Source organism: Streptomyces sp. NPDC002588 (assembly GCF_040295925.1).
GTDB lineage: Bacteria > Actinomycetota > Actinomycetes > Streptomycetales > Streptomycetaceae > Streptomyces.
On the sequence record NZ_JBEOWF010000008.1, the window covers coordinates 57,672 to 113,301 of the forward strand.

At 69.8% G+C, this 55,630-nt stretch carries 56 protein-coding genes and 1 pseudogene (2 of these 57 only partly in view); 31 read left to right on the plus strand and 26 right to left on the minus strand.

Annotation, left to right across the window (positions count from 1 at the left end; all coding sequences use genetic code 11):
• From ABT057_RS10925 to ABT057_RS10945, 5 genes are all read right to left on the minus strand, one after another.
• On the minus strand, positions 1-847 hold the 5' portion of the coding sequence (locus ABT057_RS10925) for a tyrosine-type recombinase/integrase (protein WP_352342237.1). The gene continues 422 nt to the left of window position 1, outside the view; only the first 847 of its 1,269 coding nucleotides appear in the window; its start codon is at positions 845-847; its stop codon lies off the left edge, out of view.
• The gene (locus tag ABT057_RS10930; protein WP_128839800.1) at positions 844-1,029 is read right to left on the minus strand and encodes a helix-turn-helix domain-containing protein; all 186 of its coding nucleotides are present in this window, start codon (positions 1,027-1,029) and stop codon (positions 844-846) included. The genes ABT057_RS10925 and ABT057_RS10930 overlap by 4 nt, the downstream gene beginning before the upstream one ends.
• Positions 1,022-2,377 carry a replication initiator gene (locus ABT057_RS10935; protein ID WP_352342239.1) on the minus strand — a complete coding sequence of 452 codons (1,356 nt, stop codon included), beginning with the start codon at positions 2,375-2,377 and terminating at the stop codon, positions 1,022-1,024. The genes ABT057_RS10930 and ABT057_RS10935 overlap by 8 nt, the downstream gene beginning before the upstream one ends.
• 138 nt (positions 2,378-2,515) lie before the next feature.
• Positions 2,516-3,844 carry an FtsK/SpoIIIE domain-containing protein gene (locus ABT057_RS10940; RefSeq protein WP_352342240.1) on the minus strand — a complete coding sequence of 443 codons (1,329 nt, stop codon included), beginning with the start codon at positions 3,842-3,844 and terminating at the stop codon, positions 2,516-2,518.
• Entirely contained in the window at positions 3,844-4,170 is a 327-nt protein-coding gene (locus tag ABT057_RS10945; RefSeq protein ID WP_246532017.1) for an SCO3933 family regulatory protein, read from the minus strand. Before ABT057_RS10945 ends, ABT057_RS10940 begins: the two co-directional genes overlap by 1 nt.
• A 259-nt stretch (positions 4,171-4,429) precedes the next feature.
• Between ABT057_RS10945 and ABT057_RS10950 the strand changes: the two genes are divergently transcribed.
• Positions 4,430-5,275 (plus strand): GntR family transcriptional regulator, encoded by an 846-nt coding sequence (locus tag ABT057_RS10950; protein WP_352342242.1) that lies wholly within the window; start codon positions 4,430-4,432, stop codon positions 5,273-5,275.
• A 70-nt stretch (positions 5,276-5,345) separates the two neighbouring features.
• On the opposite strand, the gene ABT057_RS10955 is transcribed toward ABT057_RS10950, so the two are convergent.
• Positions 5,346-6,068, minus strand: coding sequence for a GntR family transcriptional regulator (locus ABT057_RS10955; RefSeq protein ID WP_352342244.1), 723 nt, complete (start codon positions 6,066-6,068; stop codon positions 5,346-5,348).
• A gap of 156 nt (positions 6,069-6,224) precedes the next feature.
• Here ABT057_RS10955 and ABT057_RS10960 point away from each other — a divergent pair, with 156 nt between their 5' ends.
• From ABT057_RS10960 to ABT057_RS10970, 3 genes are all read left to right on the plus strand, one after another.
• Entirely contained in the window at positions 6,225-6,422 is a 198-nt protein-coding gene (locus ABT057_RS10960; RefSeq protein ID WP_175513419.1) for a hypothetical protein, read from the plus strand.
• Positions 6,419-6,649 (plus strand): DUF7848 domain-containing protein, encoded by a 231-nt coding sequence (locus ABT057_RS10965; protein WP_175513418.1) that lies wholly within the window; start codon positions 6,419-6,421, stop codon positions 6,647-6,649. Before ABT057_RS10960 ends, ABT057_RS10965 begins: the two co-directional genes overlap by 4 nt.
• A gap of 771 nt (positions 6,650-7,420) precedes the next feature.
• Positions 7,421-7,720, plus strand: coding sequence for a DddA-like double-stranded DNA deaminase toxin (locus tag ABT057_RS10970; protein WP_502973866.1), 300 nt, complete (start codon positions 7,421-7,423; stop codon positions 7,718-7,720).
• Between the two features lie 61 nt (positions 7,721-7,781).
• Here the strand turns inward: ABT057_RS10970 and ABT057_RS10975 are convergent, their stop codons facing one another.
• The 4 genes from ABT057_RS10975 to ABT057_RS10990 all read right to left on the minus strand — a co-directional run bounded on the left by ABT057_RS10975 (position 7,782) and on the right by ABT057_RS10990 (position 11,825).
• Positions 7,782-8,468, minus strand: a complete 687-nt coding sequence (locus tag ABT057_RS10975) for a hypothetical protein (RefSeq protein WP_352342246.1) — start codon at positions 8,466-8,468, stop codon at positions 7,782-7,784.
• 122 nt (positions 8,469-8,590) lie between these two features.
• Positions 8,591-9,922 (minus strand): tyrosine-type recombinase/integrase, encoded by a 1,332-nt coding sequence (locus ABT057_RS10980; RefSeq protein WP_352342248.1) that lies wholly within the window; start codon positions 9,920-9,922, stop codon positions 8,591-8,593.
• Positions 9,919-10,107: a helix-turn-helix domain-containing protein gene (locus ABT057_RS10985; protein WP_352342250.1), complete on the minus strand. Its 189-nt coding sequence runs from the start codon at positions 10,105-10,107 to the stop codon at positions 9,919-9,921. Before ABT057_RS10985 ends, ABT057_RS10980 begins: the two co-directional genes overlap by 4 nt.
• Positions 10,104-11,825, minus strand: coding sequence for a replication initiator (locus ABT057_RS10990; RefSeq protein ID WP_502973854.1), 1,722 nt, complete (start codon positions 11,823-11,825; stop codon positions 10,104-10,106). Before ABT057_RS10990 ends, ABT057_RS10985 begins: the two co-directional genes overlap by 4 nt.
• Positions 11,826-12,132: 307 nt before the next feature.
• On the opposite strand from ABT057_RS10990, the gene ABT057_RS10995 reads away from it, so the two are divergent.
• The 10 genes from ABT057_RS10995 (at position 12,133) to ABT057_RS11040 (ending at position 17,583) form a co-directional block, all read left to right on the plus strand.
• Positions 12,133-12,579 (plus strand): GntR family transcriptional regulator, encoded by a 447-nt coding sequence (locus ABT057_RS10995; protein ID WP_352342253.1) that lies wholly within the window; start codon positions 12,133-12,135, stop codon positions 12,577-12,579.
• Positions 12,580-13,027: 448 nt separating this feature from the next.
• Complete coding sequence (locus tag ABT057_RS11000) at positions 13,028-13,243, plus strand: type II toxin-antitoxin system HicB family antitoxin (protein WP_352342255.1); 216 nt, start codon at positions 13,028-13,030, stop codon at positions 13,241-13,243.
• On the plus strand, positions 13,240-13,464 hold the full coding sequence (locus tag ABT057_RS11005; RefSeq protein WP_030735403.1) for a type II toxin-antitoxin system HicA family toxin: 225 nt from the start codon (positions 13,240-13,242) through the stop codon (positions 13,462-13,464). Before ABT057_RS11000 ends, ABT057_RS11005 begins: the two co-directional genes overlap by 4 nt.
• Before the next feature lie 566 nt (positions 13,465-14,030).
• Complete coding sequence (locus tag ABT057_RS11010) at positions 14,031-14,519, plus strand: hypothetical protein (RefSeq protein ID WP_352342256.1); 489 nt, start codon at positions 14,031-14,033, stop codon at positions 14,517-14,519.
• Positions 14,520-14,527: 8 nt separating this feature from the next.
• Positions 14,528-14,878 carry a hypothetical protein gene (locus tag ABT057_RS11015; RefSeq protein WP_352342258.1) on the plus strand — a complete coding sequence of 117 codons (351 nt, stop codon included), beginning with the start codon at positions 14,528-14,530 and terminating at the stop codon, positions 14,876-14,878.
• A 92-nt stretch (positions 14,879-14,970) separates the two neighbouring features.
• Entirely contained in the window at positions 14,971-15,309 is a 339-nt protein-coding gene (locus ABT057_RS11020; RefSeq protein WP_352342260.1) for a hypothetical protein, read from the plus strand.
• Positions 15,310-15,642: 333 nt separating this feature from the next.
• Positions 15,643-16,026 (plus strand): type II toxin-antitoxin system RelE/ParE family toxin, encoded by a 384-nt coding sequence (locus ABT057_RS11025; protein WP_352342514.1) that lies wholly within the window; start codon positions 15,643-15,645, stop codon positions 16,024-16,026.
• Positions 16,023-16,361, plus strand: coding sequence for a helix-turn-helix domain-containing protein (locus ABT057_RS11030; RefSeq protein ID WP_352342262.1), 339 nt, complete (start codon positions 16,023-16,025; stop codon positions 16,359-16,361). The genes ABT057_RS11025 and ABT057_RS11030 overlap by 4 nt, the downstream gene beginning before the upstream one ends.
• A 14-nt stretch (positions 16,362-16,375) precedes the next feature.
• On the plus strand, positions 16,376-16,612 hold the full coding sequence (locus ABT057_RS11035) for a helix-turn-helix domain-containing protein (RefSeq protein ID WP_502973855.1): 237 nt from the start codon (positions 16,376-16,378) through the stop codon (positions 16,610-16,612).
• A gap of 527 nt (positions 16,613-17,139) precedes the next feature.
• Positions 17,140-17,583, plus strand: a complete 444-nt coding sequence (locus ABT057_RS11040; protein ID WP_352342264.1) for an SMI1/KNR4 family protein — start codon at positions 17,140-17,142, stop codon at positions 17,581-17,583.
• 4 nt (positions 17,584-17,587) lie between these two features.
• On the opposite strand, the pseudogene ABT057_RS11045 reads toward ABT057_RS11040, so the two are convergent.
• The 6 genes and pseudogenes from ABT057_RS11045 to ABT057_RS11070 form a co-directional block, all read right to left on the minus strand.
• Positions 17,588-18,132, minus strand: a pseudogene (locus tag ABT057_RS11045) (Uma2 family endonuclease).
• Positions 18,133-18,332: 200 nt separating this feature from the next.
• Positions 18,333-19,112, minus strand: coding sequence for a succinate dehydrogenase iron-sulfur subunit (locus ABT057_RS11050; RefSeq protein ID WP_352342266.1), 780 nt, complete (start codon positions 19,110-19,112; stop codon positions 18,333-18,335).
• Positions 19,112-20,866 (minus strand): succinate dehydrogenase flavoprotein subunit, encoded by a 1,755-nt coding sequence (gene sdhA, locus ABT057_RS11055; protein WP_352342267.1) that lies wholly within the window; start codon positions 20,864-20,866, stop codon positions 19,112-19,114. The genes ABT057_RS11050 and sdhA overlap by 1 nt, the downstream gene beginning before the upstream one ends.
• A gap of 19 nt (positions 20,867-20,885) precedes the next feature.
• On the minus strand, positions 20,886-21,368 hold the full coding sequence (locus ABT057_RS11060; protein WP_352342269.1) for a succinate dehydrogenase hydrophobic membrane anchor subunit: 483 nt from the start codon (positions 21,366-21,368) through the stop codon (positions 20,886-20,888).
• A gap of 5 nt (positions 21,369-21,373) precedes the next feature.
• The gene (gene sdhC, locus ABT057_RS11065) at positions 21,374-21,754 is read right to left on the minus strand and encodes a succinate dehydrogenase, cytochrome b556 subunit (protein WP_079061657.1); all 381 of its coding nucleotides are present in this window, start codon (positions 21,752-21,754) and stop codon (positions 21,374-21,376) included.
• Between the two features lie 249 nt (positions 21,755-22,003).
• Positions 22,004-22,558 (minus strand): 2-oxo-4-hydroxy-4-carboxy-5-ureidoimidazoline decarboxylase, encoded by a 555-nt coding sequence (locus ABT057_RS11070; protein ID WP_352342271.1) that lies wholly within the window; start codon positions 22,556-22,558, stop codon positions 22,004-22,006.
• A gap of 223 nt (positions 22,559-22,781) precedes the next feature.
• Between ABT057_RS11070 and ABT057_RS11075 the strand changes: the two genes are divergently transcribed.
• From ABT057_RS11075 to ABT057_RS11095, 5 genes are all read left to right on the plus strand, one after another.
• Positions 22,782-24,404, plus strand: a complete 1,623-nt coding sequence (locus ABT057_RS11075) for a beta-N-acetylhexosaminidase (protein WP_352342516.1) — start codon at positions 22,782-22,784, stop codon at positions 24,402-24,404.
• Positions 24,405-24,527: 123 nt separating this feature from the next.
• A complete protein-coding gene (locus ABT057_RS11080) occupies positions 24,528-25,100 on the plus strand; it encodes a hypothetical protein (RefSeq protein ID WP_352342272.1) in 573 nt (190 codons plus the stop codon).
• Positions 25,101-25,227: 127 nt separating this feature from the next.
• Positions 25,228-25,869: an RNA polymerase sigma factor gene (locus ABT057_RS11085; RefSeq protein WP_352342273.1), complete on the plus strand. Its 642-nt coding sequence runs from the start codon at positions 25,228-25,230 to the stop codon at positions 25,867-25,869.
• Positions 25,870-26,199: 330 nt separating this feature from the next.
• A complete protein-coding gene (locus ABT057_RS11090) occupies positions 26,200-26,859 on the plus strand; it encodes an RNA polymerase sigma factor (RefSeq protein ID WP_352342275.1) in 660 nt (219 codons plus the stop codon).
• Complete coding sequence (locus ABT057_RS11095) at positions 26,859-27,911, plus strand: hypothetical protein (protein ID WP_352342277.1); 1,053 nt, start codon at positions 26,859-26,861, stop codon at positions 27,909-27,911. Before ABT057_RS11090 ends, ABT057_RS11095 begins: the two co-directional genes overlap by 1 nt.
• A 249-nt stretch (positions 27,912-28,160) precedes the next feature.
• On the opposite strand, the gene ABT057_RS11100 is transcribed toward ABT057_RS11095, so the two are convergent.
• On the minus strand, positions 28,161-28,997 hold the full coding sequence (locus ABT057_RS11100) for a L,D-transpeptidase family protein (protein ID WP_502973856.1): 837 nt from the start codon (positions 28,995-28,997) through the stop codon (positions 28,161-28,163).
• Between the two features lie 86 nt (positions 28,998-29,083).
• On the opposite strand from ABT057_RS11100, the gene ABT057_RS11105 reads away from it, so the two are divergent.
• Complete coding sequence (locus ABT057_RS11105; protein WP_352342278.1) at positions 29,084-30,664, plus strand: acyl-CoA mutase large subunit family protein; 1,581 nt, start codon at positions 29,084-29,086, stop codon at positions 30,662-30,664.
• Positions 30,665-30,731: 67 nt separating this feature from the next.
• On the opposite strand, the gene ABT057_RS11110 is transcribed toward ABT057_RS11105, so the two are convergent.
• Positions 30,732-32,078 (minus strand): FAD-dependent monooxygenase, encoded by a 1,347-nt coding sequence (locus tag ABT057_RS11110; RefSeq protein WP_352342279.1) that lies wholly within the window; start codon positions 32,076-32,078, stop codon positions 30,732-30,734.
• A 64-nt stretch (positions 32,079-32,142) separates the two neighbouring features.
• Between ABT057_RS11110 and ABT057_RS11115 the strand changes: the two genes are divergently transcribed.
• The gene (locus ABT057_RS11115; RefSeq protein ID WP_352342280.1) at positions 32,143-32,802 is read left to right on the plus strand and encodes a TetR/AcrR family transcriptional regulator C-terminal domain-containing protein; all 660 of its coding nucleotides are present in this window, start codon (positions 32,143-32,145) and stop codon (positions 32,800-32,802) included.
• A 26-nt stretch (positions 32,803-32,828) separates the two neighbouring features.
• Here ABT057_RS11115 and ABT057_RS11120 read toward each other — a convergent pair whose 3' ends face one another.
• Positions 32,829-33,956, minus strand: a complete 1,128-nt coding sequence (locus tag ABT057_RS11120) for an acyltransferase family protein (protein ID WP_352342281.1) — start codon at positions 33,954-33,956, stop codon at positions 32,829-32,831.
• A 213-nt stretch (positions 33,957-34,169) separates the two neighbouring features.
• Here ABT057_RS11120 and ABT057_RS11125 point away from each other — a divergent pair, with 213 nt between their 5' ends.
• The 3 genes from ABT057_RS11125 to ABT057_RS11135 are packed head-to-tail and all read left to right on the plus strand — an operon-like array spanning position 34,170 to position 39,668.
• On the plus strand, positions 34,170-35,666 hold the full coding sequence (locus ABT057_RS11125; protein ID WP_352342283.1) for a glycosyltransferase family 29 protein: 1,497 nt from the start codon (positions 34,170-34,172) through the stop codon (positions 35,664-35,666).
• Positions 35,663-37,987, plus strand: coding sequence for a glycosyltransferase (locus ABT057_RS11130; RefSeq protein ID WP_352342284.1), 2,325 nt, complete (start codon positions 35,663-35,665; stop codon positions 37,985-37,987). The genes ABT057_RS11125 and ABT057_RS11130 overlap by 4 nt, the downstream gene beginning before the upstream one ends.
• A 4-nt stretch (positions 37,988-37,991) precedes the next feature.
• On the plus strand, positions 37,992-39,668 hold the full coding sequence (locus tag ABT057_RS11135) for a hypothetical protein (RefSeq protein ID WP_352342286.1): 1,677 nt from the start codon (positions 37,992-37,994) through the stop codon (positions 39,666-39,668).
• Between the two features lie 57 nt (positions 39,669-39,725).
• Here ABT057_RS11135 and ABT057_RS11140 read toward each other — a convergent pair whose 3' ends face one another.
• The 5 genes from ABT057_RS11140 to ABT057_RS11160 form a co-directional block, all read right to left on the minus strand.
• A complete protein-coding gene (locus ABT057_RS11140; RefSeq protein WP_352342288.1) occupies positions 39,726-40,988 on the minus strand; it encodes an NAD(P)/FAD-dependent oxidoreductase in 1,263 nt (420 codons plus the stop codon).
• A complete protein-coding gene (locus tag ABT057_RS11145) occupies positions 40,985-41,407 on the minus strand; it encodes a GtrA family protein (protein ID WP_352342290.1) in 423 nt (140 codons plus the stop codon). Before ABT057_RS11145 ends, ABT057_RS11140 begins: the two co-directional genes overlap by 4 nt.
• Positions 41,400-42,416: a glycosyltransferase family 2 protein gene (locus ABT057_RS11150; RefSeq protein WP_352342292.1), complete on the minus strand. Its 1,017-nt coding sequence runs from the start codon at positions 42,414-42,416 to the stop codon at positions 41,400-41,402. The genes ABT057_RS11145 and ABT057_RS11150 overlap by 8 nt, the downstream gene beginning before the upstream one ends.
• A gap of 164 nt (positions 42,417-42,580) precedes the next feature.
• Positions 42,581-43,975 carry a polysialyltransferase family glycosyltransferase gene (locus tag ABT057_RS11155; protein WP_352342294.1) on the minus strand — a complete coding sequence of 465 codons (1,395 nt, stop codon included), beginning with the start codon at positions 43,973-43,975 and terminating at the stop codon, positions 42,581-42,583.
• A complete protein-coding gene (locus ABT057_RS11160) occupies positions 43,975-44,961 on the minus strand; it encodes a glycosyltransferase family 2 protein (RefSeq protein WP_352342295.1) in 987 nt (328 codons plus the stop codon). The genes ABT057_RS11155 and ABT057_RS11160 overlap by 1 nt, the downstream gene beginning before the upstream one ends.
• Positions 44,962-45,158: 197 nt before the next feature.
• Between ABT057_RS11160 and ABT057_RS11165 the strand changes: the two genes are divergently transcribed.
• From ABT057_RS11165 to ABT057_RS11180, 4 genes are all read left to right on the plus strand, one after another.
• Positions 45,159-46,532, plus strand: a complete 1,374-nt coding sequence (locus tag ABT057_RS11165; RefSeq protein ID WP_352342296.1) for a DUF6716 putative glycosyltransferase — start codon at positions 45,159-45,161, stop codon at positions 46,530-46,532.
• A gap of 26 nt (positions 46,533-46,558) precedes the next feature.
• Positions 46,559-47,776: a cytidylyltransferase domain-containing protein gene (locus ABT057_RS11170; RefSeq protein ID WP_352342297.1), complete on the plus strand. Its 1,218-nt coding sequence runs from the start codon at positions 46,559-46,561 to the stop codon at positions 47,774-47,776.
• A gap of 13 nt (positions 47,777-47,789) precedes the next feature.
• Positions 47,790-48,725, plus strand: coding sequence for an N-acetylneuraminate synthase family protein (locus tag ABT057_RS11175; protein ID WP_352342299.1), 936 nt, complete (start codon positions 47,790-47,792; stop codon positions 48,723-48,725).
• A 73-nt stretch (positions 48,726-48,798) separates the two neighbouring features.
• On the plus strand, positions 48,799-49,917 hold the full coding sequence (locus ABT057_RS11180; RefSeq protein WP_352342301.1) for a hypothetical protein: 1,119 nt from the start codon (positions 48,799-48,801) through the stop codon (positions 49,915-49,917).
• 36 nt (positions 49,918-49,953) lie between these two features.
• On the opposite strand, the gene ABT057_RS11185 is transcribed toward ABT057_RS11180, so the two are convergent.
• Positions 49,954-50,646, minus strand: coding sequence for a class I SAM-dependent DNA methyltransferase (locus tag ABT057_RS11185; protein WP_352342303.1), 693 nt, complete (start codon positions 50,644-50,646; stop codon positions 49,954-49,956).
• Positions 50,647-50,866: 220 nt separating this feature from the next.
• Positions 50,867-51,142 carry a hypothetical protein gene (locus tag ABT057_RS11190; protein ID WP_352342304.1) on the minus strand — a complete coding sequence of 92 codons (276 nt, stop codon included), beginning with the start codon at positions 51,140-51,142 and terminating at the stop codon, positions 50,867-50,869.
• Positions 51,143-51,489: 347 nt separating this feature from the next.
• Between ABT057_RS11190 and ABT057_RS11195 the strand changes: the two genes are divergently transcribed.
• The 3 genes from ABT057_RS11195 to ABT057_RS11205 all read left to right on the plus strand — a co-directional run.
• Positions 51,490-52,728, plus strand: a complete 1,239-nt coding sequence (locus tag ABT057_RS11195; RefSeq protein ID WP_352342305.1) for an amidohydrolase — start codon at positions 51,490-51,492, stop codon at positions 52,726-52,728.
• Positions 52,729-53,008: 280 nt separating this feature from the next.
• Positions 53,009-54,067, plus strand: a complete 1,059-nt coding sequence (locus ABT057_RS11200) for a BMP family lipoprotein (RefSeq protein WP_352342306.1) — start codon at positions 53,009-53,011, stop codon at positions 54,065-54,067.
• Positions 54,068-54,162: 95 nt separating this feature from the next.
• Positions 54,163-55,630: the 5' portion of an ABC transporter ATP-binding protein gene (locus tag ABT057_RS11205; RefSeq protein ID WP_502973858.1), read on the plus strand. The gene runs 164 nt beyond the window's last position; the window shows 1,468 of its 1,632 coding nt (coding positions 1-1,468); it begins with the start codon at positions 54,163-54,165; the stop codon falls past the right edge of the window.

The following is a 55,630-nucleotide window of genomic DNA, read 5'->3' on the forward strand; positions in this document are numbered from 1 at the left end:
TACGGCGCTCAGACGCCCGGGTCTTGGTGGGCAGATGCGTGAGGCCGCCGGTGCGGGTGCGCTGGAGCGAGCGGCGGATGCTGGCCGTTCCGGTTGTGAGGTCGAGGTCTTCCCAGAGGAGGCCCAGGAGTTCGCCCTTGCGGAGTCCGGTGCGCAGCGCGAGTTCGTACAGCGCGTGGAGCCGGTCCGTGCGGGCGGCGTCGAGGAACTGACGAGCCTCCGTCGCAGTCAGGGGCCGGAAGCGCCTGGGCCGGGGCATGGCGGCTTTGACGTTCCGGGCGACGTTGCGCGGCAGCTCGTCCTCGCGGACGGCGTGTTCCAGAGCCGACTTGAGCACCGAGTGCACGTAGGTCACGGTCAAGGGGGACAGCCGTTTCTGGCAGCACTCGCCGATCGCACAGCAGTTCTTTCGTTCGGTGTCCAGGCCCTGGGTGCAGCACTGACAGGTGGTGCGGAGCCGGTCGAGGAAGGTGCGGACGTCCTTGGCGGTGAGCCTCGCGATCTTCTTGGTGCCCAGGCCGGGGATGAGGTGGAGGCGGACGCAGGCGGAGTAGCGCGTGTGGGTGTTCTCGCGAAGCCGGTGGACCGCGACACTGCCGAGCCAGTACGTCAGGTAGTCACCAAGGGTGCCGTCAGCGGTGGCGACTGGCAGCCCGCGGTTGCTGTCGGCGATCTTCTCGGCGAGCTTGTCAGCCGCGTTCCTGCGGGTGGTGCCGTAGACACGGACACGCTTTCGTCTGCCGTCGGCGGCGAGGACGTAGCCGGCTGCTTCCCAGCGGCCGTCCTTGCGCTGATAGATGGTGCCTTCGCCGTTGGCGCGGGCCTTCCTGCGCTGGGGGGCGGTCATCGGGCGACCTCTTCCAGATGGCGCTGGACATAGTCGTCCAGGGCGTGGGCGGGGATGCGGCGGGCGCGGCCGATGGTCAGCGAGGCCAGGCGGCGGGTGCGCAGGAGGTCGTAGAGGGCGGAGCGGCCGATCTTGAGTCGGGCCATCGCCTCGGGGACGGTGAGGAGTTCGTCGTCACGCACGAGTCGCTACCTCCTGTTCGCGCGTTGGGCCGCCGCCGATGAGTGCGGCGAGGCGTTCGAGGTCGGGGGTGAGGCCGGTGCCGTCGTAGGCCCAGTGGGCGAGGACGAGGGTGGTCGGGTGGGGCGGCGGGGTGTGGCGGCGATGCCAGGCGGCTCGGGCGGCCCGGAGCGCGCTGAGGGTGGTGGAGTAGGCGCGGGTCTTGGTGGAGAAGTGGCCGCGGAAGCCGAGCATGTGGGCCCACTTGCGCAGGTTCAGGTGCTTGAGATCGTCGCGGGTACCGAGGGCCCAGGCGGTGCGGATCATGCGGGCGGCGTGCTCGGGTACCGACTCGAACCAGAGGTCGGTGATCCTCTTCAGCCGGTGGTCGAGTGTGCCGGTCGCGGCTTCGGTGCCCTTGGTGGCGTACTTGGCGACGTATCCGGCGACCTTGCCCTCGGTGATCGTGGTCCCGCCCTGGAAGGCCGTGGACCGGATGATCCTGGTGTCGATCTGCTCGCCGAAGACGAAGGGGCGGGCCCGGCCGTTGATCTCCGGCCCGTCGATGCGGGCGCGGGTGGCCGAGATCCGAATGGCATCGGCCAGCAGGTCGGGTGTGGCCCAGGCGGGCGGCGGGGTGTAGGGGCCAGCGGGGCCAGCGGGGCCGTCGAGGCGGATCACGGCGTGGAAGTGGATCAGTCCGCGCTGCTGGTACTCGGCGACCTTGGCGTACGAGACCCGGACGACCTTGGACAGCAGCCGCTGAGGGACACCTGCAATGGCGGCGATGGTGCGACGCAGGTGGAGCATGAAGCGGGACCACAGGGCCGGGGCATGGGCGTTCCACAGCACGGCGCCGGTGTAGTCGTAGCGCTCCGGGTCGAGCGCGGTGCCGAGGAGCGGGTCGCCCTTGGTGTGGGTGCGTCCGCAACGGCATCGGGCGGAGCCGCTGGTGCGTCGCCCGTGGACTGGGCCGTACGAGGGCGCGGTGAGGGTGGCGAAGACGCGGGGGTGGGTGGCGACCTGGTCGGGGATGTTCTTGCCGCCGCGCAGGCCGGCGGCGATGAGGTGGTAGGTGTCCTGACGGTAGAGCTCGGCGCAGGAGGGGCAGCGGGTGGCGCGGCGGTTGCCGCAGCGGACCAGCAGGTGCCCGGCGGGCAGCTCCTTGGACTTCAGTTCGCGCAGGATCTCGCCGGTGAAGGAGTCGACATCGATGCGCTGGCCTTCGAGGCGGACCGGCTGGGCGCAGCCACCCAGGGAGGACAGCTGCCGTACCAGGCCGAGCAGGTCGCGGTACCCGGTGAATGTGGGCAGCGCGGCCGTAGCGGGTTCGGGGCGGGGGATTGTGGTGGTCGGGTCGTGCGGTGGCATGCTGGCGGGACCTCTCTGCACTGCGGCACACACGTGTGCCGTGAACGGGTGTGGGAGGAAGGCCCCGGCAAGGGCGAGGGTTTGGCGACTACACGCCCTTGCCGGGGATCACTGCGAAACGGGACCAGGAAGAGGCGGTCACGCCGCCTTGCCCAGGTCAACGCGGTCGGGCAGCTTGCGGACCTTGAGCCCTTCGGCGCACATGAGGTCGTTGATCAGCCAGCAGGCTTCGGTGGGCAGGTAGACCGAGCGCAGCCGGACGGGGGTGCGCATGTCGCCGACGGAGGCGATGGACACGCCCTGGGGCATGGTGCGGTCGGCGGCGGTGATGTCCAGTTCTCGGCCGTCGGGGAAGAGGTGCAGGAAGTCCTCGATGGTGTCGACGCGGTGGCAGATCCGGGCGGACAGGTTGGTCCGTACGGCGGTGGTGAGCACGTCGGCGGAGGGTTTCTGGGTGAGCAGCCACAGCCGGATACCGAACTTGGCGCCCTGGCTGGCGATGGCCAGCAGCTCGGCCTCGAAGCGTTCGCGGGCCTTGCGGTCCGGGTGCCGGGTGTAGTTCGCCACCTCGTCGATCACCACGAGCAGCAGCGGCAGTTCGGGGCTGAAGTCGGTGATGCGGTCTGTACGGCCGGACCAGAACAGCCGCTCGCGGCGCTGCATCTCCTCGCGGACCCAGCGCAGGATCTCGGTCGGCTCGTCGGGGTGGACGGCGTCGGAGACCTTGTAGGCGGTACGCCACCAGGGCGCGACCGCACCGAGGTTGGGATCGATCACGATCAGCCGCACGTCCCGCATGAGCGAGGCGTAGGCGAGGAGGGTGTTGACGGTGATCGATTTGCCGGAGCGGGTGAGGCCGGCGACGAGGGCGTGGGCGGAGTAGGCGAGGTTGAGCACGATGGGGGTGCCGTCTTCGTCCCAGCCGAGCAGCACGTCATCGGTGGAGACGAACTGCCCCGGTCGGCAGACGGGGGAGCCGTCCGGGCCGAGGAGTGGTGAGCGGATCACCGCCTCCAGCGGCTCACGACGGAAGCCGCGCGCGACGATCATTCCGGGCTTGGGCTGGCTGATCCGGATGCGGCGCATGCCCCAGGCGTCGCACAGGCCCTCGCCGGCGTCCTGCCAGGCGCTGAGCCCGACCTGCGGCAGGGCATCGGCGGTGACGGTGACGCCGAAGGCGTCGGCGCGGGTGCGCAGGTGCGGCACCAGCACACGCGGCTTGGTCGGTTGTTCCTGGGGGCCGTACTGCTGGAGCACGGTCGGGGTGGCGTCCTTGACCGCCAGGCCCAGCATCGGGGCGAGCCGCTTCCAGCCCCACCGCATCCGCCGCGCCTGCCTCAGACTGACCCGGGTCTCGGCATCGGCCCGGTACCAGCGGGCGAAGCAGTACCCGGCCCAGCCCAGCAGCCCAAGCGCGACCAGCACGGCGACGACGAGAAGCGCGAGCCCAAGGTGATTGCCGGTCATCAGGCGCCTGCCTTGGCGGTGACGGCGTCGGCGCGCAGGGAGATGCCGTGCCGGTCCTTGCCGTTGATCTCGTTCTCCCAGGCCGACGCGACAAGTCCGGTGAAGACGACCGGCAGGCCGACCTTCAGGCCCTTGCCGAGACCCGGCTCCGGGACTTTCACGGTGATCACTTCGGCGCGGCCGTTGAAGGCGAACATCACGTCCACCAGGTGCAGGTGGGCACCGGTTGCTCGGTCGATCGCGGGCTGCTGGCCTTCGCGGTCCTTGAAGTGCGGCCGGGACTCGGAGGCCAGGATCACCAGGGCCGGAGTCTGGTCGATGGGCATGGACTTCACGGCAAACCTCCAGGTAGGGGGGTGCGAGTCACCCGTGTGGGTGATCGCGTGCCGCAACCATACATTCATTCCATCCGAAGTCCATCCCTATTGAGTTCCATCCGATCTTGCGGTGGCCCATCCAGCAGGCGGCTACCCTGACCCCGTGAGGCCGCTGAGCTGGTGAAACACGACAGTCAGCGGGCGGCCCGCGGCGGATGGAATCGGACTGGGACCAGGGATGGACATGGCTGCTGCTGACGAAGCACGCTTGACGTTCGAACGCATCGCGGACGACCTGCGGCAGCAGATCCGGGACGGCGAACTACGGCCCGGCCAGCTCCTGCCGACGCAGAGCCAGCTCATGCAGACCTACAAGGCATCGAGCCTGACCGTGCAGAAGGCGATCCGGCTCCTCAGGAATGAGGGCTGGGTCATCGCCCGCCAGGGGCGCGGCACATTCGTCACGCGCTCGGCCGACTTCGAGGACGCCTTCGAGAAGGTCGCCGGCGATCTCCAGCAGCAGATCTACTCCGGCACCCTGGCCCCCGGCGCCAGACTGCCCGCGCGCGAGGTCCTGGCGGAGCACTACGCAGTGCCGCTCAACGTGGTCACCAACGCCATCTCCCTGCTGGCCGGCAACTTTCTCCTGCGCTACCCCGGCGAACTGCCCGTCGACGAGGTCTACGTACGCGACTGGGACGACCACGGCTTCGCCACCCAGCTCATCCACGGCCGCCTGGTCCGCAAGATCAGAGACGGCTCACTGGCCAGGGGGGCCAGGATCACCGTGGACGAGGTGGTCGACACGATCGGCGGCGACCCGGAATCCGCAGACCAGGCTCTGACCTTCCTCACTCTGGAGGGCAGGATGAAGAAGGCCCACCAGCGGAACGGGTCGATGGCGTATGTCGTCGTGGGGGGCGAGTTCGGCACAGAGGTGCCGGTCACGGTGCAGCCGGTGGACGAGCCGGGCGAAGCGTCGACTGCCTCACAGAAGGAGTTCCCGGCGGTGGCCGGAGTGGCGGATCTGACCTACAAGCTGGAACGAGCCCTGGAGCGGATCGAGGAGCTGGAGGAGCGCGTCGAACGCCTCGAAGGCCGCGACGCCAACTGAGGCAGGCAGGTGGACGACGGCGTCCCCGAAGGCCGCAGGCTGGGTCTCGGGGACGCTTCGCGTTGTCCGGTCAGGGCTTGTACTCGTAGCCGATGGTGAATCGGGGTGGCAGACACCATTCCCCGTACTCGATGATCCCTTCCGCGTCCGACCATCGGTGGGCGCCGGCCAGGATCGGGGAACCGACCGGCAGCCCCAGTGCGCTCGCCTCTCGGGCGTCAGCCGGGCGGGCGTGCATGTCGTCGCGGGCGTGGGTGATCGTGCGCCCGGTGGCTTCCAGAACCCTGGCCGAGAGTCCGTGATTGCGGCCCGGGGCGGTGTTCAGCAGGTCCGGTACGAGGGCGGCGAACGGGGCCGGATACCAGGTCACCGCGAACACGGTCCGGGTCTTGCCCCGTCCGGCCAGCCACTCCCGCCGCACCACCTGGTCCCCGGCCTCCAGGTCGAAGATCTCCGCCACATACAGCGGCGGGATGATCAGCTCGGCCGCCGTCACCCGACTCGTCTCACCCTCGGCCAGGAACGACTTCACCTGCTGGACCCGGGCCAGCCGGTCCCGCGCCGACAGCGTCCAGCGCGGATCGTCGGCGACGTAGGTACCCCTGGGGGTGGTGCGGATGAAGTTCTCCACCTGGAGAGCCTGCAAGGCCCGGGAGACCGTAGCGGCCGCGGCCTGCCACTGGCCGGCGATCTCCCGGTTCGTCGGCAGCTTGGCGCCCGGCTCAAGCTCTCCCGACAAGATGCGCTCCCGGAAGTGATCCGCGATCTTCGTGAACGTCTTGGGACTGGGCATAAGGCTTGCCCCTCCGTTGAGTTGACGTAATGTCAGTGGAAGCACACTAGTGCACTACGAACCGTAGCGGGAGTGCTTCGGCCACTCGAATACTGAACTAGAGCACCGACCTGTCAAGATGTCGGCCATGTGACGTTCGAGAGGTGGCGATGTGCAATGACGGAGCCGACCAGGTACTCCACCCAGCCGGTCGAACTCCCCTTGCGCCTGGAACTGGAGCCGACTCCCGTTGAAGGCTGCGCGGGCTGCGCCGAACTGGCCAACGTACGCGACCGGGCCCGCACGGTCGGCGACATGACCACCGTCAGCGACTGCAACGTCTACATGCGACGCCACCCCGAGGGCCACCAGTGAGCCCCCACGCCGTATACCGGCACATCACCCACACCATCCGCCACGCCCCTGAAGGCGGCATCACCTACGAGGCGTTCTGCACCGCTGCCAACTGCGAAGCCGAATCCGGACCCCACGCCGAGCAGGAAGCCGCACAGGACTGGGCACTCCGCCACACCGGACGCACCGGTCACAACCTGTTCAGACGCGTCTTCACCGACCATGCCAAGGTCACGCGAGCCGAATAGAACCACCACCGCCAGCCTGAACAGGACCCACAACCCGCAGACCATCGCCCCAGGCCAGCAGCCAGCCGGACGCTCGGCAACCGACCACGGCGTACCGCCGAAGCGGGATGCGTCCAAACTTTCTCTACGTCTTCAAGGCGACCCGCTGACGCGGGTCGCGCGCGGCACGGCCGCCCACCCGGCCCGCTCTCGGCTCCGCCACCGCGGGCCGGCCAGCGACCAGGCCGCGCAAAGACAGCACAGCGGACGACCGGAAGCGCGGAGAAAGCCGGACACGCCAGCACGGCGAACGCCAGGCCGACGGCGAAGCGACGGCGGGGAGTTGGCCGGGGCGTAGGCCCCGGGGGTGGGGCCGGTCGGCTCCGTGGGCTTTACCCACCTCCCCGGGCCGGGGCCCGCGTCGGGCAAGGCCAGGGGGCCACTCGTTCAAATTCCGGGCAGGTCCAAAGCCTGCCCGAGTTGCTGGCCAGCGTACGGCCCCCTGACCATGCCCGACCCCAACCCGGGCAGGACACCGGCCAAAGCCCACTCCACCGCCCTCACGTGCGTAGCCGTCTGACGGCAACGCCGACGGCAACAGAGGCGCACAGCACGGCACTTCCATGCACACCCACGGACAGGCCGGAATTCGCTGACCAGCGAAAATGCAGGTGCCGCCCGCCCGGCGCGCACACGTACTATGTGCTGGCGGGTCGGACACCGGTTCTTGTTCACAATGCAAATTGTGGCCCGGCCCTGAAGGATTTGGAGAAGGACTATCCTCGGCGCACAGTGGGAATTCTTGATGTCGGTAACGATCAGCTACCGATGATTAGTGGTCCACGTGGGCAGTCCGATCTCCTCGATAATCTTCCGGGCAGGACGAAGGCAAACTTCAACCATGTGGAGACTCATGCAGCAGCTTTCTTGCGCATGAATCCCGGAGTCAGAAAAGCTGTGCTCTATATCGACTACCCGACTGGGGCGTGTGGAACATGTGCAAGTACCTTGCCTGACATGTTGCCTGAGGGTGCCCAGTTGTGGGTCATCTCGCCAGGGAGGACCGAGAAATTCGTGGGACTCCCTGACTGATTCAGGGACGTAATCGGCGGCCGATCCGGGTGGATCGGCCGCCGATTCACACCCTGACTACCTACCAGGGGAGTGGCTCGTTGGTTGTGTGGTCCTGCACTCCGGAGTAAGAGCGCCACTTGATTCCTGTGGCATTTTCCGCCCATTCGAGGTCCTCTGGCGCAACCGCTGCCAGGGTGATGTCATGACCGGCCTCGGGGGCGTCGCTCGGGTGGATGAGAGCCAGCCAGCTCTCACCGAAGAGGATGCGTGAATCGCGGGTCGGCCAGTTCCATGCAGGGAAGGGGAACTCGCTAATCCCTTCCTGAGACCAGAGCCAATCTACTTGTACTCCTTGCGCGACTTTACTTGCAGGAGCACCCATGATTGCCTCTACGACTGTGGCGTGAATCAGAAATTCTGAAAGCCGCTCGCCAGTGCACTTCCATGGGGTGGGCTCGTCAGAGGGCTCTCGCTCGTATACGGAGTGATCTTCGTTGTTCGGGTCGAATGCCCAAACCCAAGTTCCTTGATTCTCGACCCAGAACGGAATCTTTCCGTCTTCTGTCGAGAGTTCCGGCAGTGGGATGGCGTAGTTGTGCGAGGCGATCAGCCCGCCCCACCGGGCGGAGATTTCATGCCACTCAACAAGTTCCCTGGGTACTCCAGGTGACTCTCCCAGCCTTACATTGGGCACTGCCGGGGCGCCATACCATCTCCGTAGAAATCGCAGCAGGCCCTGATTGTCCGTGGGGGCGAGATAGCTCATGTGAGCCATTATGCGCTACAAGCGAGACGTCGACGTCAGGTGATCTGCAAAGTGCTATAGCAAAACGGGAGCCCTGTAGGTGGGGCTCCCGTCGGTCTTGACGGCAGTAGTTGACGGCAACGTCAGCGGACCGGTGCTGCACAAAGCGGCGGGTCGTCGCCGTCGCCGGGCTCGGGGGCGGCCTCGGCGAGGTTGCCCAGCGCATGGTTGAGGAGGTCGATGGCCTGGCGCTGAAGGCGGAGGCGGACGTGTGCGTACACCATTGCGGTCACCCCGATGTGGGCATGGCCCAGGAGTTCCTTGATGACGACGAGTTCGACGCCCTGCTCCAGAAGCAGGGTCGCCGTCGAGTGGCGGAGGTCGTGAAACCGGATCGGCCGCAGGCGGGCTTCGCGGAGCAGCGTGTTGAAGTGCCGGGTGAGGGTGGCGGGCTCGATCGGGTGTCCGTCCGGCCGCGTGAAGACGTGTCCGCTGTCCTGCCGCATCGAGCCTGCCCGGTCTCGCTCCCTGGCCTGCCGCTCGCGGTGTGCGCGGAGGGAGTTGACGCAGGAGGTCGGCAGGGCGATGCGCCGTTCGGAGCTGATGGTCTTGGTCGGCAGGGTGGCCAGGCCACGGCTGTGGGTGCGTTGGAGGGTGCGGCGGATGCTGGCCGTGCCGCTGTCGAGGTCGAGGTCTTCCCAGCGCAGCCCCAGGAGTTCGCCCTTGCGTAGCCCGGTGCGCAGGGCGAGCTCGAACAGTGCGGCGAGTCGGTGCCCCTGTGCGGCGGCGAGAAACTGCCGGGCCTCTTCGGCGGTGAGGGGGTTGAAGCGGCGGGGGCGGGGTGTTCCAGTGCGGACGTTCCGGGCGACGTTGCGTGGAATCTCCTCTTCGCGGACGGCGTGCTCCAGTGCGGACTTGAGCACCGAGTGGATGTAGGCGAGCGTCAGTGCAGAGAGCTGCTTGCCGCAGCAGCGGCCGAGTGCGCAGCAGCGCGGGCGTCGGCTGGCCTGTGCGTTCGGGTTGCGGCCGGCGTCGATGCCGCGTGCGCAGCACTGGCAGACGGTCCGCAGGGCGTTGAGCCAGGTTCGGACGTCCTTGGCGGTGAGCTTGGCGAGCTTCTTCCGGCCCAGGCCCGGTATCAGGTATTGGTGCACGACGGCGGTATAGCGGGTGTGGGTGGTCTCGCGGAGTTGGTGGACGGCGACGTTCTCCAGCCAGTACGTCAGGTAGGCGGCCAGGCTGCCCTGGGCGGTGACGGCGGGGACGCCGCGGTTGCTGGCGGCGATCTTCTCGGTGAGCTTGGCCAGTGCCTCCGTGCGTGAGCTGCCGTAGACGCGGATGCGGCGGCGGGTGTTGCCGGGGGCGAGGACGTATCCGGCGGCTTCCCAGCGGCGGTCTTTTCGCTGGTAGACGGTGCCGTCTCCGTTGGCGCGGGTGCGGCGGGAGGCGGGGATGTCGCGGGGTGTGGTCGTCATGCGGCTTCCTGGTCGAGGCGGGTGTGGATGAAGTCGGTGAGGGCGTGTGCGGGGATGCGGCGGGCGCGGCCGAGGGTGAGGGAGGGGAGTTGGCGGGTGCGGAGGAGGTCGTAGACGGCGGTGCGGCCGAGTTGGAGGCGTTCCATGACCTGGGGGACGGTGAGGAGTTCCGCGCCGGCGGTCACGCGAGGGACTCCGTCCGGACAGCACGGGTCGGCCGATCAGCGGAGTGACCGGCGCGGTCACCGGAGCGCTTCGAGCGCCGGGTTCGGGTCGGTTGTTCGCGTCGGGTCTGCCGTTTCGCGGTCAGGAGGTCGGCGAGGTGTTCGAGTTCGGGCAGGAGGCCGGTTCCGGCGTACTGCCAGTGGGAGATGACCAGCGTGGTGTCCGAGCCCGCGCGCTGACTGGGGATATCGCGGGGACCGGGACGGTGACTGGCGGCCAGGTCGGTCGGGTGTCCGGCGCGGTCACCGGCCGGACTGTCGTCCGTCTGACCGGCCCGCGTCTCAGCCGGGGCTGAGGTCTGGTTGGCGGTGTCGGGTTGGCTGGTTCGCCAGGTGGTGCGTTGGGCTCGGAGGTGGGCGAGGGTGGTGGAGTAGTGGCGGGTGCGGGTGGAGAAGTGGCCTCGGAAGCCGAGCATGTGGGCCCATTGGCGCAGGCGGAGGTGGGCGTGCGCGCGTTTGGTGGCGAGGCGCCAGGCGGTGTGGATCATGCGGCGGGCGTGGTCGGTGATGTCGTGGGCGGCGAGTTCGGCGAGGATGCGCAGGCGGCGGTCGAGGGTGCCGGTGGTGGTCTCGGCGCCCTTGGTGGCGTACTTGGCGATGTAGCTGGCGACGTGCCGGTCGGTGACCGGGCCGCCACCGGTGAAGTCGGTGCCGCGGATCGCGCGGACGTCGATCTGCTGCCCGAACCGGAACACCAACCGCCCTGCCTGGTCTGACCCTTGGGGCTGGGACGAGTGGGTGTCCTTGGCGGGCTGCGGTTGCTTCGGCGGTTCGCCCTCGTGGTGGACGCGGGTGCGTGTGGCGGCGGCGCGGACGGCGTGGTTGAGGAGCTGGACGGTGGCCCAGGCGGGCGGGGTGCTGCCCGGGCCGGTGGGGCCGTCGAGGCGGATGACGGCGTGGAAGTGGACTTGTCCCCGTTTCTGATACTCGGCGACCTTCGCGTACGAGAGGGTGGCGTGATGGCGCAGATTCCGCTGCGTCAGCCCCGCCGCCTTGGCGATCTCCCGGCGGAGGTGGATGGTGAAGCGTGCCCACAGGGCGGGGGCGTGCGCGTTCCACAGCACCGCGCCCGCGTAGTCGTACCGCTCGGGGTTGAGCGGGGTGCCGAGGAGCGGGTCGTCGTCGGCATGGAGTTGGCCGCAGTGGCAGTGTCCGGTGTCGGGTTGGTTGTGGACGGGGCCGAAGCCGGGGGCGGTGAGGGTGGTGAAGACGCGGGGGTGTGCGGCGACGCTGGTGGGGACGGTTTTGCCGCCGCGCAGTCCGGCGGCGATGAGCTGGTAGGTGTCGTAGCGGTAGACGGTGGAGCAGGCGGGGCAGCGGGTGGCGCGACGGTTGCCGCAACGGACCAGCAGTTCACCCGCTGGGAGCCGACTGGAGTCGAAGTGGTCGAGGATCTCGCCGGTCGCGCTGTCCAGGCGGGTGCGGTGCCCGGTCAGTCGGATCGGGTGCGCGCAGCCGCCGAGGGTGCTGATCTGCCGTGCGAGGGGTGCGAGTTGGCCGATGGCGGCGAGCTTGGCCAGCTTGGCGGTGAGCCTGACGCGGCGGTCCAGCGCCGACCGGCCACCCGCTGGCACGGCGGTGGCCGGGTTCGGCGGCGCGGTCGGCATGGCGAACGTAGACGACCGCCGGCATGCGGTCGTGGCGTTTGCGGGGTACGGGAGTGAGAGCTGTGCGGGCATGCGGAACGGGGCCTTTCGGCGGGAGCGCGGAAGCGGTACGCGCGAGGTGGTGTGGGCAGGCCGAAGTCGTCGGCTCACAGATGAACGGGGCGCCTCGGAGTGGGCGCGGGGGCCGGACCGGGGGTTGGTCGGCGGGGCGCGGTGGTGATCACCGGCGGGTGCGTGACGTTAACATCGCCTCACCTGCGCATTCAAGTGCATCCCTCCTGATTCCTTTCTGCTGGGTGGTGGGACGCGGGTAGTGTGAGGCCGGTTTCCGGGTTTGGACGGGCCGAAATCCGGTGGTAGTGGGGCACGGAGGGCAGGGGTGACCGGCGTGGTGGTGGGGCGACGCGGGCGCAGGCCGGCGGGCAGCGGGGTGCAGCTGACGTTCGAGGTCATCGCCGAGACCTTGCGAGAGCGGATCCGCTCAGGCGGTCTGCAGCCGGGAGATCCGCTGCCGACGCAGGCCGTGCTGATGCGGGAGTTCGGGGCATCCAGCCTGACCGTGCAGAAGGCAATGACCGTGCTGAAGGAGGACGGGTGGGCGGTCTCCCGCCCCGGCAAGGGCGCCTTCGTCGCCCACCGCGACCACCCCGACAATGAGGCCGAAGCTGATGACCAAGACGGCAGGGAGGTAACCGAACCCGCAAGCGGAACGGCGGCCCGCGTCGAGGCGCTGGAACGTGCCCTGGCCGACGCCGTCGAGGAGATCGCCGACCTCCGTCACCGCGTCCAGGCCCTGGAGGCGGGCGGAGACGAGCAGGGCCACTGACCCGCCGCGCCGGGCGGGCTCCGGGGCTGCGTTCAGATTTTCTCTTCGAGGTTCAAGGCGGGACCCGCCCGCTGGTGCGGGCCTCCGTCGCCGACCGACCCGCCGTCGGGCGAGCAGCCGAGACCCGAGTGAGGTGCTGGCAGACGGCCGGACCCAGGCGCGAGCTGGGCCCAACCTGGTGCCGCCAGGCGCATGTTGTGGGCGTTGAGCCCTCGAGCTTCGCACAGCAAGTTGTCGCCGACGACCGTCCTACGGCCGGATCGCAGGCAAGGGCCGACCAGGGGGCCGACCCTTCACGTCCGTCACCGGGCTCACCGAGGGCGGTGGCCGACGTCGCCTCTGGCGGCCGAGTCGCCCCCGACCGCGCGTCGCTGGAGACTCACCGCATTCGGTGGTCCGCGGCCGGAAAACCTCTGACGGCGTCGCCCGGCGTGCCAGACTTTCATCCATGACACGCGCACTGCATCTGACCGCTGCGGTCACCCGTGAGGACGAGTGGTACGTGGCCCGCTGTCTCCAGGTCGAGGTCACCAGCCAGGGGGAGAGCATCGAAGAGGCCCTGGCCAACCTCCGCGAGGCACTGGAGCTGTACTTCGAGGACGCCCCCGCCCCCGAGGCCGTCGCCGACGTGATCACCGCCCCGGTGGAAGTCCGCGTCGCATGAGCCCCGCCGTCCCCCACGGCCTGTCCGGCACCGAGATCGCCAAGGCACTCGAACGCGCCGGCTTCGGCCACATCGCGACCCGCGGCAGCCACGCCAAGTACCGCAAGGACGATCGCACCGTCATCGTGCCCCTGCACCGCTCCCTCGCGCCCGGCACCCTCCGCTCCATCCTCCGCCAGGCCGACTGGACCGTGGACGACCTCACCGAGCACCTCAAGTAGCCCAGAGGCCCAGTCCGGGCCTGGACCAGGTCTGGACCTCTGACGGCAGTAGTGACGGCAACAACCACGAACAACCCCGGCCGAACCCGCACCCCAGCGGACCGCCGAATACCGCTTGACCTGCGAAAACGCAGGTGGGGAGGGGTCGCGTAGCACACGTACTATGTGCTGGCTGGGTCGACTCCGGTCCTCGTTCACAATTCGAATGGCCTGTGTGGAACCGCGGCGCTGGAAAATGGGGACTGGCAGCACATCGTGGATCGGCACCGTCCTGGCGGTGTGAAGGTCGACGATAAGGCTGGAATTTTCACAGGCAAGGCCAAACATGTTCGCGGGCGAATAGCGGAGACCATCGACCGAGGGACGCCTAGGGCTAACACTCCGGACCCTGAAACCGGTAGGCCACGCGCCGGACAGATATATGAGTGGGATTTCGGCGTTCCCGTTGGAAGGGCAGGTCCGGCGAATGGCGGGGGAGAGTTGACAGGCATCCGTGTCGTCGTTGTTGACGGTAAAGTCGTGACGGCGTTCCCGTTCTAGTTGAGTAACGGCGAGCTGAGGAATTCGTGATTCAATTCTCTTTCGAGGTGCCGAAAGCTGGGTCGCCTTGGCGCGATACCTGGGACAAGGCCTTCCAGGTAAACCCAGCGGCCATCAGTGAGACGGATCTCTGCTACAAGTACTTCGGGGTGAGTGCCGAACTCGTGGTTGGCGAGGTTGAGGTTATCTCTAGCGAGGGGCATCTAACCCTCGTTGATCTAGCCCTTTCTCTCTGCCACGCGTTGAGTCGTCTATTGTCAGGAGAAGATGCGGCGATCGGCTTCACGGAAGACGATGAAATCATCCGCTTGCGACGTGATGCTGGTCTAGTTGAAATTACGTCCTCGAAGCATCAGTGGCGGGTCTCTGTGGAGCGGGAAGAGCTTGTTGGCGCTTTCGGTGACTTCCTGCGAGAGGCGCATGCTCGTCTGACTGGAAATGTCCCCGGGTTGGCCGATAATCCGGTAATTCAGCGGTTCTCGCCGGAGTGGCTGGACTCGACGCCACGCGAATAGAGGGTGAAATGACAGGGGTCCCGCTGGAGTGTTCCAGCGGGACCCCTGCGTGGTTTGACGGCAACGGTGACGGCAACGTCAGCGGAGGGCATGTCCGGGCACAGGGAGTCGACATTGTCGGCGCAGACGGCCAAGTGCTCACGGATTTCGACATCGTGACGAGGAACGCCGTGGTTCAGGTCAAGACAGGCTCGGGTAAGGGAGTGCTGAAACAGGCTTTGAGGACTCAGAGTCTGACGGATTATCCGGTCATCGTTTACCTCCCGCAAGGGCGAGGAAGCGTGATCAAGAGTCTTGAGCAGGCCGGCATCATGGTCACTCGCGACAAGAATGTCCTGCTGGATATCTTGGCTCCGTAGTCCAAGATGCGACACAAGCGCCCGTCACGACAGGAAGATCCATGCAGCCTACCATCGTTCTCCTCAGCCCCCCAGGGAGCCATCAGCACATCGTGGCCCGTCTGCAGCAGGCTGGCGCCTACAGTGAGGGTGAAACCTTTGATCGGCTGGATCGAGGAGAATGCAGCTTCGGTGTAGACGCGTCCGGGGATGTCCTCGATGAATTCGATCAGGAGGAAGGGAATGAGATTCGCCAGAGGATTGGCGAGTTTCAGGCGATCACGCTTGAATACTCGGGAGTGTCTTGTATTCGCGATCTCCTGGGTGAAGTAATCCAGGGGCTATCGGGCTTGCTGGATACTAATTACGGCGAACTCATCGAATATGGAGAGGTTCTGGAGCGGTTCCAGAGGGAACCTCTGTGGGATTGGCGGTTCGCGGTGGGTGAATAACCTCCGCGGGTAGGTGCGGTAAATGGCGAGAGGGGGCAGGTTGATGACCTGTCCCCTCTTCCTATAGCCCACGACCTTGCTTTCACTCGCGCAAGGCGGCGGTTCGTCGCCATCGGAGCTGGCCGTCTCGGTGATCCCACCATTGCTGAGCGCGGTGCTGAGGGTGTCGATGGCGTCGCGCTGGAGGCGGAGTCGGACGTGGGCGTAGACGGGGCCGGTGACGCCGATGTGGGCGTGGCCGTGCGACGTGGAGTGGCTACGGTCGCGGCGACGGCACACGACCTGAGCTACGAAGTCGCGCTCTCGCACCCCGTGCCGTATATCATCGGTGCTATGGACAGCGGGCGGTACTCGATCGAGATCGAACCGGAGGTGCGGCTGTGGCTGGAGAGCATTCCCGCCCATCACTATAAGCAGGCCGAACGTGTCGCCGACCTGCTCGCCGAGCAGCCCACCACGCTCGACGAACCGCACTCCCGCCACCTGGGCGGCAAGCTCCGCGAGCTGCGCTTCCGCCTCGGCGATGCCCACCAGCGCATTACCTACTGGCTCGCGCCCGACCGTCGCGTCGTGCTGCTCACCGTGTTCCGCAAGACCAAGATGCGCGAGCAGGCCGAAGTGGACCGCGCGCATGCCGCTCAACGGCTGTGCGAAGCCGAGCACCAGGCAGCCGCCGAACACGACCTCTACAGCCGTGACCTCAAGGAGAGCCGATGAATCACAGCGAATGGAGGACCCGCCGCCACCGCCAGCTGGTTGGTGAGCACCTCGACGCCGACCCTGAGTATGACCGCGTCTATGAAGAAGCCAGTCTGGCCATGACCCTGGGCAAAGCCGTCTACGACCGGCGCAAGCAACTCGGGCTGAGCGAGGCCGACCTGGCCGAGCGCCTGCACACCACAGCCGATGAGGTCGAAGGCATCGAGACTGCCACCGAACTGCCGCCCATCGCTGTCATCATGCGCCTGGCCCGAGCCCTGGACCTCACCGTCGACATGCACCTCGCCCCTGGGGATGAGCCCACCGTCACCATCGTCACCCCCGCCGCCTGAACCCGGGAGGAGCCATGCCTGAAGCCTCCACAGCACTCGCCCGCGAGCTGGGCAGACTCGTCCATGACCGGCGCACCGAGCTCGGGCTGTCCCAGGCCCAGCTGGCTGAGCGGTGCGGGATGAAACAGCCGCAGATCTCCCGCTTCGAAGCCGGTGGAACGGTGCCTACCCTTCCGATGCTGCGCCGCCTGGCCCGTGCCCTTGGAGCCGACTTGAGCATCAGTCTCACTCCGCACGACGAGGCAGCTTGACGTGGATCTCAAATCCCGAGCCTGAGTGGTCTAGACCGTCGACTGCAGTAGTGACGGCAACACCGGCGGACTTCAGTGCACATGGACGGACGTGGAACGGCTGTCACAGTGGATCACTCGTGGAGGTGAGCGGTCGGGATTCGCCCTGGGCGCGGCTCGCTTCGAGCACGGCTGCCTCCACGACAGTCCGGAGCCGGCGTGTCCACCCCGCCGGCGATGTGGTCTCGCGTGGCGGCTTCGGCCTCCACTGGTCCCCGGTCAGGGCCATTGCGTGATCGGGATCTGTCCGGGTTCGGCACGTGAGGCCGAGGGCGGCGGCGATGTCGGGCTGGCCGTCCTGGGCTGCCGGTCTCCGGAAGGGCGCTGCTCGGTGACGACGGTTGCGGAACGGTTTGGGGGTACCTGCCGGTCGATGAAGTCGCTCTCGTCGCCGGGCCTTGAGCGGCTGCTGGGCGGGGTGCGGGAGGTCTATGTGCTTGCCGCGTAAAGAGGGTTGTGTGTGGCGTGGATTCATGAAAGATGACCGTATGTGGATCGAGCTCATTTCCTCGCTGTCGGGTGACGTGGAACTTGCGGGGCAACCCGGTTGTGAGGAGGAAATGCGGGTGGCGGAAGTGGTGTTGGGGCATCCGCTTCCTGCCGCGTTGAAGGAATTCTGGGGTGTGGTGGACGGCGCCCGGGACAAGCACGGGGCCCGTGTCGTGTGTTCGGTCGGGGAGGTCGTCGACCGGAATCTCGAGTTCCGGAGTTCGGTCGATTTCCGGGGGCTGTACATGCCGTTCGATCCGCTGCTTCTCTTCGGGGAGAGCGGTAATGGGGATCTGTTCGCCTTCGTCGTCAAGCCCGAGCGGGCGGACGTCTTCGTCTGGGATCACGAGAGCGACAGCCGGCGCTGGGTGGCGAGCAGCCTGGAGGACTATCTTCGCCGGCGGCTCGGTGGCGGGGATCCCGAGTGGTACGCCCCGTGGTGACGACTCAGCCGCTCGTCTTCGGCTGACCCGCCTTGAGGATCTCCGCGACGTCCAACTTCACCTGGGCCCCGATGGAGTCGGGCAGGGTGACCACCTCGCCCGGGGAGTGCACGCGGTGGGTGGCGTACTCGTCCTCGGTGGGGCGGTGAGGACGTGGAGACGCTGGTTCTCGCGGTCGACGATCACATAGACCGGGATCGCGGCCGCCGCGTACGCGCGCACCTTGTGACGTAGGTCCAGGTTCGGGTTCTCCGACGTGACCTCCAGAACCATGCGGAAACAGTCCGGGGCGTAGCAGTTGTTCTCGACCATGTGGGCCTCGAAGTCCGGGTCCACCACGGAGAGGTCCGGAATGGCGTAGTCCTCCGCGTCGGTGGGGAGCCAGACCGCTACCTTCTGGAGGACCTCTGCCCCGGAGCGTTCGATGCCCGCCCGGAAGTACGCGACCGTCACGTCTGTGAGTACCTCGGTGTGCGGGCCGTCGGGGAGTGGGGTCACCACCAGGACTCCGTCAATGATCTCGAAGCGGTGGCCGGGGTTGCGTTCCATGAGCCAGTCGGCCCACGTGGTCAGGGGCGGGCCGGTCGTGATGCTGCCATGCGGACATCGTCCAGGTAGCGGACTGGCGAGCGGGTCCCGGTCAGTGGTGCGTCACCCGATCGTGGCCCCCGGCCGCCTGCACGCCCGAGGGCCCCGCCCCCGGTCACCGACCGGGAAACGGGGCCCTCGCGGACGTACTGAAGACGACCTCAGAAGCGGCGCGTGATCAGTGCCTTCTTCACCTCGGCGATCGCCTTCGTCACCTCGATGCCGCGCGGGCAGGCGTCCGTGCAGTTGAACGTGGTGCGGCAGCGCCAGACGCCGTCGCGGTCGTTCAGGATCTCGAGGCGCTGCTCGCCCGCCTCGTCACGGCTGTCGAAGATGAAGCGGTGCGCGTTGACGATCGCGGCCGGGCCGAAGTACTGGCCGTCGTTCCAGAACACCGGGCACGAGGACGTGCACGCGGCGCAGAGGATGCACTTCGTGGTGTCGTCGAAGCGCTCGCGGTCCTCCGCCGACTGGAGGCGTTCCCGCGTGGGCTCGTTCGTGTCCTTCGTGATGAGGAAGGGCATGACGTCGCGGTACGCCTGGAAGAACGGGTCCATGTCGACGACCAGGTCCTTCAGGACCGTCAGGCCCTTTATGGGCTCGACCGTGATCGGCTTGGCGGGGTTGATGTCCTTGATCAGCGTCTTGCACGCGAGGCGGTTCTTGCCGTTGATCCGCATCGCGTCCGAACCGCAGATGCCGTGGGCGCAGGAGCGGCGGAAGGTCAGGGTGCCGTCCAGATCCCACTTGATCTTGTGGAGGGCGTCGAGGACACGCTCCTTCGGGTCGATCTCCAGCTGGAAGTCTTCCCAGGTCGCTTCCGCCGAGACCTCGGAGTTGAAGCGGCGGATGCGGAAGGTGACCGTGATGTACGGGGAGTCGGCGAAGCCGGGCTCGGGGGCGCCGGCCGCGTCCGCCTTGTCGAGGGTCGGGGTTGCCATCAGTACTTACGCTCCATCGGCTGGTAGCGGGTCTGGACGACCGGCTTGTAGTCGAGACGGACGGTCTCGCTGCCGTCGTCGCCCACCTCGCGGTACGCCATGGTGTGGCGCATGAAGTTGACGTCGTCGCGGTTGGGGTAGTCCTCGCGGTAGTGACCGCCGCGGGACTCCTTGCGGGCGAGCGCGGAGACCGCCATGACCTCGGCCAGGTCGAGCAGGTTGCCGAGCTCGATCGCCTCGAGGAGGTCCGTGTTGAAACGGCGGCCCTTGTCCTGGATCGACACGTTCTTGTAGCGCTCGCGCAGCTCCGCGATCTTCTCGACCGCGGTCTTGATCGTCTGCTCGGTGCGGAACACCATGACGTTCGCGTCCATGGTCTCCTGCAGCTCGCGGCGCAGGACCGCCACCCGCTCGGTGCCGGTGGACGTGCGCAGCCGCTCGATCTGGGAGACCACCAGGTCCGCCGGGCTCTCGGGGAGCTCGACGTAGTCCGCCCGCTGGCTGTACTCGGCGGCGGCGATGCCCGCGCGGCGGCCGAAGACGTTGATGTCGAGCAGCGAGTTGGTGCCGAGGCGGTTGGCGCCGTGGACCGAGACGCAGGCGACCTCGCCGGCCGCGTACAGGCCGGGGACGACCGTCGTGTTGTCGGCCAGGACCTCACCCTCGACGTTCGTCGGGATGCCGCCCATGGCGTAGTGCGCGGTGGGCTGGATCGGGATCGGGTCCGTGTACGGCTCGATGCCCAGGTAGGTGCGCGCGAACTCGGTGATGTCGGGCAGCTTGGCGTCCAGCTGCTCCGGCGGGAGGTGGGTGAGGTCCAGGTAGACGTGGTCGCCCTCGGGGCCACAGCCGCGGCCCTCGCGGATCTCCGTGTAGATGGAGCGCGAGACGACGTCCCGGGACGCGAGGTCCTTCATGACCGGCGCGTACTTCTCCATGAAGCGCTCGCCGTCCTTGTTGCGGAGGATGCCGCCCTCACCACGGGCGCCCTCCGTCAGCAGGATGCCCATGCGCCAGATGCCGGTCGGGTGGAACTGGAAGAACTCCATGTCCTCCAGCGGCAGGCCGCGGCGGTAGACCGCCGCCTGGCCGTCACCGGTCAGCGTGTGCGCGTTCGACGTCACCTTGAAGAACTTGCCGCAGCCGCCGGACGCGTAGATCACGGCCTTCGCCTGGAAGACGTGGATCTCGCCGGTCGCCAGTTCGTAGGCGACGACGCCGGCCGACTTCCTGACGCCGTCTTCCTCGGTGATCAGCTGGTCGAGGACGTAGAACTCGTTGAAGAACTCCACGCCCTCCTTCACGCAGTTCTGGTACAGCGTCTGCAGGATCATGTGGCCGGTGCGGTCCGCCGCGTAGCAGGACCGGCGGACCGGTGCCTCGCCGTGGTTGCGGCTGTGACCGCCGAAGCGGCGCTGGTCGATCGTGCCGTCCGGCGTGCGGTTGAACGGCAGGCCCATCTTCTCCAGGTCGAGGACGGAGTCGATGGCCTCCTTCGCCAGGATCTCGGCGGCGTCCTGGTCGACCAGGTAGTCACCGCCCTTGACCGTGTCGAAGGTGTGCCACTCCCAGTTGTCCTCCTCCACGTTGGCCAGCGCGGCGGCCATACCGCCCTGCGCGGCGCCCGTGTGGGAGCGGGTGGGGTAGAGCTTGGTCAGGACCGCGGTGCGGCTGCGCTTCGTCGACTCGATGGCCGCGCGCATCCCCGCGCCGCCGGCGCCGACGATGACTGTGTCGTACTTGTGGATCTTCATGTTTCTCGCAACCCCGTGCCTAGCGGATGTTCGGGTCGAAGGTGAAGATCACCAGCGTGCCCAGCAGGATGGTGAACACCGTGGCGGTGTAGAGCAGGCCCTTCAGCCACAGCCGGGTGTTCGCGCGCTCCGCGTAGTCGTTGATGACCGTGCGCAGGCCGTTGGCACCGTGCAGCATCGCGAGCCACAGCATGAGGAGGTCCCAGACCTGCCAGAACGGAGACGCCCAGCGGCCCGCCACGAAGGCGAAGCCGATCTTCGACACGCCGCCGTCCAGCACGAGCTGGATCAGCAGGTGACCGATGACGAGGACGACCAGCACGACGCCGGACAGGCGCATGAACAGCCATGCGGCCATCTCGAAGTTGCCCCGGGTGGACTTCGGGGACTTCTTGGTGCGCTTGCGCGGGGCCTCGATGAGGGGCGCAGGGTTGTCGACGTCGTAGAACGAGCCGCCCTCGACGGGGCCGATCCCGGACGCGGTGGTTTCAGTGGTGGCCATGGGGCTCAGCTCCCGAACAGTTCACGAGCGGCGTGGCCGAGGACGGGGTAGATCGCCCCGAGCATCAGCACGACCCAGATGCCCACGACGCTCCAGAGCATCTGCTTCTGGTAGCGCGGGCCCTTCGACCAGAAGTCGACGGCGATGACACGCAGGCCGTTGAGCGCGTGGAAGAGGATGGCGGCGACGAGGCCGTACTCCAGCACGGCCACGATCGGCGTCTTGTACGTGGCTACGACCTTGTCGTAGTCCTCGGGGGAGACACGCACGAGAGCGGTGTCCAGGACGTGTACGAACAGGAAGAAGAAGATGAGGACGCCGGTGACTCGATGAGCCACCCAGGACCACATTCCTTCCCGGCCGCGGTACAGCGTTCCAGCCGGCACGGAAGAACCCTCCGGGAGCGGGGATTGGGGCCTGCCGGCTTCGGTGTCGGACGGGCCCGGCCGGGTACGGTCCACCGGCCCCCAGCATCGTAGCGACGGTTGCCTGCGGCGCTTACGCCGGGCCTACCGGTGTGATCAAAGTGGCACGCATATGGGTGAGCGTTGCGGCATCTGTGGTGGGTTGTGCGGGTTGTCTGCCGGGTGCGGTGTCGTTTGGGCTGGTCGCGCCCCGTGGCGGAGCCGCAGATGTCACAGCCCGCGCCCTTGAAGGAGCTTCCCCAGTCGTTGCCGTGCCAGGCGCCGCAGCTCCTCCGCCGTGACGACCCGCTCCTCCTCCGGATCGTTTGTCAATCGTGACCGGATTCCCTCCAGGACGTGGTCGAGGACCTCGTTCTGCGGTACACCGTCGAGGCAGATGACGAACACATGTCCGAAGCGGGCCTCGTAGGCTGCGTGGGCCGCGCTCAGCGCGGTGTGGGCCGCCTCGTACGTCCCCTCGGGCAGCGTGGGCAGGGCCTCCGCCGCCAGGGCCTCCGTCAGATCCCCCGCCGTCAGGTCGTACGCCGCCTCGTCCGACGCGGCCAGGAGGGCTTCCGGGGTGGGGTACGGGCGGTGTTCGGCCACGCGGCGCGCCCAGCGCAGGCTGTGCAGGCAGGTGAGGAGGGTCTCGTGAGCCTCTTCGGCCGGGACGGTGTTGAAGGTGTCCAGGAGAGGGGCCGACGGGCTCCGGGTCTGCGCCGGTATGGGAAGGCGGCCGGTGAGCTGGGGAAGACGGTGCGCAGACAGCGTGGGTCCTCGCGTCACGTGTGATGTGGCAGGGGATGCGGTGGAGGGTGTGTCGTCACGTTATCGGGAGTGGTCATGATGTGTCCGACGCTTGCCCGAATTTCACTCTAACGGGAGAGTTTCAGAACGTGTGGTGGACTGCTTCGGCGCGCTTAGGCCACGCGGGGGTCGTACGGTTGGCGGAGTGAGCAGGCACAGGCATCGGCGCCGGGCGCCAGAGAAGCAGCCGCAGCAGCGGGTCGTGCTGCGGGCCCTCATAGCCGGCGGGCTGGTCGCGGCCCTCGGGGTCGGAGTGGGGCTGTGGGCCTCGGCCGACGGGGACGACAGCACGGTCGCGGGATCCGTGGCGGGACGGCAGACCTCCCGGGGGGCCGCCACCGGCGACGGGCCGTCCGCCTCCGCGGCGAGGACCTCCGCCGCCCCCAGCCCCACCCGCACCTACCCCCTGTCCACCGCCCCCCGCACCATTCCCGCCGTCCGCACCCACTCGGCCGCCCGCGGCCCCGGCTGGCGGCCCACCGCCGAGTACCGGGTGGTCGTGAGCGACCCGAGCCTCACCGACGAGGGGCGGCTGATCGCCGGGGAGCTGGGGATGACGTACGCGGGGGAGAAGGACGACGTCCGCTTCGGCGACCTGCGGCTGACGATCGGCGGCGGGAGCGGGAACCCGGAGTCGTACACCATGAACGTAGGGCGAGGGCGGGTCACCGTCAGCGGGCCCTCCGACGCCGGCGTCTTCTACGGCACCCGCACGCTCAAGCAGGAGGTGAAGGGCGCGGGCAGGGCCCCGGAGGGCATCGTGCGGGACGCGCCCGCCAAGCCGCAGCGGGCCTTCTCCCTGGACATCGCGCGCAAGTACTTCTCCCCGGGGTGGATCGAGGACCGGATCCGGGAGCTCGGGGACCTGAAGTACAACCAGTTCGGACTGCACTTCTCCGACGACCAGGCCTTCCGGATCGAGTCCGACACGCACCCGGAGATCGTGGCGCAGCAGCACCTCACCAAGGCCCAGGTCAAGCAGATCGTCGACCTCGCCGCCTCGCGGCACATCACCGTCGTCCCGGAGATCGACTCGCCCGGCCACCTCGGGGCCGTCCTCGCCGCCCATCCCGAGCTGCAGCTGCGCAATGTGAACGGGGTGGCGACGCGCGGGGCGATCGACATCTCCAAGGACGCCTCCGGGAAGCTCCTCGACGACCTGCTGGGCGAGTACGCGGGCCTGTTCCCCGGCGCGCAGTGGCACCTCGGCGGCGACGAGTACCAGGCGCTGACCGTCTCCAGCCCGGCCGCCTCCTACCCGCAGCTCGCCACCGCGGCGCGGCAGCGCTACGGCTCCGGAGCGGGCGTCGCCGACCTCGCGACGGGCTGGCTCAACGACCGCGCCGACACCGTCCGCGCCCACGACCGGACCATGCGGGTGTGGAACGACGGCTTCTTCCGCGGCACGACCGTGAAGCCCGCCTCCGACCTCGTGGTCGCGTACTGGACGGGCAAGGAGATCGGGGCGCGGGTGCCGACGGAGTACCTGAGCACCGGGCGCAAGGTGCTCAACTACAACGACGAGTACCTCTACTACGTCCTCGGCGAGCCGAACGACTTCGCCTACCCGACCGGACAGCGCATCTACCAGCAGTGGACCCCGCGGGTGCTGCGCGGCACGACGGCGGTGCCGGCGAGGTACGACAGCCAGATCCTCGGCGGGTCCTTCTCCGTGTGGTGCGATCTCGCGAACTCGCAGACGGAAGGCCAGGTCGCCGCCGGAGTCCGGATGCCGCTGCGGGCCCTCGCGCAGAAGCTGTGGGACGCGCGGACGCCGTCGATGTCCTGGACGCAGTTCACCTCACTGGCGGGGCGGCTGGGCTGAGGCAGGGCACCCGGCAGGGCGCCCCTTGGCTGAAAATCCACTGTGTGACAGTCTTCCTTCGTCGCGCGCAGTAAGGGAAAGTGCGGGCTCCGTGAGGCGGGCGCCCTGGCGAGGGAGACGTGGATGAGCCTGGTGGAACTGATCGCGCAGGCCGACGAACGCGGGCTGGCCACCAGCGGGCTGGCCTGTTTGGATCGATGCGTGCCCCTGCTCGGCGGCCAGGACGACACCCTCCGGCCGCTGTGGGCGAGCCTCGCCGAGACCGGTGCCGGTCCCGGTGCCGGTGCCGGTTCCGAGGACTGGGGCACGTGCCTGGAACAGGTGCGCTCCAAGCTGGCGTCGGGCGAGGACGACGGGGAGGCCGCGCTGCTCGCCCGCCGGATGCTCGACGCGGCTCCGGCCGACCGGTCCGCCGCCGAGGTGCGGTTGTGGGCGGACGCCTGCTCCGTCGCCTCGCTCCAGATCCACCGCCTGCTCGACCCGGCCGAGGACGCCGGCTCCGTCGACTCCCGCCGCGCGGGCCGTACGGAGGGCATGCCGCCCCTCGTCGCCGCCGAGCTGCGCCGCCAGGTCACCGTCCTGGAGCTCCTCGCGGCCCACGGCGCGGGCGGACTGCGTCGCGCGCTGGACGTGTCCACGGAGGGGCGCAGAGTGCTGCGCGCGGTGGTGTCCCGGCGGGCACGGGGGCGCGCCTGAGCGCCGACCTGGTGGGCGGCGGTCGGTGGACAGTACAGCTTGTGACATTTCCGGGCGGGGCGGCGCTGATGACCGTGGGGGCGTGCGCCCCGCGACGGAATCGTGCGAAGTGTGAACGAGGACTGTCTTGGGCCAGGGAGGGGAACCCCGGCGGGCGCAGGCGGACGACGGGGAACTGGGTGCGGCCGTGGCGCGGGCCCGGGACGGGGACGAGGCCGCGTTCGCCGTCGCGTACCGGATCGTGCAGCCGGGGCTGCTCGGCTATCTGCGCGGGATCGTCGGCGACGACGCCGAGGACGTGGCGTCCGACGCCTGGCTGGAGATCGCCCGTGACCTCGGACGGTTCAAGGGGGACGGCGCGGGGTTCCGCGGCTGGACCGCGACCATCGCCCGGCACCGGGCCCTGGACCATCTGCGCCGCCGCCGCGTGCGGCCCCGGACGACGGCGCTGGAGCAGGACGCCGTAACCGACCTGCCCGGCCCGTACAGCACTCATGACCAGGCGCTGGAGTCCCTCTCCACCCAACACGCCCTGGAACTGGTCCGCGGGCTGCCGCAGGACCAGGCGGAGGCCGTGCTGCTGCGGGTCGTCGTAGGACTGGACGGGCCCGCCGCCGCCCGCGTCCTCGGCAAGCGCCCGGGTGCCGTGCGCACGGCCGCGCACCGCGGCCTGAGACGGCTGGCCCGTCGGCTGGCCGTCACGGTCACGGACGAGGAGGTGGAGGAGGAGGTTAGCGATGGTGACCGCGGTGCGCCGGGAGATCGGTGACGGGTGAACGGGCGGACGCCGGAGGGGCGCCTGCCGGACCGTGGAGTCGCCGAAGCAACGGCCGGGGCCGCCACCCCCCACAGGAGAGGCCCCGGCCGTCGCGCGGCACGGGTCGCGCGGCGGCCCGTACTCCCTACAGCGCCATGAGTGCGTTTTCTGTCACACCTTCCGGCCCCCTTCCCGCGTCACGAGTCAGTTGCATGTTCTACGGACGTGGACGGCCGACAGTTTCAGGTCGTAACGTGCCTTTCGCGCCGAACGGCCAAGCGGCAGACCACCGCACCGACCTGCGGTCCGAGGACCGCGAACCATCGACCGAGGAACCGCCACGTGGGGGACGACGCGGAGCTGACAGCCGCGGTGCTTGCGGCACAGGACGGAGACGAGACCGCGTTCCGGACCGTGTACCGCTCGGTGCACCCGCGGCTGCTCGGATACGTGCGCACGCTCGTCGGCGATCTCGACGCCGAGGACGTGGCCTCCGAGTCCTGGCTCCAGATCGCCCGTGACCTGGAGCGGTTCAGCGGGGACGCGGACCGCTTCCGCGGCTGGGCCGCCCGGATCGCCCGCAACCGCGCACTGGACCACATCCGCATGCGCGGGCGGCGTCCGGCCATAGGCGGCGACGAGACCGAGCTGACCGGCCGGCCCGCCGAGTCCGACACCGCTGGCGAGGCCATCGAGGCGCTCGCCACCGGCCGCACCCTGGACCTCATCGCCCGGCTGCCGCAGGACCAGGCCGAGGCCGTCGTCCTGCGGGTCGTGATGGGCCTGGACGCCAAGACCGCCGCCGAGACGCTCGGCAAACGGCCCGGCGCCGTCCGTACCGCCGCGCACCGCGGCCTGAAGAAGCTCGCCGAACTGCTCGGCGAGGACCCGGAGTCGGCCGGTGCGCTGGACGCCCTGCCGCCCCAGCGGGGGCCGCGGCCCGGCGCGATAACGTCCGCGAGTGTGACGCATGCGCGCACGCGGACGCAGAAGGACATGTGATGGCCGACAAGCAGGACAGGTGGCTCGACCGAGAGACGGCGGAGCGTCTGCTGCGCGGTGAGTCACCCGGCGACGCTGTCGGCCCCGAGGCCCGCGAACAGGCCGAGCAGCTCGCCAGGACGCTGGCCGCGCTCGCCGCGCTGGGCGACGGACCGACGCTCGCCGGTCTCCACGCCGACGAGGAACTCCCCGGTGAGTCCGCGGCCCTGAAGGCCTTCAGCGAGGCCCGCGCGGAACGGGAGCGGAGGCAGTCCCCGGCCGCCTTCCCCGGCGCCGGGGCCCATCCCACCGACGAGGCCGACGCCGGACTGGTCCGCATCGGCGGCCCCACTCGTGAGAAGCGGTACGGCGGACGGAGCCGGTCCGTGCGGTTCGGGCTGGCCGCCGCGCTCGCCGTCGGCATCGTCGGCGGGGTCGCGGCCGGTACCGGTTTCCTGCCCCGCCCGTTCGACGGCACCGGACCGGAACCCGGAGCCTCCGTCTCGGCCGCCGTGAGCCCCGACCGCCCGCCGGTCTCACCGTCGCCGGGCGCCTCGGACGGCGGCGGTACGGACGCGGCGGCCCCGGACGGCGGCAGCGGCCCGCCCGGCAGCGCCGCCACCGGCGGCGGGAAGACGGCCGGCGGTTCCTCCGCCGCCCCGGGCACGCCCGGCACCTGGCCGAAAGGCGTGACCTTGTCCTGCCGCGACATCCGCGCGGGCCGGACCCTGGCCCCCGGGCGCCGCACCACCCTGGAGAACCTGGCGGGCGGCCGGTCGCGGGTGCCGAAGTACTGCGCGGACGTCCTCGACGGCGGCCAAGGCGGGGTTGCCGGTACGGGCTCCCCGGGCGGGGACGACGACAACACCGGCGCCGACGGCGGCACGGGGCGCGACGGCAGGTCGGGCGGCGGCAGCGGCGGCTCGCTCGGCACGGGCCAGGACCAGGACCAGGACCAGGACGACAAGTCCGGCACCGGCACCACGTCCGGCACCGACGTCGGCACCGGCACGGGCACCGGTCATGGCGGTGGCCGGGCCTCCGGCGGCCACGGCGGCGGCAGCCACCACTGAGGGCTGTCACTGGGGCGGGCGTCGAAAGTCCCGCCCGGCGTCATCTCTTCAGCCCACTGACCTGCGGTTTCGTGATCCCGCAGAATTTTTTTCCCGGGAGGTGTGACGTTTTCGGCGCCCGGGGCGCAGTAGATAGTGAGCCGACTGGTCATCGGCCCTCGCACTGAGCCGGGGTTCCCCCCGTACCTACGGCTCGTGCACCTGGCGCGGGCGGGACACGTTCCCCCGGTCCCGCCCGCGCCCCAGAACTCACCAGGACACGACGACCTTGTCGCCGTTCCGCACCTGGGCGAAGAGCGCCGAGATCGCCGCCTCGTCCCGTACGTTCACACAGCCGTGCGAGGCACCGGCGTAGCCCCGGGCCGCGAAGTCCGCCGAGTAGTGCACCGCCTGCCCGCCGCTGAAGAACATCGCGTACGGCATCGGCGTGTGGAAGAGCGTGGACACATGGTCGCGGGACTTCAGGAAGACGTGGAACACGCCTTCCCGCGTCGGCGTGTACTGAGAGCCGAACCGGACCGACATCGTCGACACGGTCCGGCCGTCGATCATCCAGCGCAGGGTGCGGCTCGTCTTGTCGACGCACAGCACCCGCCCCGTCAGACACCGGGAGTCGGGTGCGGCGGCCGGCTGACCGCCCATCGGATACAGCTCCCACTGCCCCGGTTCGTGGGACATGCCGACCAGCCGCCGCCAGGTGACGGTGTCCGTCCGTCCCGTCTGCGGCAGCCCCCGCTTGGCCTGGAACCCCTTGACCGCCTGCTCCGTCTGCTCGCCGTACGTCCCCGTCGGGCCCTCGAAGAGCCAGGCGAGCTGCCGCAGCCGGGCCTGGAGTTCGCGCACGTCCCGCCCGGTGTCGCCGCGCGACCACAGGACGGCGGGGGCGGGGGCCGCGCTCGGCTTGTCGTCGGGGGTGGTGGTGCTCGGGTCCGGCGCCGGTGCCGTACGGCTGACGTCGATGTGGACGGGCGGCCGCGTGTGGCCGCCCGCCTGGTCCGGGGCCTGCACGGTACAGCCGCACACCGTCGTCAGAGCCGCCGTGGCCGCCGTGCCGGCCAGGGCGGTGATCGATCTCCGCATCCGCATGCCTGAGATGTTCCCCCCGGATGACTCCGCGCGAACGGCCCGGCATGGTGGTGAACGGGGGCCGCTCGGAGGAAGGCAGCACATCCATGACGCGTGAGTCGGAGTCGGGACTGCCCGTCGAGCCGGTGTACGGGCCGGCGGCGCTGGCGGGCTGGGACCCGGTGGAGAAGCTGGGGGAGCCGGGGGCGTACCCCTTCACCCGCGGTGTGTACCCGTCGATGTACACGAGCCGCCCGTGGACCATGCGGCAGTACGCCGGCTTCGGTACGGCGGCCGAGTCCAACGCCCGCTACCGGCAGCTGATCGCCCACGGCACCACGGGCCTGTCCGTCGCCTTCGACCTGCCGACCCAGATGGGCCACGACTCGGACGCGCCGCTCGCACACGGCGAGGTCGGCAGGGTGGGCGTGGCGATCGACTCGATCGACGACATGCGGGTGCTGTTCGACGGGATCCCGCTGGACACCGTCTCGACCTCGATGACGATCAACGCCCCGGCGGCCCTCCTGCTGCTCCTCCACCAGCTGGTCGCGGAGGAACAGGGGGCAGGCGCCGACCGGCTGACGGGCACGATCCAGAACGACGTGCTGAAGGAGTACATCGCGCGCGGGACGTACATCTTCCCGCCCAGACCGTCCCTGCGGCTGACCGCGGACGTCTTCCGGTACTGCCGGACCGAGATCCCGAAGTGGAACACGATCTCGATCTCCGGCTACCACATGGCGGAGGCGGGGGCGTCGCCCGCGCAGGAGATCGCTTTCACCCTTGCGGACGGTATCGAGTACGTCCGTTCGGCGGTGGCGGCGGGCATGGACGTGGACGATTTCGGCCCGCGGCTGTCCTTCTTCTTCGTGGCGCGGACGACGCTCCTCGAAGAGGTCGCGAAGTTCCGCGCGGCCCGCCGGATCTGGGCGCGGGTGATGAGGGAGGAGTTCGGGGCGAGGAACCCGAAGTCGCTGATGCTGCGGTTCCACACGCAGACGGCCGGGGTGCAGCTGACGGCCCAGCAGCCGGAGGTCAACCTGGTGCGGGTGGCGGTGCAGGGGCTGGCCGCGGTCCTCGGCGGCACCCAGTCCCTGCACACCAACTCCTTCGACGAGGCGCTCGCGCTGCCGACCGAGCGGAGCGCGCGGCTGGCGCTGCGGACGCAGCAGGTACTGGCCCACGAGACGGACGTGACGGCGACGGTGGACCCCTTCGCCGGGTCGTACGCGATCGAGCGGATGACCGACGACGTCGAGGACGCGGCGGTCGGGCTGATGCGGAAGGTGGAGGAGCTGGGCGGAGCGGTCGCCGCCATCGAGCACGGCTTCCAGAAGGGCGAGATCGAGCGCAACGCGTACCGCATCGCGCGGGAGACCGAGTCGGGGGAGCGGGTCGTCGTCGGCGTCAACCGTTTCCGGCTGGACGAGGAGGAGCCGTACGAGCCGCTCCGGGTGGACCCGGCGATCGAGGCCCGGCAGGTCGAGCGGCTGGCGAGGCTGCGGGCGGAACGGGACGGGTCGGCGGTGACCGCGGCTCTCGACGCCCTGCGGCGGGCGGCGGAGGGGACGGACAACGTGCTGTACCCGATGAAGGAGGCACTGCGGGCCCGGGCGACGGTGGGGGAGGTGTGCGGGGCCCTGCGGGGGGTTTGGGGGGTGTACGAGCCGAGCGACGCGTTCTGAGCGACCTGCCATCGGAATCCCAAGGCCGGGTGCGGCAAGCAACCCGACCCCGTCCGCCACCGGATGACTACCGGGCGCCCACCCGCGCCCGGTACTCCTTCAGCCCGGAGTCCGTGTCGCCCGCCCAGCCCACATAGCCGTCCGGCCGCACCAGGAGCGCCCCCTCCGCCAGCTCCAGCAGGGTCCACTCCGGGCCCCGCAGCCGGTCGAAGAGCCGTACGCCGTCCACCGTGACGTCCGGGACACGGTCGCCCGCGCGGAGGGAGCCCGGGGCGGTCCTCGTCTCCTCGCTCAGTGACGACTCCCGGTAGTGCAGGCCCAGCTGGCGCGTCCCCGCGCCCCGGCGGGCCTCGTCGCGGTGGATCGCCGTCGACAGGCCGAGGACGTGCGCGGCGACCGGCCGGCGTTCCTCCTCGTAGGTGTCCAGCAGCGCTTCCGGGGCTCGCCCGGCCAGCACCGCGCCCAGCTTCCAGCCCAGGTTGTACGCGTCCTGGACGCTGGTGTTCAGGCCTTGCCCGCCGGCCGGGGAGTGGACGTGGGCCGCGTCCCCTGCGAGGAAGACGCGTCCCTCGCGGAAGCGGTCCGCCAGGGCCGCGCGGGGGCGGAAGTCCGAGGACCAGCCGACCTCGGTCACGTCCTCGGGGGCGAGGTGTGTGCGCTCGGCCACCACCTTGCGGATGCCCGCCGGGGAGAGGTCGACGTCCGTCCCCTCCGGGAACCGGGCCACCAGCTGGAAGTCCTCCGTGCCCGCCAGCGGGCAGATCGCCGCGAAGCCCGCGCCTTCCCCGCCCGGCGGGAAGACGTGCCACCACGCCCGCTCGAGCCCCGCGATCCGCACGTCCGCCACCAGCATCGGGTCCGGGTCGACGGTCCCGCCCGTCATCCCGATGCCCAGCGCCCGGCGGACCGTCGAGCGGCCCCCGTCCGCCGCGACCGCGTACCGTGCCCGGACCGGCTCGCCGGCGGCGAAGTACGCCGTCACCCCGTCCGCGGACTGCTCGATCCGCACCAGCTCGCGCCCGAAGGCCACCGGCCCGCCCAGCTCCGCCAGCCGTGCCCGCAGGATCTCCTGGTTGCGCCACTGCGGGACCATCCACGGGCCGGTGAAGCGCGAGCCCTCCTCGCCGTCCTCCGCCGGGTCGAACATCCGGTGCTCGCCTGCCTGTTCACCGTCCCGCCAGACCATGCCCACGGGGTAGGGGCCGCCGGCGGCGAGGATCTCGTCCAGGACGCCCAGATCCTCGTAGACCTCCATCGTGCGCGGCTGGAGGCCCTTGCCGCGCGAGCCGGGGGCGAGGGTCTCGCCGCGCTCCACCACCAGCGCGTCCACGCCGCGCCGGGCCAGGTCGATGCCGAGGGCCAGGCCGGTCGGTCCCGCGCCCACGACCAGTATGTCCGTCTGTCGCACAGCCATCTCCTTAACGCTGTTAAGTGCCGTCGGTTCCGACTGTGCCTTTAACGGCGTTAAGCTGTCAACCGTGAGTACCGGACGACCGGCCCCCAGGGCCCCCCTCGACCGCAAGCGCGTCGCGGACACCGCTCTCGCCCTGCTGAACGAGACCGGCCTCGACGGGCTGACCCTGCGGGCCATCGCCAAGGAGCTCGACGTCAAGGCGCCGGCCCTGTACTGGCACTTCAAGGACAAGCAGGCGCTGCTCGACGAGATGGCGACCGAGATGTACCGGCGGATGGTCGCCGGGGCCGAACTCGATCCCGCCGACACCTGGCAGGAGCGGCTGCGCAAGGCCAACCACGGGCTGCGCTCGGCCCTGCTCGCCTACCGGGACGGCGCGAGGGTGTTCAGCGGGTCACGCTTCACCGGCACCGATCACGCCGGGGAGATGGAACAGACCCTGCGGCTGCTCACCGGCGCCGGGTTCACCTTGGGCCAGGCCGTCCGGGCGGCGGCGACGGCGTACTCGTACACCATCGGGTTCGTCATCGAGGAGCAGGGCGTGCAGCCGCTGCCGGACGAGCGGCGCGAAGGCTACGACGTGGCGGAGCGGGCGCGGCTGCTCGCCGACTTCCCGCTGTCGGCGCGGGCGGGCGCGGAGATCTTCGCCGATTACGGCGATCATTTCGGGGAGGGACTGGAACTCGTCATCGCGGGAATCGAGGCTCGATACGGAGTTTCCTGAAAATCGTGCCGCAATTCACCGGGAGTTCATCCGCGCGGGGCCGCCAGTGCCTTCCGCAGCCTCGGCGTCAGGCGCTCCTCCACCAGTTTGTTCATCGCGTACGCCAGCAGCAGCATCGAGGCGATCGTGAGAAGGAAGGTGGCGTACGAGGGCACCCCGAGCCGGCGGTGCAGGGTCTCGACCACCACCCAGCCCAGGTGCTCGTGCACCAGGTAGAAGGGGTACGTCAGCGCCCCGGCCACCGTCAGCCAGCGCCAGTTCACCCGGTCCAGCCGGCCCAGCGCGATCGCGGCGACCGCGACGAACCCGAAGGCGACGACGGCGATGATGCCCCAGGACGTGCGGTGGGCGAAGGCGTTCGGGTCGGAGACGTTCCACAGGGAGCGGACCGCGTAGTGCTGGCCGATCAGGAAGCTCACGCCGACGATGCCCCAGGCGTAGGGGTCGCGGCGGTCGCGGTGGACCAGGTAGAGGCCGACGCCGCCGACGAAGAAGGGCGCGTACTCCGGCATGAACACGAGGTCGAGCAGCGGCTGGTGCGCGCCCTGCGTGATCGCCGCCGCCAGGATCCAGCCCGCGCAGAACAGGATCACCCGCCGCCGGCTCGCTCCCGGCAGGACCACGAACAGCGCGAACAGCGCGTAGAAGCGGACCTCCGCCCACAGCGTCCAGTCCACGCCGAGCACCCGGTCCACGCCCAGCGGCTGCTGAAGCAGGGTCAGGTTCACCAGGACGTCGCTCGGTGAGACCGCCTCGTAGACCACCACCGGCAGCGCGAAGACGGCTGTCACCAGCAGCACCGCCACCCAGTACGCGGGCATCAGACGGGCCGCGCGGGAGGCGAAGAAGGAGCGCACCGAGCGGCCCCAGCCGCTCATGCTGATCACGAAACCGCTGATCACGAAGAAGACCTGGACGCCCAGACAGCCGTAGGCGAAGGGCGTGTGCAGGGTCGGGAACACCTTCGCGGCCGAGGCGCCCCAGGCGTGGGTGATCTCGCCGCCCCGGCCGCCGTAGTGGTAGCCGGCCACCATCAGGGCCGCGATCAGCCGCAGTCCGTCCAGGGCTCGCAGCCGGCCGCCGCCGGAGCGGGCCGCCTTCACGGGAATGACGGCAGGCGGGTCCTGCGTCGTGGTGGCGACCGTCTGCGTCACGCCTGTGTACCTCTTGGATGAAAAAGCGGGTGCTGTCCATGTGGAGCCTATGTCCTCACCCTCGAAACTTCTGTTCGACAGAGGCAGCATTCGCTCTCAGGTACCGAGGGGTTCACCTGAGCGTCGCTTTCCTTTCTTACGGTCTTCCAACCTCACCAGGTTTTGGTACGTCAATACGCTTTTCTTACGCCGAGTCTTACGCCCAGGAGAACCATGACGAGGGTCCGCAGCAGATGGTCACGCTCCCGGCCGGAGGGGCCCACGTCGGCGCCGCCGACCGCGCAGCCCGCACCGGTCGAGCTGGACGACTGCCTGCGCGCGTGCGCCGTGCACAGCGGCAAGCTCGTCGGCAGCCTCGACCCCAAGCGCCTCCAGCTCGCCGAGTCGCTGCGCCAGCTCCTCGCCGCGTGGGCGACCCAGGAGACCGCCGCGCCCGCGCCGGTCACGGCCTCCAGCCTCCTGAGGCGCACCAAGGCGGCCGCGTCCGGCGGCGGCAGCCTCAGCAACAGCGTCCTCGACGCGCTGCTGGCCGTGGGCAACAAGGCGGTCGTCTGTCCTTACGACGACGAACTGAACCTGGCCCTCCTCATCACCGACGCCATCCTCCAGCTGCGCCGGGGTTCCCGCGCCGGCTGGCGGCTGCGCGGCCGGGTCCTGGAGGCCCTGGGCCTGCCGGAGGCCGCCGCCGAGGCCTACGAGCGCTACCTCGAACTCACCAAGGAGGACGGCTACGGCGTCCGCGCCCGCGTCGACGGCATCCACGCCGCCACCAGGGCCCGCGCCGAGCTGCTCACCCTGCTGGAGCGCACGGTCCCCGAGTCCGCCCGCTTCGCCGACGAGCCCGCCACCGACATCTGGGCCGAGGGCCTCGCCGCGCACGCCGCCGGCGACACCTCCGGCGCCCAGGCCCGTCTGGTCGGCGCGCTCCTCGCGATGGACCGGCAGAGCACGCCCGAGCAGGAGACCCAGGAGGCCCTGGCGCACTACCTGGACCTGGCCACCGGCCGGCAGACCCGGCCCACCGGCGAGCTCACCCAGGCCCTCGCCCTCTACGCCGACGCCCGCCGGAACCGGATGCGCGGCCCGGTCCCCGACCCCCTGTTCGGCGGCGTGCAGTGGCTCAGCCTCGGCGAGTTCCGCAACCGGATCGCCGGCAAGTCGATCTGCCTCATCGCCAACTCCGGCAAGGTCGGGACGAGTTCCCTCGGAGGTGAGATCGACGGCTACGACCTCGTCGTCCGCTTCAACTCGTACCGCATCGACCCGGCGCACACCGGCAAGAAGACCGACATCCACGTCACCATCCACAAGCACAACTACAACTGGGACCAGCGCGTCGACACCCGGCTCGTGTTCAGCGGCAGCTCGCCCGACTGGAAGTACTCGGTCCGCAACAAGCTGATCCCGGGCGCGCAGACCTACGTCAACGACGAGTCGCTGCGCTGGCCGGTGCGGGGCATCGGCGGCTGGACCACCGAGCAGTGGGCGGCGATCCCCACCTCCGGCTTCAACATGCTGTGGCTGCTCGACTACCTCGACGTCAGCCCCACGCTCGACCTGATCGGCTTCGACTTCTACGAGAGCGGCGCCTACCGCCTCCCCGAGGCGATGAAGCTGGCCATCACCAACGTGCACGAATACGGCAGCGAGAAGGCGTGGGTCATGGAACGGGCCCAGAGCGTCTCCGGCATGAGGATTTCCCTGCGATGACGACCACGACACCCGCCATAGCCGCGCCCGCCACCGACGCGAGCGCCCTGACCGGCAAGCGCCGCATCGCCTTCGCGAGCTTCGTCGACGAGAACTACCTCCCCGGCTTCCTCGTCCTGCTGCGCTCCCTCGCGCTGTCCAACCCGGACGTCTGCGAGGACTTCCTCGTCTTCCACGACGACCTGCGCCCCGCGTCCGTCGCCGCCATCCGCGCCCTGCACCCGCGTGTGCAGTTCCGCCGCGTGGACGCCGACCACTACGACTCCTACGTCAAGGGCGACCAGGACAACTACCTGGTCCGCAAGGCGTACTTCATCCTCGACGTCTTCCGGATCCGCGACTACGACACCGTGATCACCCTGGACACCGACATGGTGGTCCTCGGCCCGGTCAAGGAGCTCCTCATGCTGCGCCACGGCCTCGCCGCCGTCCCGCAGTTCTTCTACGGCGACAAGACCCGCATGCTCAACAGCGGTCTCCTCGTCATCCAGAAGGAGTACCTGACCGACGAGTTCTGCGCGAAGATCGACGCGATCGGCCGCAGCGGCAAGTACGAGCTCGACAAGCACGACCAGGGCATCCTCAACGCCCTCCTCGACGGCGACTTCGTCGACCTCGACCCCAAGTACAACTACGTCAAGCGCCGCCTCTCCGGCGACCTCCCGGTCCCCGAGGAGACGGCCGTCCTGCACTTCACCGGCCGCCACAAGCCCTGGCAGGGCGGCGAGGCGGGCTACGGCCAGGCGCAGGAGCGCTGGGCCGAGTTCGAGCTCACCGACGCCGAACTCCACGCCGCCTTCCTGGAGGCCGGCGAGGCCCACCACGACCTCCTCGTCCACTACGGCACCCCGCACGTCGAGCGCACCGGCGACATCGACACCGCCCGCAGGGTCGCCCTCGCCCACATCGGCTCCGGCGACTTCCAGTCCGCCGTCGACATCCTGGAGCGCGTGCACCTGCCGGTCGACGAGGCCTGGCCGCACGAGGTGTACGGCAACGCCCTGATGAGCGTCTCCCGCTACGAGGAGGCCAGGGCGCAGCTCCACCTCGCCACCGCCGCCCCCAACCGGGCCGCCACCGCCTTCTCCCGGCTCGCCCAGATCTCCTGGGTGCACGGCGACGACGCGAAGGCCCGCGAGTACGCCATGGCCGGCCTCACCGTCGACCCCACGCACCGCGCCAGCCGCATCTGGCACCAGCGCACCACCGGCATCCCGGCCCAGCCCGCCGGCCGCCCCGAGGACCAGCTCGCGCACGTCGCGTTCTACATGGACCGCCAGGGCAACGCGGGCGACAAGCTGCTCCCGGAGAGCGTCCGGCTCGCCTTCGGCAAGGACACCACCTCGCGCCGCTGGCACTCCGTGCACGCCCACCGCCTCTTCGACGAGGCCGCCCTGGAACGTGTCAACGCCCGCAAGGGCCTGGTCATCGGCGGCGGCGGACTCTTCATCCCCGACACCATGCCCAACGGCAACAGCGCCTGGCAGTGGAACGTCTCCGACGAGATGCTCAGCGGCATCGACGTACCGATCGCGGTCTACGCCGTCGGCTTCAACGCCTTCGACGGCCAGTCCTACCGGGCCAACCGGTTCCGGGAGTCGCTGCGCCTCCTCGTCGAGCGCTCCTCGTTCTTCGGCCTGCGCAACCACGGCTCCATCGAGAAGGTGCGGGCCATGCTCCCCTCGCACCTGCACGACAAGGTCCGCTTCCAGCCCTGCCCGACCACGGTCACCCGCCAGCTCGTCGACGGCTGGCAGGACCCGGCGACCCGCGAGGACACCATCCTCCTCAACGCCGCCTACGACCGCGCGGGCCTGCGCTTCGGCCACGACTACGGCTACTTCCTCGCCCAGATGGCCAAGGCCGTACGCGAGTTGGGCAAGCTCGCCGAGGTGAAGTGCGCCGCGCACTCGCTGGACGACGAGAAGCTCGCCTTCGACCTGCGCCGCGAGCACGGCGTGTCGATGCCCGTCATCCCGATGTACGACTTCGACAACGACGAGATCCGCGACCTGTACGCGCGCACCAAGCTGGTCATCGGCATGCGCGGCCACGCCGGCATGATCCCGTTCGGCTGCGGCACGCCCATCATCAGCCTCATATCGCACCCGAAGATGGCGTACTTCCTGCGCGACATCGACCGCCCCGAGTGGGGTGTCTCGGTGCACGACCGCAACCTCGCCGACCTGCTCGTGGAGCGCTCCCGCGACCTGCTCGCCGACCACGACCGCACGGTCGCCGACGTGCACGGCCGCCAGCAGGAACTGTGGAAGACCACCGAGGCGAACGCGGCCGACCTGCGCACCATCCTGGGCGGCTGATCCCATGGCGACGACGACCGCCCCGGTCGACGCGCCGCCCGCCCCGCACGCCCGCCGGTCACCCCTGTGGTGGCCGGTGGTCGCGGTTCCGGCGACGGCGGCCGTGATCTACACGGTCCTCACCCGGCGTCTGACGGGTGACCTGCAGTACGTGCTCGCCGCGCTGCGCCTGGGCGGGGACGCCGGCTACTCCCCGTCCGAGGTCTTCACCCACCGGCCGTTCTTCTACCGGTGGTTCGTGGCCCTGCTGGACATGCCCACCTCCGGCGGCGTGGTCGTACGGGAGACGATCATCGAAGCCGAGGGTGCGGTCCTCGTCGCCGCGGCGGCCTTCGCCCTCCACACGGCGCTGCTGAGGCGGACCACGCCCCGCGAGGCGGCGCTCACCGCGGGAGCCACCGGACTCGTCCTCGTCCTGGCGCCCCGCACCGACTTCCTCCAGCCGGAGTGGACCGCGGTGGTCCTGACGGTCTTCGGCGTCGCGGCCGCCCTCGGCGTCCGCCGGCCCTGGCAGGCCGCCCTCCTCGCCGCCGTCCCGCTGGGACTCGCGGTGATGATGAAGTACTCCACCGCCTCCACGGCCGCCTTCGGCATCCTCGTCCTGTGGGCCGTCGATCGGGGCCGCGCCGTACGCACCGCCCTCGTCGCCGCGGTGAGCGCGATCGCGCTGTTCGGCCTGAGCGTCCTCGCCGGCTCCCACGAGCTGCAGTGGACCCACGACATGCCGCAGATCAACCAGTCGGCGCTGAGCCGCACCGGCATCCGCCCGGAGTTCATCCTGCACCGCTCCTACGAGTTCCTCGCGGACCGGTCGATCCTCACCCCGGTGCTGCTGCTCCTGCCCGGCGCGCTGCTGCTCCTGCTCACCCGCGTCCAGGGCCGGGCCCGCCGCCTGGAACTCCTCGCCGTCGCGGCGCTCATCGGCTTCGGCTCGCTGGCCGTCGTGGTCGTACAGGGCAACTGGTTCCCGTACCACGCCGTCCAGCTGACCGTCGCGGCCGCCGCCGTGTGGGGCCTCGCGGTGGGCGGCTCGCCCACACCTCCGTGGTGCTTCGGCGCCGTGTCCCTGCTGTACGGGACCCTGCCCGCGCTCTACACCCAGCTGCCCAAGGCGCTCCAGCGGGATGCGACGCTGTGGGTGCTCGGGCTGGTCGCCCTGCTCGCCGCGCTGGCCGACACCCGGCTGCGGGGCCTGCCCCGGCGGTCGGCGGCCCTGGTCGCGCTCGCCGGTGTCGTCCTGCTGGCCGGGCCGGTCTGGCCGAGCTCCCCGCATCTGGCCCAGTACGGCAAGGTGTCGGTGACCAATGCAGGGTTTCACCGGAACTCGGAGGTCAAGAAGGAGGCCGCCGACCGGCTGCGCGCCCGGATCCCGGCGGGCGCAAAGGTGCTCTATCTGGCCTTCGGCGACACGGTGTACTACGTCGACCACCCGGCCCAGTGCCGCTACCCGATCGCCACGTTCCTCCAGCGCACCCGCTTCATCCCGGACGTGGCCGACCTGAAGTCGTTCAAGGAGAACGAGAACTGCGTCGACCACGACCCGGCGCCCTACGCGATCCTCGACCGTGCCTGGTTCCGTCTCGCCAAGGTAGACCCGGGCCTGCGCCGGCGCGTGCAGGCGACGTACGACTGCCCGCCGTTGCAGCCGAAGACACCGCTGGTGGTGTGCAAGCGCAGGTGAGCATGTGAAAGGGGCCCCGGTGACAACCGACCGGGGCCCCTTTCGCGTGCGTACCGCTCAGCGCAGCCCGAGGGACGCGGTCACCTTGCGCGCCATCTCCACCGAGTAGCTCTGCCCGCGGTCCTGCGGGTAGATCTGGGCCATCGTGGCCAGCGTGACCCGGCTCATCGGCGTCTCGTGGGGCGGGATGAGCGCCCGGTACTGCGGGGTGACCACGGGCTGGGCGAAGCCGGCCTTCGAGAAGTGCCAGTTCTTCACCCAGGACATGTCGAAGTCCGGGTTGACCCGCTTCAGGTACGGCACGAACGACCGCAGCAGCTCGCCGGGTTCGGTGGTGAACCGCCAGTCCTCGCGCTCGACGTAGTTGCCGACGTAGAGGACGTGCCGTCCGCCGTAGACGGCCGGGTCGATCATCCTGGTGTGCTCGACCACCGCGAGGAACGGGAAGTCCGGCTCGTTGATGTTGAGCCAGTAGTACGGGATCACGCTGCGGTCCAGCTCGAGGACGAAGCAGGTGGCGCCCAGGTACTGGTTCTTCCACACCGCGTCCTCGGCGGGCAGCCCGGCCGCCTTGGCGAAGGCGGGCTGCGGGGTGGTGACGATCAGCCGGTCGAAGCGGTACGTCGACCCGTCCGCGCAGGTGACGACCGGCGTGTCGCCCTCCTGCCGGACGGTGTCCACCGCCTTGCCGAACTCCACCTTGCCGCCGCGCTCCTCGATCCCGTCCCGCAGCGCCGCGTAGACCCGCTCGAACCCGCCGTCCACATAGCCGAGTTCGAAGGTCCGGCAGTGGATACGGGCCCACAGCCACGCCATCGACACCTGCTCGGCGCGGTCGCCGAACTTGCCCTTCAGCAGCGGCTCCCAGATCGCCTCGGTGGCCTTCTTGCCGGCGTTCCTGCGCAGCCAGGCGAGGGCGGTGAGGTCGCTGTAGCGCTCGCCGTTACGGACCGCCTTCAGCACCGCCGACGAGCCCGCGAAGCGCACCGCGTCGACCGGGGAGAACTCCGGGAAGCGGAGCATGTCGAAGGGGGTGGTGAAGTCGATCAGCTTCCCGCCGCGGTAGATGCCGGTCGTCGGCTTGTGGAAGCGCAGCGCGTCACCCAGACCGAGCTCCTCGATGAGGGAGATCATCGCCTTGTCGCTGCGGAAGATGTGGTGGTAGTAGCGCTCCAGCGGGACCCCGCCCACCTCCAACGAGGCGGCCAGACCGCCGAGTTCGGCGGCCGCCTCCAGGATGGTCACCTGGTGGCCGGCGCGTACGGCGTCCCAGGCGGCGGTGAGGCCGGTGGCGCCGGCGCCGATGATGCCGAGGTTCACGCGAAACTCCATTTTTTGTTGAGCACGAACTGAAGCGCGAGGACCAGGGGCATCGAGCCCAGCTTGACGAGGTTCGCGCTGACCCCGAGGCCGTCGGTGAAGGCGAGGAAGAGCAGGTTCGTCAGGGCGATGCCGCTCAGGCCGACGGCGTAGAAGCGCAGGAAGCGGACGACGATCCGGTCCCGGGCCTCGAAGGTGAACCGTGCGTTGAGGACGAAGTTGTTGCTGATGGCGAGCGTGGTGCTGATCGCGTTGGCGAACTGCTCGTTCATCCCCGCCACGTTGTGCAGCAGCAGGAAGACGACCAGGTCGAGGGTGACCCCGCTGCCGCCGATGAGGGTGTAGCGCACCAGCTGGCGCACGGTCCGCGACCGGTCGCCGGTGACGGGCGGCGCCACGGGGGCCGTCGTCTCAGTCATCTGCCCCGGGCCCGCCGATCACCTCGCGCACCAGATACAGCGGACGCCCCTGCGCCTCGCTGTAGATGCGCCCGACGTATGTGCCGATGACCCCCAGCGACAGCATCTGGACGCCGCCCAGGAACAGCACGACGACCATCAGCATCGTCCAGCCGGAGACCGTGATCTCGGGCCGGAAGAACTTCATCGCGAGCGCGTAGACGATGCCGATCAGGGAGAGCGCCAGGACGACGAAACCGAGCCTCGTGATCATCTTCAGCGGCACGGTGGAGAAGCTGGTCACGCCGTCGATGGCGAGCTTCGCCATCTTGCGCAGCGGGTACTTGGTCTCGCCCGCGAAGCGTTCGTCGCGGTCGAAGGAGACCTCGGTCTGGCGGTAGCCCATCGAGGCGACGATCCCGCGCACGAACCGGCTCTTCTCCCGGTACTTGCGCAGTTCGTCGGCGACGCGCCGGTCCAGGAGGCGGAAGTCCCCGGTGTCCAGGGGGATGTCCACCTCGGTGGAGGAGCGCAGCACGCGGTAGTAGAGGTGTGCGGTGGTCCGCTTGAACGCGGTGTCCTGCCGGCTGCGGCGGCGCGCGTGCACGATCTCAGCGCCCTCGCGCCAGGCGTCCACCAGTTCCAGGCTGACCCGCGGCGGGTCCTGGAGGTCGGTGTCCATGACGATCACCGCGTCGCCCTTGGCGACGTCCAGACCGGCGGTGATGGCGATCTGGTGACCGAAGTTGCGGGCGAAGTCGACGATCCGGACCCGTTCGTCGCGCCCGGCCAGCTCCTTGAGGATCTCGAGTGAGCCGTCGGCGGAGCCGTCGTTGACGTACACCAGCTCGAAGTCGAGGTCCGGGCGGCCGTCCAGGGCGGCGGTCAGCTCGGTGTGGAAGGCGGCGATGCCGTCCCGCTCGTTGTAGACCGGCAGGACGTACGAGATCAGGGGCCGGGCCTCCGGGGCCGCGGTGGCGGCCAGGGCGAGCGGGGCGGACGCGGGCGGGCGTATGTCCTGCTGGGTCATGTCTGCCCGCCCGCCGTCCTGGACGGGGCTTGGGAGAACGCTATTTGCAGCATTCGGGGAAGCTATGGAGCCAGGGTTAACACCGCCCCAACTCCTCCCGTCCGAGAGGCAGCTTCCCCATTGCTCTTCATCTTTTCAGGTTTATTTGGTCGGCTGGTGACGAATCAGCGCTTGATCGCCTTGCGCAACGCCTTCGCCCGCCGGACGACCCGCCGGGCCGTGGAGTTGTGCGGAAGGAACGACAGTCGTTCCGGGATACCGCCGGGCAACCCCAGCGAGGTCAGCCGCTTGCGCTTGAAGTAACGCTGGGTGCGCTCGTCGAGATGGCCGCGCAGATAACGCTCGGCCGCCGGACGCAGACCGGAAAGGATCTGCGGCTGCATGACGAATCCGACCGCGGAGACCAGTCCGGTCAGCGTATCCGCCGGAATGATCTCTTCCCTTTTCCCGGGCTTCCCGGGTTTCCCGGGTTTCGCGGGCTTCCCGGGTTTCGTGGGTTTCGTGGGATCGAGTTCAAGGTCCGGCAGCAACGCGTCGGCGAGCACGACCGGCACCCGGTTGCTGTTCTGGTACGGCGTGAGCCGCTCCAGCAGCGGCTGCGTGCCGATCCGGGCGACCGGCAGCTCGTAGAACGCGGACGCGGTGAACAGCGCGGTGGAGAAACAGCCCACGACCAGCGCCGGCCGCGCCTTCTCGAACAGCACCTCGGCGAGGACCGGAGTGTCCAGGACCGTCAGCTCCACGCCCAGCTTCTCCGCCTCCGCCTCCAGCAGACGGCTGTAGCGGGCGGGCGCGCTCGGATGCGGCTTGAAGACGACCGCGCGGTGACCCCGTGCCACCGCCCCCCGCATCATCCGCACATGCAGTTCCTCCTCCTCCTTCGCGGACATGATGTCCAGCGCGGAGAGGTACTGGCCGAGCAGCAGCGCACTGTTGTCGGGCAGCGGCGGCAGCTCTCCGGCGGCGTCGCCGATCTGCCCGAGCACCTTCAGGAACGCGCTCGACGGCACTGTGCGCGCGGGCACCTCGAACTCGGTCAGCAGGAGCGGGACGAGACCCGGCACCAGGTCCAGGTGGAGCAGCCGCCGCACCCGGGTCCCGATCAGCGGGTCGAGTTTGTTGCGCGTCGGGCCGTAGCTCATCAGCCCGTCGGCGTAGACCTCGATCGGCGCGCCCGGGAAGACCTGTGCGATCGCCTGGGCCGGGTTGACCTGGATGGACTCGAGGACGATCTCCACCCGGTCCTCGCCCAGACCCCACAGCAGCCGCAGGTAGCGCTCGAACAGCGGCACGTCGTCCGGGCGCGGCGACCAGGCGCCCGGGTGGAAGGGGCTGATCGCCTCGTTCCAGGACAGCACCTCGTCGAAGCGGTCCCGCAGCGTCTCGAAGCCCGGCATCTCGTCGACGGCCGGGCTGGTCTCCGGGTTCGTCGCGTTGTTGCACACCAGCAGCAGCCGCCGGCGGGCCGCCGGGAAGCTGTCCGCGTCCAGGGCGGCGGCGAGGGTGGCCGCACCGTAGAGCGTGGAGGCGCAGAAGATCTGCGTCGTCGTGGGTGCCATCAGGCGGCCGCCTTCGCGCTGGTGATCTGTCGCCTCAGCCGCCGCAGCTTGGCCGAGCGACGCAGGTCCATGGTGTCGAGCACGTCGGTGAGCAGTTCCTGCGGCATCCGCTTTATGGCCGCCGCGCTCATCGTCCGCAGCTGCTTGGCGACCGCCGGCTCCCACTTGTCGGTCTCGTTGAGGTGGTGGGCGATGATCGCGCAGTAGGTGCGCACCGCCTTCGGCAGCAGCCGGTCCGCCTCGGGGTCCTTCGCGGTCTCCTCGACGACCTGGTCGAAGGCGCGGATGAAGTCCAGTTGGCGGGCGTCGCCGATCTGGGTGAGGGAGGAGGCGACGCCGCGGCGGTAGAAGACGCCGTGCAGGTTCAGCACGGCGAAGGACTCCGCCTCGCGGTGCAACTGCCAGATCCACGGCCGGTCCTCGGCGGTGCGCAGCCCGTCCGTGAAGTGCAGCAGACCGCGGTCGAGGAGCCGGCGGTGGTAGGCGCCGGCCCAGGCGTAGGCGTAGTCGACGGACGTGGAGCGGTCGACCGGCAGGATCGCGTCGCGCGGGTTCATCACCTCGCCGCGCCGGCCGAGCGGATGCCGTACGACGGTCCGGGCCCGGCCGGTGGCCTGGACGTGGTCCGTGCGCACGAAGTCGCAGCCCAGCGACTCGATCGCGGTGACCAGCTCGGCCAGATACCCCCGGGCCAGCCAGTCGTCGCCGTCCAGGAACGTCAGATACTCACCCGTCGCCACGTTCAGGCCGGTGTTGCGCGCGGTGGCGAGTCCTCCGTTCTCCTCATGGCGGACGTGGCGCACCTCGGCGACCTCCGAAAGCTCCTCGACCGCCCGCTCGAGAATGGCCGGAGTTTCGTCCTTCGATTTGTCGTCCACCAGTACGAACTCGAAGTCCGGGCGGGCGTTCAGGCGAAGGCTTCTGAGGGTGTCCGGTGCGTATTGCTGGACGTTGTAGAACGGCACGATCACGGAAAGCTTTGGCACAGAGAAATCCTAGGAGGGACTCCGTCGGCGTAACTTTCCGTTGGGGAGACAGGGGGTGAACTCAATGTGTCGGATTGGTGCATCGCGCGTGCGTGACAGCCTCCGGCGAGCCAGTTCCACGTCCGGTGGGCTGCTGTTAACTTTTCGTTGCGCCTGGGTTGGGGCAACCCTGGGTTTTGCTTTCTAGCGTCTTCGCTGTGCCAGCAAGTACACCCAACCCCCCACGGATTGCCGTCCTCGCGGACTCCGACACCCGCTGGAAATGGGGTGCGCTGACCGCGGCCAGGATCGCGCCCATGGAAGCGGGATCCCCGAGCGGGACGCAAGTCGCCCCGGTCCTCGACGGGTTCCTCCTGCGCGGACGGGCCACGCCCACCCCGCGCCAGCTCGCCGAGGTGGGCGTGAGCGCCGACTCCCTGCGCGAGGTGACCGCCGTCGAGTTCCTGCGCGCCATGACGCAGGTGTCGTACGACATCCTCGTCCTCGCGCTGGTCGGCGGCGGTGTCCAGGCGGTCCTGCACGGCCTCAAGCGGGTCTGGGAGGGCAACGCCGACCGGCCCGTGGTCGTCACCGGCTACGTCGGCGTCGTCTACGAGAAGCTCGCCGACGGCCTGCTGCTGCGGCACGGCGCGGACCTCGTCCTCGCCAACTCCCGCCAGGACGCGGAGCGGTTCCGCGCGGTGTACGACGGCGTCGGCGCCGACTCCTCCTCGGTGACCGAGGTCGCCCTCCCGTTCCTCGGCGGCGCGCCCTACACCGGGGAGCACGACCCGTACACGGTCGTCTTCGCCGCCCAGCCCTCCGTCCCGGAGAGCCGCAAGGACCGTACGTACCTGCTGAACCGGCTCGTCCAGCACGCCCGGCTGCACCCCGAGCGCGAGGTGCTGCTCAAGCTGCGCTCCAAGCCGGGCGAGCACACCACCCACATCGAGGAACTGCCCTACCAGAAGCTGGCCCAGCGGCTCGACCTGCCGGCCAACTTCCGCCTGGTGTACGGCAACATGGGCGAGGTCCTCGACCGCACCGACCTCATGGTGACGATCAGCTCCACGGCGGCCCTCGAGTCCCTCCACCGCCGTATCCCCACCGTCGTCCTCAGCGACCTCGGGGTGCGCGAGGCGCTCGGCAACCACCACTTCGTCGGCTCCGGCTGCCTCGCCTCCTGGGACCAGCTCGACGCCGGCCACCGGCCCACCCCCGACGAGGAGTGGGTCTCCCGGCAGGGCGTCGCCGCCGACGGCTCGTACGACACCGCCTTCGACCCGGCCCGCGAGCGCATCGCCAAGCTGCTCGACCTCCCCCACTCTCGACTTCGCTCGAGCGGGGGGACCCCCATCGGCGGACTGCCGCCCCTCACGCCGTACTACACCCCCGCGACCGCACCCGGCTATCTGCCCGGCATCCTCGCCCGCCACCACCTCGGCCCCGACGGCAGCCCGCTGCCCGGCGCGCCCGCCCACGACAAGGACCCCGGCCCCGTCCGGCAGATCGTGCGCCGGGCGGCGCGCGGCGCCTACCGGCACGGCGTGCAGCGCGTGGCGCCGGTGATCCGGCGGATGGGGGAGCTGTGAGCCACCCGATCCAAGGAGTTCAGCCCATGTCCGAGACAGCAGTCGGGGTGCGCCGCGTCCTCGCCGTGATCCCCGCCCGCGGCGGCTCCAAGGGAGTGCCCGCGAAGAACCTGGCCCCCGTGGGCGGTGTCCCGCTGGTGGCGCGCGCGGTCCGTGAGTGCCGCGCGACCCGGCTCGTCACGGACGTGGTCGTCTCCACCGACGACCAGGCCATCGCGGCCGCGGCGCGCGAGGCCGGCGCCGAGGTCGTGCTGCGCCCGGCCGCCATCGCCGGCGACACCGCCACCTCCGAGGCCGCCGTCCTGCACGCCATGGACGCCCACGAGGCACTCCACGGCAGCCCGGTCGACGTCGTCCTCCTCGTCCAGTGCACCAGCCCCTTCCTCGTCCGCGAGGACGTCGACGGGGTCGCCGGGGCCGTCGTCGAACAGGGCGCCGACACGGCCGTCACCGTCGCCCCGTTCCACGGCTTCGTCTGGCGCCACGCCGACGACAGCGCCGAGGGCGGCCACGGCGTCAACCACGACAAGTCCTTCCGCCCGCGCCGCCAGGACCGCCCCCAGGACTTCCTGGAGACCGGCGCCGCCTACGCGATGGACGCGGCCGGCTTCCGCGAGCACAAGCACCGCTTCTTCGGCCGCACCGAACTCGTGCGCACCGAGCCCGCCCGGGTACTCGAGGTCGACGACCCGCACGACCTCGCCCGCGCCCGCGCCCTGGCCCCGCTCTTCGACGCGGACCGCCCGGACGGGCTGCCCACCGCCGACGACATCGACGCGGTGGTCCTCGACTTCGACGGCACCCAGACCGACGACCGGGTGCTGATCGACTCCGACGGACGCGAACTCGTGTCCGTCCACCGCGGGGACGGACTGGGCATCGCCGCCCTCCGCAGGAGCGGCTTCAAGATGCTGATCCTCTCCACGGAACAGAACCCGGTCGTCGCCGCCCGGGCCCGGAAGCTGAAGCTCCCGGTCCTGCACGGCATCGACCGCAAGGACCTCGCGCTCAAGCAGTGGTGCGAGGAACAGGGCATCGCGCCGGAGCGCGTGCTCTACGTCGGCAACGACGTCAACGACCTCCCCTGCTTCGCCCTCGTGGGCTGGCCGGTGGCGGTCGCGAGCGCCCACGACGTCGTACGCGGCGCCGCACGCGCGGTCACCACCGTCCCCGGTGGCGACGGCGCGATCCGGGAGATCGCCGGCTGGATCCTCGGACCTTCTCTCGACACCCTCACCAGGTAAGGACATCTCCACCATGAGCAACTCCCGTCTGCGCACGTTCGGTTCCCGCGAGGTCGGCCCCGGCAGGCCCGTCTACATCTGCGGCGAGATCGGCATCAACCACAACGGCGAGCTGGACAACGCCTTCAAGCTGATCGACGTGGCCGCCGAGGCCGGCTGCGACGCCGTCAAGTTCCAGAAGCGCACCCCGGAGATCTGCACCCCGCGCGACCAGTGGGACATCGAGCGCGACACGCCGTGGGGCCGGATGACCTACATCGACTACCGCCACCGCGTGGAGTTCGGCGAGGACGAGTACCGCAGGATCGACGAGTACTGCAAGGAGAAGGGGATCGCCTGGTTCGCCTCCCCGTGGGACACCGAGGCCGTCGCCTTCCTGGAGAAGTTCGACGTTCCCGCCCACAAGGTCGCCTCCGCCTCCCTCACCGACGACGAGCTGCTGCGCTCCCTGCGCGCCACGGGCCGCTCGGTGATCCTCTCCACCGGCATGTCGACCCCGCGTCAGATCCGCCACGCCGTCGAGGTCCTCGGCTCGGACAACATCCTGCTCTGCCACGCCACCTCGACGTACCCGGCGAAGGCCGACGAGCTCAACCTGCGGGTCATCAACACCCTGGAGCTCGAGTACCCGAACGTCCCGATCGGCTACTCCGGCCACGAGACGGGCCTGCAGACCACCCTCGCCGCGGTCGCCCTCGGCGCCACCTTCGTCGAGCGCCACATCACCCTGGACCGCGCCATGTGGGGCTCCGACCAGGCCGCCTCCGTCGAACCGCAGGGCCTGCAGCGCCTGGTGCGCGACATCCGCACCATCGAGGCCTCCCTCGGCGACGGCATCAAGAAGGTCTACGACTCCGAGCTCGGCCCGATGAAGAAGCTGCGCCGCGTCTCCGGCGTCGTCGCCGAGGCGGAGATCGCCGCCGCGGCGGGCGAGCCGGTCTCGGTCTGAGCAGTCACCGACGGTAGTCACACACGGTAGTCACACACGGCAGTCGTTCACGACAAGGGACGGTCGTACGAGGATGAGCCCCCGCGCAGGGAAGAACACCGGCACCCCCCACACCCTCGCGTTCGTCGAGAGTCCGGTGCAGCTCCTGAACGTGCTCGAGTGGGCGCACGCGCAGCACCCGCGGCCCGCCCGGGAGGAGTCCGGCACGGGGTTCACCCTCGTCGTCCTGTCCCCGAACGACCCGATGACCCGCGGCCAGCTGCGCCGCATGGCGGAACTGGCCCGCGACGAGGGCCACACGGTCCGCTGGGAGGAGGCGCGCGGCGGCACCATGGCCCCCTTCCGCACCATCGGCGGGCTGATGTCGCCACTGCGCCGGGCGGACCGGATCGTCATGGGCGACCCCTTCTCCCGCTACGTCCAGCTGCTGCTGACCATCACCCGGGCCGCCGAACTGGTCGTGGTGGACGACGGCACGGCGACGATGGAGTTCGTGGGCCAGCTCGCCCGGGGCGAACGCCTGGTCCGCTGGCACCGCAAGGGCGGTCGCCCCGGCCCCCGCGACCTGCTCTTCGCCCCGGTGTCGTCCTCGGCGAGGCGCCGGCTGACCCCGCGGGCGGACAGACGGGTGGAGGTCTTCTCCTCCATGCCGATCGAGGACATCCCCGAGGGCGTCACGGTCACCTCCAACACCTTCGCCTGGACCCGCGACAGGTTCGGCCCGCCGCGGGTGACCAAGGGCGCGGACATGGTCGGCACGTCGCTCGTCGAGACCGGCGTGGTCGACGCGGACCGCTACCTGGAGGCGGTCGGCGCCCTCGCCAAGGCCCACGGCGCGGCCCGCTACTTCGCCCACCGCCGGGAGAGCGCGGAGAAACTCCACCGGCTCGCGGTGGAGACGGGCCTCGAGGTGGTCCGCCCGGACCTCCCGCTGGAGCTCATCGCCCGCCGGGGGCCCATCGGCCGCACCGTCCTGAGCTTCCCCTCCACGGTCGTCCACACCCTCCCGCTGGCCCTGTCCGGCACGGACGTCCGGGTCGCCGTCTGCGACATCGACCCGGCCTGGCTGACGGACCACGCGTCACCGCGGGCCCAGGGCTTCCTGTCGGGCGTCACGGGGACGGCGAGGGACGTGCACCGGCTGGCTGCGGTGAGCTCGGGGGTCGGTTCGGCGGTGGGCTCGGCGGGGTGAGGGTGCGGTGGTGAGGGTGCGGGGCCCCGGGGGCGGTCAGCTGCCGGGCCTGCGGGCGAGCAGGAAGGCCCGCGGCCGCTGGGGTTCGGCTCCCTCGTCGGGCTCCAGTACGACGCTGGCCTGGACCTCGAGTCCGATGGCGCCGAGGCCGCCGGCGACGACCTCGGGGTCACGCCAGAAGCAGTCCAGCGAGATCCGCTGCCCGGCTCTCGCCCCGAGAGCGAGGTGCTGCTCCTCGCCGTGCCCGGTCTGGAAGGCGAGCAACAGGTATCCGCCGGGTGCCAGGACCCGCCGGAACTCCCCGAACACGGTGGGCAGCTGCTCGTCGGGCACATGGATGAGGGAGTAGAGGGCGAGCAGCCCCGCGAGGGAGCGGTCGGGCAGGTCGAGCCCGGTCATCGAGCCGACGTGGAACCGCAGATGCGGATGGGCCCGGGAGGCCAGCGCCACCATGCGCGGCGACACGTCGACGCCGAACACCGGCAACCCGAGGGCGTCGAGCCGAGCGGTCACGTACCCGGGGCCGCTCCCGACGTCGGCCACCGGCTCATTCCCGCCCCGCGCCCTCACCAGGTCGGCGAACCCGGAGACCACGGCTCTGTCCAGGTGCCGGTGCGCGAGCGCGTCGGGGAAGTCCCGGGCGTACTCGTCGGCTATGGCGTCGTAGGAGGTCCGGGTGGCCTCGACGAAATCGAAGTCGAAGTCGAGGCCGGGGTCTAGGTCGGTCATGGGCGCGCACACTACCGGGGCGGGGCCGCCCGCGTCCGAAGGACGGCCGACCGGCGGCCGACCCCCGGGTGAACGGTGCGATCAGCCGACGGTGCGATGGATCACATCGCCGACGGGATCCGCATCGACGCCGTCAGTCCCGGCCCGGCCGTCACCGTCATGGCGCCGCGTCCGGGCGGACCGCCGCCGGCCGCGCGGTGCCCGCAGGCCCGCATCCGCCTCACGGCGGCCCGCCGTGCTCCTCCCACCGGCCGAACCCGTCGAGGAAGCTTTCTTCCCCGCTCCCGTCCCCGTCTTCCCCCGGGCCGCTCGCCTCGCCGCTCTCCGGAGCCCTCCTCCACCGCCCCACCGCCCACACGACCCCCACCAGCGCCCACCCCGCCAGGGTCATGACCACCAGCGTGCCCAGAACCAGCGCCGTCGCCCCCAGCAGTCCGTACCGCGCCAGCATCCCGGGGATGTGTTCCTCGCCGCACCCGCACGTCATCGTCTCCATGTTCGACAAGGTGCCCGCCGGGCCCCTGTCCCGCCCCCGACGTGGCGGAAACGCCACGCGGAGGTGATGCTTCCGGGATCCGGGCGGTGATCCCGCCACGTGGACACGCACAGCGCCCCACCAGCCCCGCGTGGTATGCGTGGAGGAAAAGAAACCAAGCCGCGGGTCGGATCCCAGGTCCCCACCATCAGGACCGCTCTCATGATCCGCTCAGCCGGAAAGCCGGCCGAGTTTACCCGTCCCCCACACCAGCCATGCGCCGCGCGGCCAACTTTTCTCCCCCTATCGGGTTGAACTTTTGTTGATCGTGGGTCAGTTGACCGCCTCGGCGTCCTACCCTTCAGAGGGTGAAGCAATTGACGTCCCGAGAGTCCGAGGCCGACCCTTCTCTGCCTGGCGTGCTGCCGGAAGCTCTGCGTGCGGAGCTCGTCGCCTTCCGTCGCGACATGCACATGCACCCCGAGCTCGGCAACCAGGAGTTCCGTACGACCGCCGCGATCAAGGCCCGCCTGGAGAAGGCGGGCCTCAAGCCGCGCGTGCTGACCATCGGAACCGGTCTCATCTGCGACATCGGGATCGAGGAGGGGAAGCCGAACGGGGGCGCCCCCGTCCTCGCCCTGCGCGCCGACATCGACGCCCTGCCCATCCCGGACACGAAGACCGAGTGCGCGTACCGCTCGACGGTCCCGGACCGGGCCCACGCCTGCGGCCACGACGTGCACACCACCGTCGTCCTCGGCGCCGGCCTCGTCCTCGCCGACCTGCACCGGCAGGGCCGTCTGCCGCGCCCCGTCCGGCTGATCTTCCAGCCCGCCGAGGAGGTGCTCCCCGGCGGCGCCGCCGACGCCATCGAGTGCGGCGCGCTCGACGGGGTCGGCCGGATCATCGGCGTGCACTGCGACCCCCGCGTCGACGCCGGGCGGATCGGACTGCGCGAGGGTGCCATCACCTCCGCCTGCGACCGGCTGGAGATCGCCCTCGACGGGCCCGGCGGCCACACCGCCCGCCCGCACCTCACCACCGACCTGGTCACCGCGGTCGCCCGGGTCGTGACGGACGTGCCCGCCCTCGTCGGCCGGCGCGTGGACACCCGGGCCGGTCTCGCGGTCACCTGGGGCCGGATCGAGAGCGGCCACGCGCCCAACGTGATCCCGCAGCACGCGGAGCTCTCCGGCACCGTGCGCTGCCTGGACATCGAGGCCTGGCGCCAGGCGCCGGACATCGTCGTCGCCGCGATCGACGAGGTCGCCAACCTGCACCGCGCCAAGTCCGAGATCAACTATGTGCGCGGCGTCCCGCCCGTCGTCAACGACGCCGAGGTGGCCGGCCTACTGCGCGACGCCATGACCGCCCGGCGCGGCGCGGACTCCGTCGAGGGCACCGACCAGAGCCTCGGCGGCGAGGACTTCTCCTGGTACCTGGAGCGCGTCCCCGGCGCCATGGCCCGCCTCGGGGTCCGGCCCCCCGGCGAGCGCACCGTCCGCGACCTGCACCAGGGCGACTTCGACGCCGACGAATACGCGATCACCGTGGGCGTGGAGCTGTTCACGGCGGCCGCCCTGCTCGACGCGGCGACCCGGCGATGAAACAGGCGGCCCCTTCGGGGGCCGCTCCGCCAACCGGCGCAACACTGTTGTAAGCCAATCGTGCGCTGATGGAAATCAAGGGCGCGGAAGCCGTCAGAGTACGAGTTCAGACGTCGTTTGCCTCGAATCGATAACGGCTTCCCTACGGGTTATTTTCTGACATCTACGCGCGTTACGATGCCGCGAAGCCGACGCCGCAAGGCGTGCAGGCCTGAGCACCGGCATGGGTGCTCACGTCAAGCGCCGACACGGCGCTCAGGTCAGGTGAAGGAGCCAGCCCGTGCGCCGGGTAGCCAAGCTTTCCGCTGCGTGTATAGCCACCGCAGCTCTCGCACTGACTGCCACTGCCTGTGGCAGCACCTCTTCCGAGAACGACTCGAAGTCCTCCGCCTCCGCGAGCGGCGGCACGGGCGTCAAGATCGGTCTCGCCTTCGACGTCGGCGGTCGTGGTGACCGCTCCTTCAACGACTCCGCCGCGCGCGGCGCCGACAAGGCCAAGGCCGAGTTCGGCGGCTCGATCAAGGAGCTGACCGCCAAGACCTCCGACACCGAGGCCGACCGTGAGCAGCGCCTCACGGACCTCGCCGACGCGGGCTACAACCCGATCGTAGGTGTCGGCTTCTCGTACGCCACCTCGATGGCCAAGATCGCCGCGAAGTACCCGAAGGTCAGCTTCGGCATCGTCGACTCGGTGGTGGACGCCAAGAACGTCGACAGCATCACCTTCACCGAGGAGCAGGGCTCCTACCTGGCCGGCGTCGCCGCGGCGCTGAAGACCAAGAAGGACCACGTCGGCTTCATCGGCGGCGTCGACGTCCCGCTGATCAAGAAGTTCGAGGCGGGCTACGTCCAGGGCGTCCACGACACGAACTCGAAGATCAAGGTCGACACGCAGTACCTGAGCCACGGCTCGGACTTCTCCGGTTTCGCCAGCCCCGACAAGGGCAAGGCGGCCGCGTCCGGCATGCTCGACAACGGCGCCGACGTGATCTACTCGGCGGCCGGCTCCTCCGGCAACGGCGCGATCGAGGCCGTCAACGGCGTCAAGGGCGCCTGGGCCATCGGCGTGGACTCCGACCAGTACAACATCCCGGGTCTGGCCAAGTACAAGAGCTCGATCCTGACCTCGATGGTCAAGAACGTCGACGTCGGTGTCTACGACTTCATCAAGTCCGTGCACGACACCAAGCCGCTGACGGGCACCAACAACTACTCGCTCGCCAAGGACGGTGTCTCGCTGGCCACCAGCGGTGGCTTCATCGACGACATCAAGGCCCAGCTGGACGCGGCCAAGCAGAAGATCGTCGCCGGCACCATCACGGTCAAGACCACCCCGTGACCTGACGGTTCCCGTCGGACCACAAGGCTCGGCGAGGGGCGTTTCCACATCCCCTCGCCGAGCCATAACAATGTGTCAACTCTACGCGTGTAGCATTGAGTTGTCGCGCTAGCGTCGCCGACGCCTGCCCTCCCCTACGCAGCCCCTTTCCCCGAGGAGAGTGCGCCATCAACGCGTCCAGCCCTCCCGCTGCCGTCGAACTGCGCGGCATCACCAAGCGATTCCCCGGCGTCGTCGCCAACCGCGACATCGACATCACCGTCCGCAGCGGCACCGTCCACGCCCTGTGCGGTGAGAACGGCGCCGGCAAGTCCACCCTGATGAAGATCCTCTACGGCATGCAGCAGCCGGACGAGGGAACCATCACGGTGGGCGGCGAGCGGGTCACCTTTCACAACCCCGCCGACGCCATCGCCCGCGGCATCGGCATGGTGCACCAGCACTTCATGCTCGCCGACAACCTCACCGTCCTCGAGAACGTCGTCCTCGGTGCGGAGAAGCTGTACGGCATCGGGGGCAAGGCCCGCACGAAGATCAAGGAGATCTCCGACGCCTACGGGCTGAACGTCCGGCCCGACGTCCTCATGGAAGAGCTCGGCGTCGCCGACCGCCAGCGCGTGGAGATCCTCAAGGTCCTCTACCGCGGCGCCAAGACCCTCATCCTCGACGAGCCCACCGCCGTCCTCGTGCCGCAGGAGGTCGACGCCCTCTTCGACAACCTGCGCGAGCTGAAGGCCGAGGGGCTCACCGTCATCTTCATCTCCCACAAGCTGGGCGAGGTGCTGTCCGTCGCCGACGAGATCACCGTCATCCGGCGCGGCACCACCGTCGGCACGGTCGAGCCGGGGAACACCACCACCAAGCAGCTCGCCGAGCTGATGGTCGGCAGCGAACTGCCCACGCCGGAGACGGAGGAGTCCACCGTCACCGACGTCCCGCTGCTCAACGTGGACGGACTGCACCTGACCCAGACCGACCTCGACGGCGTCGAGCGGATCATCCTCGACGAGATCTCCTTCACCATCCACAAGGGCGAGGTCCTCGGCATCGCCGGCGTGGAGGGCAACGGCCAGTCCGAACTGGTCGAGGCGATCATGGGCATACGCGCTCCCGGCGCCGGCGTCATCACGCTCGACGGCGACGACATCTCCCGCGTCCCCACCCGCGCCCGCCGCGAGGCCGGCGTCGGCTACATCCCCGAGGACCGCCACCGCCACGGCCTGCTCCTCGAGGCGCCGCTGTGGGAGAACCGTATCCTCGGCCATGTCACCGAGCGCCCCAACTCGCGCGGCGGACTGCTCGACATCAAGGCGGCGCGCGCCGACACCGAGCGCATCATCAGCGCCTACGACGTCCGTACGCCCGGCATCGAGGTGACCGCCGCCTCGCTGTCCGGCGGCAACCAGCAGAAGCTGATCGTCGGCCGCGAGATGAGCCACGCGCCGAAGCTGCTCATCGCCGCCCACCCCACCCGCGGCGTGGACGTCGGTGCCCAGGCCGCCATCTGGGACCACATCCGCGAGGCCCGCCGCGAGGGCCTGGCCGTACTGCTGATCTCCGCCG

What these genes read in the sequence shown, in the direction of transcription:
- ABT057_RS10935 (WP_352342239.1), bottom strand. Translation starts at nt 2,377, where the DNA reads ATGCCACCGCACGACCCGACCACCACAATCCCCCGCCCCGAACCCGCT.
- ABT057_RS10940 (WP_352342240.1), bottom strand. Translation starts at nt 3,844, where the DNA reads ATGACCGGCAATCACCTTGGGCTCGCGCTTCTCGTCGTCGCCGTGCTG.
- ABT057_RS10945 (WP_246532017.1), bottom strand. Translation starts at nt 4,170, where the DNA reads ATGCCCATCGACCAGACTCCGGCCCTGGTGATCCTGGCCTCCGAGTCC.
- ABT057_RS10955 (WP_352342244.1), bottom strand. Translation starts at nt 6,068, where the DNA reads ATGCCCAGTCCCAAGACGTTCACGAAGATCGCGGATCACTTCCGGGAG.
- ABT057_RS10960 (WP_175513419.1), top strand. Translation starts at nt 6,225, where the DNA reads ATGACGGAGCCGACCAGGTACTCCACCCAGCCGGTCGAACTCCCCTTG.
- ABT057_RS10975 (WP_352342246.1), bottom strand. Translation starts at nt 8,468, where the DNA reads ATGAGCTATCTCGCCCCCACGGACAATCAGGGCCTGCTGCGATTTCTA.
- ABT057_RS10980 (WP_352342248.1), bottom strand. Translation starts at nt 9,922, where the DNA reads ATGACGACCACACCCCGCGACATCCCCGCCTCCCGCCGCACCCGCGCC.
- ABT057_RS10990 (WP_502973854.1), bottom strand. Translation starts at nt 11,825, where the DNA reads ATGCCCGCACAGCTCTCACTCCCGTACCCCGCAAACGCCACGACCGCA.
- ABT057_RS11000 (WP_352342255.1), top strand. Translation starts at nt 13,028, where the DNA reads ATGACACGCGCACTGCATCTGACCGCTGCGGTCACCCGTGAGGACGAG.
- ABT057_RS11005 (WP_030735403.1), top strand. Translation starts at nt 13,240, where the DNA reads ATGAGCCCCGCCGTCCCCCACGGCCTGTCCGGCACCGAGATCGCCAAG.
- ABT057_RS11015 (WP_352342258.1), top strand. Translation starts at nt 14,528, where the DNA reads ATGACAGGGGTCCCGCTGGAGTGTTCCAGCGGGACCCCTGCGTGGTTT.
- ABT057_RS11025 (WP_352342514.1), top strand. Translation starts at nt 15,643, where the DNA reads ATGGACAGCGGGCGGTACTCGATCGAGATCGAACCGGAGGTGCGGCTG.
- ABT057_RS11030 (WP_352342262.1), top strand. Translation starts at nt 16,023, where the DNA reads ATGAATCACAGCGAATGGAGGACCCGCCGCCACCGCCAGCTGGTTGGT.
- ABT057_RS11035 (WP_502973855.1), top strand. Translation starts at nt 16,376, where the DNA reads ATGCCTGAAGCCTCCACAGCACTCGCCCGCGAGCTGGGCAGACTCGTC.
- ABT057_RS11040 (WP_352342264.1), top strand. Translation starts at nt 17,140, where the DNA reads ATGTGGATCGAGCTCATTTCCTCGCTGTCGGGTGACGTGGAACTTGCG.
- ABT057_RS11050 (WP_352342266.1), bottom strand. Translation starts at nt 19,112, where the DNA reads ATGGCAACCCCGACCCTCGACAAGGCGGACGCGGCCGGCGCCCCCGAG.
- sdhA (WP_352342267.1), bottom strand. Translation starts at nt 20,866, where the DNA reads ATGAAGATCCACAAGTACGACACAGTCATCGTCGGCGCCGGCGGCGCG.
- ABT057_RS11060 (WP_352342269.1), bottom strand. Translation starts at nt 21,368, where the DNA reads ATGGCCACCACTGAAACCACCGCGTCCGGGATCGGCCCCGTCGAGGGC.
- ABT057_RS11080 (WP_352342272.1), top strand. Translation starts at nt 24,528, where the DNA reads ATGAGCCTGGTGGAACTGATCGCGCAGGCCGACGAACGCGGGCTGGCC.
- ABT057_RS11095 (WP_352342277.1), top strand. Translation starts at nt 26,859, where the DNA reads ATGGCCGACAAGCAGGACAGGTGGCTCGACCGAGAGACGGCGGAGCGT.
- ABT057_RS11100 (WP_502973856.1), bottom strand. Translation starts at nt 28,997, where the DNA reads ATGCGGATGCGGAGATCGATCACCGCCCTGGCCGGCACGGCGGCCACG.
- ABT057_RS11105 (WP_352342278.1), top strand. Translation starts at nt 29,084, where the DNA reads ATGACGCGTGAGTCGGAGTCGGGACTGCCCGTCGAGCCGGTGTACGGG.
- ABT057_RS11110 (WP_352342279.1), bottom strand. Translation starts at nt 32,078, where the DNA reads ATGGCTGTGCGACAGACGGACATACTGGTCGTGGGCGCGGGACCGACC.
- ABT057_RS11125 (WP_352342283.1), top strand. Translation starts at nt 34,170, where the DNA reads ATGACGAGGGTCCGCAGCAGATGGTCACGCTCCCGGCCGGAGGGGCCC.
- ABT057_RS11130 (WP_352342284.1), top strand. Translation starts at nt 35,663, where the DNA reads ATGACGACCACGACACCCGCCATAGCCGCGCCCGCCACCGACGCGAGC.
- ABT057_RS11135 (WP_352342286.1), top strand. Translation starts at nt 37,992, where the DNA reads ATGGCGACGACGACCGCCCCGGTCGACGCGCCGCCCGCCCCGCACGCC.
- ABT057_RS11145 (WP_352342290.1), bottom strand. Translation starts at nt 41,407, where the DNA reads ATGACTGAGACGACGGCCCCCGTGGCGCCGCCCGTCACCGGCGACCGG.
- ABT057_RS11150 (WP_352342292.1), bottom strand. Translation starts at nt 42,416, where the DNA reads ATGACCCAGCAGGACATACGCCCGCCCGCGTCCGCCCCGCTCGCCCTG.
- ABT057_RS11155 (WP_352342294.1), bottom strand. Translation starts at nt 43,975, where the DNA reads ATGGCACCCACGACGACGCAGATCTTCTGCGCCTCCACGCTCTACGGT.
- ABT057_RS11170 (WP_352342297.1), top strand. Translation starts at nt 46,559, where the DNA reads ATGTCCGAGACAGCAGTCGGGGTGCGCCGCGTCCTCGCCGTGATCCCC.
- ABT057_RS11175 (WP_352342299.1), top strand. Translation starts at nt 47,790, where the DNA reads ATGAGCAACTCCCGTCTGCGCACGTTCGGTTCCCGCGAGGTCGGCCCC.
- ABT057_RS11180 (WP_352342301.1), top strand. Translation starts at nt 48,799, where the DNA reads ATGAGCCCCCGCGCAGGGAAGAACACCGGCACCCCCCACACCCTCGCG.
- ABT057_RS11185 (WP_352342303.1), bottom strand. Translation starts at nt 50,646, where the DNA reads ATGACCGACCTAGACCCCGGCCTCGACTTCGACTTCGATTTCGTCGAG.
- ABT057_RS11190 (WP_352342304.1), bottom strand. Translation starts at nt 51,142, where the DNA reads ATGGAGACGATGACGTGCGGGTGCGGCGAGGAACACATCCCCGGGATG.